This window comes from Pseudomonas sp. fls2-241-R2A-110, assembly GCF_030209165.1.
Lineage (GTDB): Bacteria > Pseudomonadota > Gammaproteobacteria > Pseudomonadales > Pseudomonadaceae > Aquipseudomonas.
Map to the genome: position 1 here is coordinate 168,804 of NZ_JARVSN010000005.1, position 57,671 is coordinate 226,474.

Consider the following 57,671-nt stretch of genomic DNA (forward strand, 5'->3'; position numbering starts at 1 on the left):
TCGGTAAAGACATCAATGCTGCGATGCAACTGGATGGCCGCCTCGATTTCCGGATCGAACTGCCCTTGCAGCCGTCCTTTGACGAAGTCGCCATACAGGCTGCCAAGCAGTTGACCGGGGCGCTGGCCACCGAGGTGCAGATGAGCGAGATAGTTCATGGGCGCAGCTTAGCATTGCCTCCTTGTACTTTTACACGCAGCGTATCGATATAACCCGATATACCGAATTACGATCAGGTCAGAGCTAAATCGTATTTGTATATCGCGAAATACCGATTTAAAGTTCGCCCCATCGCGATATAGCGTTTTACTCATCACGAGCCCACACCATGACTATCAATCTCGACGAAATAATAAAAGCCCTGGCACACCCGGTACGGCGAGAAATCCTGCACTGGCTAAAAGACCCGGACGTCGAATTTCCCGACCAGACCCACAGCAACGAGCACGGCGTCTGTGCCGGGCAGATCGATCAACGTTGCGGTTTGTCGCAGTCCACGGTGTCTGCCCACCTGGCGACCCTGCAACGCGCCGGCCTGATCAGCAGCCGCAAAGTCGGCCAATGGCACTTTTTCAAACGCAATGAGGAAACCATCCAGGAATTCCTCCGCACTTTCAGCAAAGAGCTCTGACCCTGTGGGGGCGTTCTCAATTGGTTTTCACGCAGCACTGGAAAAACCAATCGAGAACGCCCCCCGACGTCAGTCAGCCGACAAGGAATCGACAATGCCCCTCTCGCTACTCATCCTGGCCTTGAGTGCCTTCGCCATCGGCACCACCGAGTTCGTCATCATGGGCCTGTTGCCCGACGTGGCGGCCGACCTCGGTGTGTCGATCCCCGGCGCCGGCTGGCTGGTGACCGGTTACGCCCTGGGCGTGGCCATCGGTGCGCCGTTCATGGCACTGGCTACCTCCAGACTGCCGCGCAAGGCCGCACTGGTCGCGTTGATGGGCATCTTCATCATTGGCAACTTGCTCTGTGCCTTGGCCACTGACTACAACGTGCTGATGTTTGCCCGTGTGGTCACTGCCCTTTGCCACGGTGCGTTCTTCGGCATCGGTTCGGTGGTGGCGGCAGGCCTGGTGCCCGCCAACAAACGTGCTTCGGCCGTGGCGTTGATGTTCACCGGCCTGACCCTGGCCAACGTCCTCGGCGTGCCGCTGGGCACCGCGCTCGGTCAGCAAGCCGGCTGGCGCTCGACCTTCTGGGCAGTGACCGTGATTGGCGTGATCGCGTTGATCGGCCTGATCCGCTTCCTGCCGGCCAAGCGCGATGAAGAGAAACTCGACATGCGCGCCGAATTGCGCGCCCTCAAAGGCGCCGGCATCTGGTTGTCGTTGAGCATGACCGCGTTGTTTGCAGCATCGGTGTTCACGCTGTTCACCTACGTTGCGCCGCTGCTGGGCGAAGTCACCGGTGTCTCGCCACGCGGCGTGACCTGGACCCTGATGCTCATCGGCCTGGGCCTGACGGTTGGCAACATCATCGGCGGCAAACTGGCCGATAAAGGCATGGCCGCGACGCTGATCGGCGTCTTCATCTCGATGGCCGTGATCTCCACCGTACTGACCTGGACCAGCATCGCGCTGATCCCGACCGAAATCACCCTGTTCCTCTGGGCTACCGCCTGCTTCGCCGCCGTCCCCGCCCTGCAAGTGAACGTGGTGACCTATGGCAAGGCCGCGCCGAACCTGGTGTCGACCCTGAACATCGGCGCTTTCAACATCGGCAACGCACTCGGAGCCTGGGTCGGCGGCAGCGTCATCGCCCACGGCTATGGCTTGACCAGCGTGCCACTCGCGGCCGCCGCACTGGCGGTGCTTGCCCTGCTGGTGACCCTGATTACTTTCCGCCAGAACGGCGATCCCGAACTGGCCCCTGCTACCCACTAAATAACCATTACCTCACGAGGGTTGTACTTCATGACGACTATTTTCGATCCAATCAAACTCGGTGATATCGAGTTGGCCAACCGCATCATCATGGCGCCGCTGACCCGCTGCCGCGCCGACGAAGGCCGTGTGCCTAACGCGCTGATGGCCGAGTACTACGTACAACGTGCCTCGGCTGGCCTGATCCTCAGCGAAGCTACATCGGTCACGCCAATGGGCGTCGGCTACCCGGACACCCCGGGCATCTGGTCCAACGACCAGGTGCGTGGCTGGTCCAACGTGACCAAGGCGATCCACGGCGCGGGCGGCAAGATTTTCCTGCAACTGTGGCACGTTGGCCGGGTGTCCCACGAGTCGTACCTGAACGGTGAAGCCCCTGTCGCACCGAGCGCCATCCAGCCCAAAGGCCATGTCAGCCTGGTGCGCCCATTGGCCGACTACCCAACGCCGCGGGCTCTGGAAACCGCTGAAATCGCCGACATCGTCGACGCGTATCGCACCGGTGCCGAGAACGCCAAGGCCGCCGGCTTCGACGGCGTGGAAATCCACGGCGCCAACGGTTACCTGCTCGACCAGTTCCTGCAGAGCAGCACCAACAAGCGCACCGACCACTACGGCGGCTCCCTGGAAAACCGCGCTCGCCTGTTGCTGGAAGTGACCGACGCCGCCATCGAAGTCTGGGGCGCCGGCCGCGTCGGTGTGCACCTGGCTCCCCGCGCCGACTCCCACGACATGGGCGACGACAACCTGGCTGAGACGTTCACCTACGTCGCTCGCGAACTGGGTAAGCGCGGCATCGCGTTCATTTGTTCACGCGAGAAAGAAGGCGCCGACAGCCTGGGTCCACAACTCAAAGAAGCCTTTGGTGGCCCTTACATCGCCAACGAACGCTTCACCAAGGACAGCGCCAACGCCTGGCTGGCGAGCGGCAAGGCCGATGCGGTCGCCTTCGGTGTGCCATTCATTGCCAACCCGGACTTGCCGGCGCGCTTGAAGGCCGATGCACCGCTGAATGAAGCGCGTCCTGAGTTGTTCTATGCCAAGGGGCCGGTCGGTTATATCGACTACCCAACGTTGTAAGTTCCGCCCTCTGAAATACAAAAGCCCCGACTCTCGCGAGCCGGGGCTTTTTAGTTCATTGAGCTACAGCAACTTACTGATCAACTCACCTATCAAACTACCATTCAATAAAACACATTAAGACACCATCCATCTCTTTCGATATTCAGCACTAACCCAGATACTTACCCCTCAACAAGCAACAACAACCTGCTGTTCTACAACACTTCTATCGAAAGGAATCGACATGACCAACATTGAAAACATCAACAACGAAACCCCCGACGCTTACAGCGATATATTCTCGTTCTTCAGCGCTACCTCGATCGGCATTCTTTATCAGCTTTCACCGTTCCTGCTCAGCAAGGAAAACCAGGCGTTGCTGGATGAGCTGGTGGGTAAGGCCAAGGTCGAACTGATTGGCTTTCTGGACCGGACGGAGTCGAGGCTCGCTCTGGAACAACAGATCGAGCACTGGCGAAATCAGAAGGCAGATCCGAAACAAACCCGGGTCATTATCAAAATCATCAACAACACTCCCCACACATTCAAGATGGCGCAAACCAGTTTGCCATTGCGCCAATCAGAGCGTGAGTCGTTCCAACTTATGCCGCAAGAAGAAACGGCGTTCAAATCGGAGTTCGCCTACACTTACGCGTACCCTTGGCCGAAAAACAAAATCATGTTCAATCAATTTATCGACTTCGGCGACAAGACTATCGGGGTGCGTTTTGATCTGGGCATGATTATGAACACTTCCTTCGGTGTGATAACGCCAACTCATAAACCGAGCGTAAAAAACACCGTCACTTCGATTGGTACATCCCGGGTCAACTGCTCGACCAAAATCACCCACATGAGTGATGAGGAGCCCTTCAACTTCGAGGTGGAAATCACCTTGGGCTGATGGTTGCGAACAACCCGTCCGGTTAACACTGACTCAGCCAGGAGGTGCAGCGAGCGCTGACCTCCTGCGACTGAGTCGGTGACACGGTTCAGCCGATTCAAACCCACGTCACAAAATCACTACAAATTACGTAGCTCGCTACCTTTCAACCTGGCGAGTGTGCGTATATAAAAGCACCCCATTGCAATGACGCTGGCGCTGACGGGGGTCAGGCCTGCCTTATTGGTTGACAGGACCGGATCCAATTACGCACTTTGTTTCATTTGCGCAGGCTGCTGCTCAAGCGCAGCATGTCCAACCCTGCATCGACCCAACGTTCGGCGTCGGTGTGCAATAGAAAACTGTCCGGCGCCAACAGCCACTGATACAGCATGCCATCGATGTAGGCGTGCAGGCTGACCGCCGCGCGGGCCGTGTCGAGGTCCTCGGGCATTTGCCCGCGATTCACCGCATTACTCAAGGCCAGGGCGATTCGCACGTTGCAATCGAGGCTGACCGTTCGGCGCTGCTGACGCAGGTCGCACATTTCATCGGTGAATTCGCACTTATGATACAAAATCTCATTAATGCGTCGGGTTTTCGGGTCCAGTGCAACTTGATGAAACAAATGAATCAGCAGCTTGCGCATGCAGCCAAGAGGATCGAGCTCATCTTGGCTTTCGCTGGCCCGCGCCATCTCATCCAGCGGCTCTTGCAAGGTGTCCAGCATCGCTTGCACCAGATCGGCCTTGTTACTGAAATGCCAGTAGATGGCGCCGCGGGTCACGCCGGCCAGGGTCGCGATGTCCGCCAGCGTCGTGCGCGCCACGCCCCTTTCAAAAAAGGCTTTTTCTGCCGCTTCGAGTATCTGGCTGCGGGTTTCTTGAGCTTCCTCTTTGGTACGACGGACCATGGCAGTAAAACCTCAATCAGGATGCTTCGGCGATGACCGGATATCCGCTGAATAAAAGTGGGGCGAGCGCTCTTGGGCATCGTCCCCTACATACAATTCCAACCTTTGAACGGCTTTTGTAACGGAGTGGGTACGCAGCCAAGGTATTTACAAACAACCATGAACGTAAGTATATTCCTTAGCAAGCTACTTATCCACCCGGTACCGATTTTTTACCCTTTCACATTTCTAGTGCGTTTCTAGCGCGCCTGACCCGAGGATCTTCATGCAATTCAAGCCAGCTGTTACCGCTCTGGTCACTGCCCTCGCCCTGGCATCGCTGCTTAGCGGCTGCAAAAAGGAAGAGACAGCACAAGCCGCCCCACCCCCTCAGGTCGGCGTTGTCACCCTGCAACCTCAAGCGTTCACCCTGACGTCCGAGCTTCCAGGGCGTACCAGCGCGTTCCGCATTGCCGAAGTCCGCCCTCAGGTCAACGGCATCATTCTCAAGCGTCTGTTCAAGGAAGGCGGCGACGTCAAGGCCGGCCAGCAGCTGTATCAGATCGATCCGGCCGTTTATGAAGCCACCCTGAAAAGCGCCGAAGCCAACCTGCAACAGACCAAGTCGATCTCCGATCGCTACAAGCAGTTGGTCAACGAGCAAGCCGTCAGCCGTCAGGAATACGACACGGCCGTCGCCAACCGCTTGCAGTCGGAAGCCGCATTGCAAAACGCGCAGATCAATGTGCGCTACACCAAGGTCTACGCACCGATCTCCGGCCGCATCGGCCGCTCGAATGTGACCGAAGGCGCGCTGGTCACCAGCGGCCAGGCCGATCCGATGGCCGTGATCCAGCAACTGGACCCGATCTACGTCGACGTCACCCAGTCGTCCGTCGAGCTGCTTGAGCTGCGCCGTGAGCTGGAAAGCGGTCGTCTGCAAAAGGCCGGCGACACCGCTGCCGCCGTCAAGCTGACCCTCGAAGATGGCAGCCTGTACAAGCTGGAAGGCAAGCTCGAGTTCTCCGAAGTCTCGGTTGACCAGACCACGGGTTCGGTCACGCTGCGTGCCGTGTTCCCCAACCCTGACCACACCTTGCTGCCGGGTATGTTTGTTCACGCCCAGTTGCAATCCGGTGTGAACAGCGCCGCAATCCTGGCCCCGCAACAAGGCGTAACGCGTGACCTCAAAGGCATGCCGACGGCGCTGGTCGTCGGTGCGGACAACAAGGTCGAATTGCGTCAGCTCAAGGCCAGCCGTACCGTCGGCAACCAATGGCTGATCGAGGATGGCCTGAAAGCCGGCGATCGCCTGATCACCGAAGGATTGCAATACGTCAAACCTGGCGTCGAAGTCAAAGCCAGTGAGGCGACTAACGTTGGCGCAAAGAACCCGGCCCCCGCACAGGCAGCTGATAAGGCTTCCAGCGGCAAAGGGGAGTAAACCATGTCCAAATTTTTTATCGACCGTCCGATTTTCGCCTGGGTAATCGCCCTGGTGATCATGCTGGTCGGGGCACTATCGATCCTCAAACTGCCGATCAACCAATACCCGAGCATTGCGCCTCCGGCGATTGCCATCTCCGTGGCCTACCCGGGCGCTTCCGCACAAACCGTGCAGGACACCGTGGTTCAGGTCATCGAACAGCAGCTCAACGGTATCGACAACCTGCGTTATGTCTCTTCGGAAAGTAACTCCGACGGCACCATGACGATCACCGCGACCTTCGAGCAAGGCACCAACTCCGACACCGCGCAGGTTCAGGTCCAGAACAAACTGAACCTGGCCACCCCGCTGCTGCCGCAAGAAGTGCAGCAGCAAGGTATCCGCGTCACCAAGGCAGTGAAGAACTTCCTGCTGGTGATCGGCGTGGTTTCGCGTGACGGCAGCATGACCAAGGACGACCTGTCCAACTACATCGTGTCCAACATGCAGGACCCGATTTCGCGGACAGCCGGCGTGGGCGACTTCCAGGTGTTTGGCTCGCAATACGCCATGCGTATCTGGCTCGACCCGGCCAAGCTGAACAACTTCAGCCTGACCCCGATAGACGTCAAGACTGCCATTGCCGCACAAAACGTGCAGATCTCGTCCGGCCAACTCGGCGGCCTGCCGGCCATGCCCGACACACAACTGAACGCGACGATCATCGGCAAGACCCGTCTGCAGACCGCTGAGCAATTCAACAAAATCCTGCTCAAGGTCAACAAGGACGGCTCCCAGGTTCGTTTGAAAGATGTCGCCGACGTCGGCCTGGGTGGCGAGAACTACAGCATCAACGCCCAGTTCAACGGCGCGCCGGCTTCCGGTCTCGCAGTGAAACTGGCCAACGGTGCCAACGCCCTCGATACCGCAAAAGCGCTGCGCAAGACCATCGACAGCCTCAAGCCGTTCTTCCCGCAAGGGATGGAAGTGGTGTTCCCGTACGACACCACGCCCGTGGTGACCGAGTCGATCAAGGGTGTGGTTGAAACCCTGGTCGAAGCGATCGTGCTGGTGTTCCTGGTGATGTTCCTGTTCCTGCAAAACTTCCGCGCCACGGTCATCACCACGATGACAGTGCCGGTGGTATTGCTTGGTACGTTCGGGATCCTCGCGGCGTTCGGTTTCAGCATCAACACCCTGACCATGTTCGGCATGGTGTTGGCCATCGGCTTGCTGGTGGACGATGCCATCGTCGTGGTGGAAAACGTCGAGCGGGTCATGAGCGAAGAAGGCCTGTCACCCAAGGAGGCCACCAAGAAATCCATGGGGCAGATCCAGGGTGCACTGGTCGGTATCGCCCTGGTGCTGTCGGCGGTACTGCTGCCGATGGCGTTCTTCAGCGGTTCCACTGGCGTGATCTACAAGCAGTTCTCGATCACCATCGTTTCGGCCATGGCGCTGTCTGTGATGGTCGCGTTGATCTTCACCCCGGCACTTTGCGCCACCATGCTCAAGGCCATTCCGAAAGGTGAACACGGCGTACCGAAACGCGGCTTTTTCGGCTGGTTCAACCGCAACTTCGACCGAAGCGTACGCAGCTACGAACGCGGCGTGGGCAATATGCTTGCGAACAAGATTCCGTACCTGCTGGCGTACCTTCTGATCCTGGTCGGCATGATCTGGCTGTTCACCCGTATTCCAACGGCGTTCCTGCCGGAAGAAGACCAGGGCGTACTGTTCGCTCAAGTGCAGACCCCGGCCGGTTCGACTTCTCAGCGCACCCAGGTGGTCGTGGACCAGATGCGTGAATTCCTGCTGCGTCCAAGCAAGGATGGCGGTGAAGGCGATGCGGTGAACTCGGTGTTTACCGTGACCGGCTTCAACTTCGCCGGCCGTGGCCAGAGTTCGGGCATGGCGTTCATCATGATGCGGCCGTGGGACGAGCGTAACGCCGACAACAACGTGTTCAAGGTTGCGGCCCGCGCCCAGCAGCACTTCTTTACCTTCCGCGACGCCATGGTGTTCGCATTTGCGCCACCGGCGGTTCTGGAACTGGGTAACGCCACCGGTTTCGACGTGTTCCTGCAAGACCGTGCCGGTATCGGTCACGAAAAACTGATGGCGGCCCGCAACCAGTTCCTCGGCATGGCGGCACAGAGCAAAGTGCTGTCGCAAGTGCGCCCGAACGGTCTGAACGACGAGCCGCAATACCAGTTGGAAATCGACGACGAGAAGGCCAGTGCACTGGGCATTACCATCGCCGACATCAACAACACCCTGTCGATTGCCCTGGGCAGTAGCTATGTGAACGACTTCATCGACCGTGGTCGGGTGAAGAAGGTTTACGTGCAAGGCCAGCCCGGTGCGCGCATGAGCCCTGAAGACCTGAAAAAGTGGTACGTGCGCAATCGCGACGGCGCGATGGTGCCGTTCACCGCCTTCGCCAAGGGTGAATGGATCTACGGTTCGCCGAAACTGGCCCGTTACAACGGTGTAGAGGCGATGGAAATCCTCGGTGCCCCGGCGCCTGGCTACTCCACCGGTGAAGCGATGGCCGAAGTCGAAGCCATCGCCCAGAAACTGCCGGCCGGTGTCGGTATTTCCTGGACGGGTCTGTCGTACGAGGAACGCCTGTCTGGTTCGCAAGCGCCAGCGTTGTATGCGCTATCGCTGCTGATGGTGTTCCTGTGTCTGGCGGCGCTGTATGAAAGCTGGTCGATTCCGATCGCAGTAATGTTGGTCGTGCCGCTGGGGATCATCGGTGCGCTGATGGCCACCAGCCTGCGAGGTCTGTCCAACGACGTGTACTTCCAGGTGGGCCTGTTGACGACTATCGGTCTGGCGGCGAAAAACGCCATTCTGATTGTCGAATTTGCAAAGGAGTTGCATGAACAGGGGCGCAGCCTGCGCGATGCGGCGATCGAAGCCTGCCGCATGCGTTTGCGACCGATCGTCATGACCTCGCTCGCGTTCGTTCTTGGTGTGGTGCCCCTGGCAATTTCCACAGGTGCAGGTTCGGGTAGCCAACATGCGATCGGTACCGGGGTAATTGGCGGTATGCTCACCGCCACGATTCTGGCGATCTTCTGGGTCCCGTTGTTCTTCGTCACCGTGTCGTCCATGGGCCAGCGCAAAATCGCCGACCAGGATGACGCTATTGAACCTTCTAAAGAGGCTGGCCAATGAGCAAGTCGCTACTCTCCCTAGCCGTCGCGGCCTTCGTACTCGGTGGCTGCTCGCTGATTCCTGACTATCAGCAGCCCGCAGCACCGGTGGCAGCGCAATACCCGCAAGGTCCGGCGTATTCGCCGGCCCAGGCACCTGCCCAGGCTGCCGCCGAACAAGGCTGGAAGCAGTTTTTCCATGACCCGGCGCTGCAACAGCTGATCCAGGTTGCGCTGGAAAACAACCGTGACCTGCGCGTCGCGGCCCTGAACATCGATGCGTTCGCGGCCCAATACCGCATCCAGCGCGCCGACCTGTACCCGGCCGTGTCGGCCAATGGCACCGGCAGTCGTCAGCGCGTTCCGGCAAGGGCCTCGCAGACTGGCGAAGCGGGCATCAGCAGTTCCTACTCGGCCACCGTGGGTATCAGCGCGTATGAACTCGACATGTTCGGTCGGGTTCGCAGCCTCAGCGAAGAAGCGCTGCAGAAGTACTTCGCGACCGAAGAAGGTCGGCGCAGTACGCAGATCAGCCTGGTGGCCAGCGTGGCCAACGCTTACCTTGCCTGGCAAGCCGACAAGGAATTGCTGAAAGTGACCCAGGACACCCTCGCTGCGTTCGAGGAGAGCTACAAGCTCACCGCGCGCAGCAACGAGGTCGGCGTGGCTTCGGCGCTGGACCTGGCCCAGTCGCGCACCTCGGTGGAAACCGCCCGGGTTCAACTGGCGAAGTACACCCGCCAGGTTGCCCAGGATGAAAACAGCCTGGTGCTGCTGCTCGGCACCGGCCTCCCGGCCAACCTGCAAGCCGCCAAACCGCTGTCTGAAGATTTGCTGAGTGACGTGCCCGCCGGTCTGCCATCGGACTTGCTGCAACGTCGTCCGGACATCCTCCAGGCCGAATACAACCTGAAAGCTGCCAACGCCAACATCGGTGCGGCACGGGCTGCGTTCTTCCCGAGCATCAGCCTGACGGCCAACGCCGGCACCCTGAGCCCGGACTTGTCCGGTCTGTTCAAGGGTGGTTCGGGCACCTGGCTGTTTTCGCCGCAGATCAACCTGCCGATCTTCAACGCCGGCAGCCTGAGCGCCAGCCTGGATTACTCGAAAATCCAGAAAGACATCGGCGTGGCGAACTACGAGAAATCCATTCAAACGGCCTTCCAGGAAGTCGCCGATGGCCTGGCTGCCCGCCTGACCTACACCGACCAGTTGCAGGCGCAGCGTGACAACGTCACCGCCAACCAGGAGTACTACCGCCTGGCCGAGCGTCGTTACCGCATTGGTGTCGACAGCAACCTGACCTTCCTCGACGCCCAGCGTCAGCTGTTCAACGCGCAACAAGTGTTGATCACTGATCGCCTGGCGCAGTTGGTAAGTGCGGTCAATCTGTACAAGGCCTTGGGCGGTGGCTGGAATGAGCAGACGGCGAAAGTCGAACCGCTGAAAGAAGACGCGCCGAAGATGAAATTGTTCTGATCGCGCTGTAAACAAGAAGCCCACCTTTTGGTGGGCTTTTTGTTGTCTGCGGGAGATATTGTGTTGTCAGCGCTGGCCTCATCGCGAGCAGGCTCGCTCCCACAGTGTCCGTGTCGAACTCGAAACTTGTGACCCCCTCTGAACCTGTGGGAGCGAGCCTGCTCGCGATGGGGCCCGTGCATACATCACAAAAACCCACGCAAACATATGTTCGATAATCGCCCAAAACCCGCTTTTGCCAATTGAACCATTTGGTTCATTCCCGGCACCATCAGCCCCCACAAGACCAATAACATCAGGTTCGACACCATGCCTCCGCGCCCTGCCCTGTCCGGCTGATCCGTTCCGATTTTCACAACTTCGAACTCTTTGTCTGCAACACCGACGTTGCGGCAGCGCCCTGTTTCATCCCTAACAATTAGAGAGACCGCCCCATGACGCCTTCCACCACGCAGTATTATTTTCCCGGCCTGATCGCCATCGCCCTGGCCAGCGCAGCCCTGCCTGTGATGGCCGAGGAATCGGGGTTTGTCGACGGCGCCAAGGTCAACCTGAACCTGCGCAACTTCTACATCAACCGCAATTTCACCAACCCGACCAAGGCTCAAGGCAAGGCTGAAGAGTGGACACAAAGCTTCATTCTCGACGCCAAGTCCGGGTTCACCCAAGGCACCGTCGGGTTCGGCATGGATGTGCTGGGCTTGTACTCGGTGAAACTCGACGGCGGTAAAGGCACGGGGGGAACGCAGTTGCTGCCGCTGGACCACGATGGTCGCCCGGCCGACAACTTCGGCCGCACCAACGTGGCGTTCAAGGCCAAGCTGTCGCAGACCGAAGTGAAAGTCGGTGAATGGATGCCGGTACTACCGATCCTGCGCTCGGACGACGGCCGTTCGCTGCCACAAACTTTCCGTGGCGGCCAGATCACCTCGAAGGAAATCACCGGCCTGACGCTCTACGGCGGCCAATTCCGCGCCAACAGTCCGCGCGATGACAGCAGCATGAACGACATGTCGATGACCGGAAAACCCGCCTTCACCTCTGACCGCTTCAACTTCCAGGGCGGCGAATACGTGTTCAACGACAAGCGCACGCAGATCGGTCTGTGGAACGCCGAACTCAAGGACATCTACAGCCAGCAGTTCGTGAACCTGATTCACAGCCAGCCACTGGGCGACTGGACCCTGGGCGCCAACCTCGGTTTCTTCTATGGCAAGGACGACGGCAGCGCCCGGGCCGGCGACCTCGACAACAAAACCTTTTATGGCCTGTTCTCGGCCAAGTACGGCGGCAACACCTTTTACGTCGGCCTGCAAAAACTCACTGGCGACAGCGCCTGGATGCGCGTCAACGGCACCAGCGGCGGTACCCTGGCTAACGACAGCTACAACTCCAGTTATGACAACGCCCGGGAAAAATCCTGGCAGGTGCGGCATGACTACAACTTCGTCGCCCTCGGTGTTCCCGGCCTGACCCTGATGAACCGCTACATCAGCGGCGACAACGTGCACACCGGCAACATCACCGACGGCAAGGAATGGGGCCGCGAAAGTGAATTGGGCTACACCGTGCAGAGCGGCGCGCTCAAGGACCTCAACGTCAAATGGCGCAACTCGACCATGCGCCGCGACTACAGCAATAACGAGTTCGACGAGAACCGGCTGATCGTCAGCTATCCGATCAGCCTCTTGTAACGAGGCTCAGGCAGCGACCGCAGGCGATAAGCGGTCGCTTGCTTCTCACCACTTGTCGGTAGGCACTGGCGATTTGCACGCTGGCAGATACAGTCAACTTGCGTGTTTAATTCTCCAGCCCTGATGTAGGAGCCCCTGTTTCCTTCCGTTATCTCCGGATGCTGTACGCGAAGCTGCCATGACCTCGGAGGTCAGGTATGAGCAAGCGAATAGTTATCGTCGGTGGCGGCGTCGGTGGAACCCTGTTGGCCAATCAATTGGCCAGCAAGCTGTATCCAGAAATCCTGCGCGGCGAAGTCTCGATTGCACTGCTGTCCAATTCCCCCGATCACTTCTATAAACCTGCCTTCATGTATGTGGCGTTCAACCTGTTTTTTCAGGAAGAACTCAAGCGTCCGGAACGCTCACTGCTGCGTCCGGAAATCGAGTTTCACGTTGAGGAAGTCACTCGTTTCGATTTCAACCGCCAACATCTGTACACCCGCAGCGGCAAGCAATACGGCTATGATTTTTTAGTCATTGCCACCGGTTGCGTACCGGCGCCGGAACGCATCGAAGGTTTGAAGGAAGCGGGTGACCATTTCTATCAGTACAAGCCCGCCCGGCAACTGGCGCAACGCCTGAGCACGATCCAGAAAGGTCGTATCTTTATCACGGTGTCGTTCCCGCAAACGCCGAATGTCCCGCATCAATGCGGAATCGCCCCCGTTGAAACCACCTTGATGCTGGATGACTACTTGCGACGCAGGGGCGTGCGCAATCATGTAGAGATCGTCTACACCTACCCGACAACCGCGCAATTAATGCGCAACTGTCTGTTCCTGCAACGGCCGACCGGAGAAATTCTGTCAGGCATTTTTGAGCAGAAAAACATCCGTTTCAAACGCGGCTTCACCCTGAAGCGGGTCGATCCCGACAAGAAAATGGCCTACTCCGAAGAAGGTGAGGAACAACCGTTCGACATCCTCATGGCGACCCCACCGATCCGGGCCGTGGACGCCGTGCTGGAGTGTGGCGCATCACACGCTCCCAACAACGAAGGCTGGTTGCCGACCCACCATGAAACGTTGCAGGTCTATGGCCTGGAAAACGTCTATGTCATCGGTGACACCGTCGACCTGCCTGTGAGTAAAGCCGGCGGCGCCTGCCATAACCAGGCACCTGTGATTGCCAACAATATCGCCGGCGAAATTCGACTGGGCTCCCCCATTGCCGTGTACGACGGACGAGTTCAGGCCGTGGCACAAATGGGCCTGAATGCGGGAATGCCGCTTTGGTATGACTACTGCCACGATGTTCTGCCGACACCTCCCACCAAACTCGGCGGTTTACTCAGAAACGGATTCAATCGCGGTCTGTACTGGGCGGTCGCCCGTGGAATGCTTTGACCCTGCACAGGGAGGAGTGAATGTGATGGAAGTAGCCAATGAGTCCGCACTGATGGCGAAGCTCAAACCACTGATTGACAGTGGTCGGGTAGACAACCTGATAGACCTGCTGTCGCTGGTCAGCGACGTCGTCGATTTGCTGGACGCCCCGATGGTGGAAAAACTGGCTCAGCTTTTCGAGAACGCCACAGCGGCCACCTGGACTGTCAGCAACGCCGTGCGTGCGGCAAAAGCCGACAGTGCAGAAAACGAGCAGCCCCCCGGCTTTTATCAACTACTGAAACTGTTGCGCGAGCCCGATACGCGAAGAGGTGTGGGGTTTTTACTTAAAACCCTCAACGTCATTGGAAGACAACTTTGAATCGCCAGAGAGGACAACCTCATGAGCACCGACCTGCAGCCAACATGCAATGCCAAAACCGACTGGGACGCCAAGGCCTACCAGCAATTCTCAAGGCTTCGACAACGACCGGTGAACGAGCTGCTCGACCGTGTCGAACTCCAACACCCCACACGCATTTATGACCTGGGCTGTGGCACTGGCATTGCCACGCAAGTACTGGCCAAGCGTTGGCCCCGCGCGCACCTCATGGGTGTCGACTGTTCGGAGCAAATGCTTCAGGAAGCCAAGTGTTTACCGATCAAGGCGCACTGGAAGCAGTGCGATCTACAAACCTGGCAACCAGAGCAACCTGCCGATCTGCTCTTTGCCGCCGCTGTGCTGCATTTCATCGGCGATCACGAACACCTGCTGCCGCGCCTGCTGGGTTATCTCAATCCGGGCGGTTGTCTGGCGGCGCACATGCCCGACTGGCGGGACGCGGTGTGGTATCAGCTGATGCTGGACACCCTTGACGATGGCGGCCCCGACGGCAAACCGCTGGGCACGCCGCAGATGCGCGAAGCCCTCGCTGCGCGGCCGTTACTGTCGCTGGAAAGTTATCACCGGTTGCTCTCGCCCATCACCCGTACGCTGGATATCTGGGAGACCGAACAGTTGCAGGTCGTGGATGGCAAATCGCCGATTTATGACTGGATCAAGGTGTCGGCTTTGCGGTCGGTGATGCAAGCGTTGAGGGACAACGAGCAGGCGCGATTCATCTACCACTTCATGATGCGGGTACATGCGCATTACCCGCATGAGAGCGATGGGCGCACGCTGTTTCCGTTCAAGCGGATTTTCATTGTCGCTACGGTGTGACATTCAGCATTGATGCAAGCAGACCCACCGCCATCGTCGGAACGACGATGGCGGTGGGTCAAGCAACATAAATCCCAAGGATCACTCCCGAGACTCGACTCCCAGCTCATCCCACACCGACTCAGCCAAATGGAACGTCGCATTGGCCGCCGGAATCCCGCAGTAGATCGCGCTCTGCATGATCACTTCCTTGATCTCGCCTCGCGTCACGCCGTTGTTGGCGGCGGCGCGCAGGTGCAACTTGAGCTCTTCGTTGCGGTTCATGCCGATCAGCATGGCAATCGTGATGAGGCTGCGGGTGTGGCGCGGCAGGCCCGGACGGGTCCAGATGTCGCCCCACGCGTGGCGGGTGATCATCTCCTGGAACTCCGAGTTGAACTCGGTCAGGGCGTTCAGGCTGCGGTCGACGTGGGCATCGCCCAACACCGCGCGACGAACTTTCAGGCCTTCGTCGTAACGTTGTTTCTCGTCCAAAAGAATATCCTCAGTGGCCTGCCAGAAATGCCAACACCCGCACGCTGAAAGCGTCGCCGGCCTGGACGTTGGACAAGTGCGCAGCGTAGAACTCGGCGTACTCGGCGCCCTGCACGTGCTCCTGAATGAAGTGCCCGCCGGACGGCGGCGTGACCGCGTCTTCGGTGCCGGCGATGACCAGCATCGGCACCTTGATCGAGGACAACTGGTCACGGAAATCGGCGTCGCGCACTGCGGCGCAATTGGCCGCGTAACCTTCAGGCGAGGTGGCCGCGAGCATGTCGGTGATCTGCTTCGCCACCGCTGGATTGGCTTGGGCAAAATCCGCGGTGAACCAGCGCGCAATCGACGCATCACGCAACGCGACCATCGCGGCCGGACCGTCACGCAATACGGTTTCGATCCGTGGGTTCCACACCGACGGATCACCGATTTTCGCGGCCGTGTTACACACCACCAGTTTATGCAGGCGTTCGCCGGCGTTGATCCCCAGCCACTGGCCGATCAAACCGCCCATCGACAACCCACAGAAATGTGCACGCTCAATGTTCAGCGCATCCAGCAGCGCCAGCACGTCATGCCCCAGTTGCTCGATGCTGTACGGCCCCGGCGTCACCAGCGATTTGCCATGCCCGCGAGTGTCGAAACGCAGCACGCGAAAATGCTCGGCGAACGCCGCCATTTGCGCGTCCCACATGTGCAGGTCGGTGCCCAGAGAGTTGGACAACACCAGTACGGGCGCGTCGACCGGCCCTTGAATTTGGTAGTGCAGTTCGCCATCGGCGAGTTGTACGAAAGCCACAGCAGTCTCCTTCAGGCAGTCAATGCAGAATGTTCAGCCACCGCTCGCTCGACCCAGGTATGGGCCTGACCGAGGTAGTTGGCGGGGTCCATCAGACGATCCAGTTCAGCGGCAGAAAGCTGCGCGGTCACTTGCGGTTCCTCGCCCAGTACTGCGCGCAGATGACACTGTTGCGCCACGGCGCGTTTGCAGCACTGTTCCAGCAAATGGTGTGCAGTATCGCGGCCGACCCGCTGGGCCAGGACGATGCTCGCCGCTTCGGCGAGCACCAGGCCTTGGGTCAGGTCGAGATTGCGGGCCATGCGCTCGGCGTCCACTTCCAGAGCATCGGCCACCAGCAACGCCTGTTTCAGGCTGCCCGACACCAGGCAGCAAATCTCCGGCAGGGTTTCCCACTCGGCATGCCACAGGCCCAGGCTGCGCTCGTGTTCCTGAGGCATCGCGCTGAACAAGGTCGAGAGCAAACCGGGTACGCGAGTGGCCGCGCCGATCAGCACCGCCGCGCCCACGGGGTTGCGTTTGTGCGGCATGGTCGAGGAACCGCCCTTGCCCGGCGCCGCGGGTTCGAACACCTCCCCCGCTTCGGTCTGCATCAACAGGCTGATGTCACGGCCGAGCTTGCCGAGGCTGCCGGCGATCAAACCCAGCACCGCGCCGAACTCCACCAGCCGATCACGCTGGGTGTGCCAGGGTTGCTCCGGCAACGTCAGTTGCAGCTCACCGGCCAAGGCTTCGGCAATCGGCATCGCCTGGTCGCCGAGGGCCGCGAGGGTCCCGGAAGCGCCGCCGAATTGCAGCACCAACAGGCGCGGCTTGAGTTCTTGCAGTCGTTGTCGGCTGCGGCTGACAGCGCCCAGCCAGCCGGCGATTTTCATGCCCAGGGTGACGGGCGTCGCGTGTTGTAACCAGGTGCGGCCAGCCAGCGGTGTGGCGACGTAGCGCAACGCTTGGGTCGCCAACGTTTCGCCCAGCTGCGCCAGGTCTCGTTCGATCAACGCCAGTGCCTGGCGCAGTTGCAACACCAGACCGGTGTCCATGACGTCCTGACTGGTGGCGCCCAGATGCACGTAACGCTCGGCCTCGGCATCGCTGGCGGCAACTTGCTTGCCCAATGCCTTGACCAGCGGAATCGCCGAATTACCGGCCGTGGCAATCGCCTCGCCCAGTGCGGCAAAATCATAAAACCCGGCCTGACAGGCCGCTTCAATAGGCGCGACAGCGGTGTGCGGAATCAAGCCGACTTGTGCTTGCGCTCGCGCCAATGCCGCTTCGACATCGAGCATGGCCTGAACCCGGCCCTGATCGCAGAACACTTCACGCATGTCGCGGGCAGTGAAATAGGCATCGAACAATTGATTGCCCGGTCGCTGGTTCATAAACAATCCCTGAAGGCGTGGGCCGATGTGGCCCACGCTGATAAATCAAAGGTCGTGGTGCAGGTATTTCGCTTGTTTCGGCAAACGCAGGCTGAACAGGAACGCCACCGCCATCATCACCGTCACGTACCAGTAGAAGGAGTTCTCCATGCCGCCGGCCTTGAGGCTCAGGGCCACGTATTCCGCCGAACCGCCGAAGATCGCGTTGGCCACCGCGTACGCCAGGCCGACACCCAGCGCGCGCACTTCGGGCGGGAACATCTCGGCTTTTACCAGGCCACTGATGGAGGTGTAGAAACTGACGATCGCCAGCGCCACGGTAATCAGCACAAAGGCCAGGAACGGGCTGCTGACACTTTTCAGGCTGAGCAGGATCGGCACGGTGAACAGCGTCCCGAGGGCGCCGAACCAGAGCATGGAATTACGACGGCCGATCTTGTCAGCGAGCATGCCAAACAGCGGCTGCATGCACATATAAAGGAACAGCGCGCCGGTCATGATGTAGCTGGCGGTCTTGGCCTGCATCCCGGCGGTGTTCACCAGGTACTTCTGCATGTACGTCGTGAAGGTGTAGAAAATCAGCGAGCCGCCGGCGGTGTAACCAAGCACGGTGATAAAGGCTGCCTTGTGATCGCGGAACAACGCGGCGATGCTGCCGGCGTCCTTGTTTTCACGCATTTCCTTGCTGGTGGTTTCCTTCAGCGAACGACGCAGGAACAGCGAAATCAGCGCCGCCGCCGCACCGACCACAAACGGGATACGCCAGCCGTAGGCACGCAAGTCATCTTCGGTGAGGAACTGTTGCAGGATCACCACCAGCGACACCGCCAACAGTTGGCCGCCAATCAGCGTCACGTACTGGAACGAGGCGAAGAACCCGCGCTGGCCCTTGAGGGCCACTTCACTCATGTAAGTTGCGGTGGTGCCGTACTCGCCGCCCACCGACAGGCCCTGGAGCAAGCGCGCGAACAACAGCAGGATCGGTGCCCAGACGCCGATGTCCTTGTAGGTCGGCAGGCAAGCGACAAGCAACGAACCGAAGCACATCATCAGAATCGAGATCAGCATCGAATTCTTGCGCCCGTGCTTATCCGCCACCCGGCCGAAAATCCAGCCGCCGATGGGCCGCATCAGGAACCCGGCGGCGAACACGCCCGCCGTGTTGACCAGCTGCACCGTCGGGTTATCGGACGGGAAAAAGGCCGGGGCGAAATAGATCGCGCAAAAGGCATACACGTAGAAGTCGAACCATTCCACGAGGTTGCCGGACGAGGCACCGACAATGGCGAAGATCCGCTTGCTGCGCTCTTCGCCGGTGTAATGAACGGGGGTAGCCGTGGGTGTTGTCATTGTTTTTTTACTCAATGGGGACAGTGAGAGTCTAGACATACTTCGCAACAGTCCCGTTCCGCAGATAGATCAGCAACACATTTCCCCTGTGGGAGCGGGCTTGCTCGCGATGGCGTCATGTCAGTCAAGATCAATGTTGACTGATACTCCGCTATCGCGAGCAAGCTCGCTCCCACAGGAGTTGCGGTGATCAATCAATAATCGAAGAACACCGTCTCGGCCTCGGTGCCCTGCAAGATCACGTTCCACTGGTAAACACCGCTCGCATCTTGCTTCGCCAGCAACGTGCCGCGGCGGTCAGCCGGCACACATTCGAGCAGCGGATCAGCCACATTGGCCGGTTCGCCGTCAAAATAAATCCGCGTCAGCAGGTGCTTGACCAACCCGCGAGCAAACACCAGCACAACCAGATGCGGCGCCTGAGTCGAGCCCTTCAGCCCCTCCACGGTTCCAGGCTTGATCGTGGTGAAACGAAAGCGCCCTTCAGCATCCACCGGCACCCGGCCAAAGCCTTCAAAGTTGGGGTCCAGGGGTTTGTCCTGATCGTCTTCCGGGTGGTCATACTTGCCGGCAGCATTGGCCTGCCAGATTTCCAGCATCGCGTCGTTGACGATATCGCCATTGCCATCGATGACTTGCCCGGTGATCGCCACGCGCTCGCCCAGGGTCTGTTCGACGGTCAGGTTTTCGCGGTTCAGCCAAGTCAGGCCGATGTGGTAGTAAGGTCCGACGGTGTGGGACGTAGTCGCAGTCAGCGTCATCTTATTTCTCCATCGGCGTGGCATCGCGGCCGCGCAAGACGATGTCCCAGCGATAACCGAGGGCATAGGAAGGGATGGTTTTTTCCAGGTCGAAACTGGCGATCAAGCGCTCTTTGGCGCTGGTGTCGGGCACGCAGTTATAGATCGGGTCGTAAGCCAGCAGCGGGTCACCCGGAAAATACATTTGCGTGACCAGACGCGTCAGGATGCTCGGTCCGAACAGCGAGAAATGGATGTGCGCCGGGCGCCAGGCATTGTGGTGGTTGCCCCACGGGTAGGCACCGGGCTTGATGGTCTGGAATTGATACCAGCCATCGGCGTCGGTCACGGTGCGGCCAGTCCCGGTGAAGTTCGGGTCCAGCGGCGCATCGTGCAGGTCGCGGTCGTGGTTGTAGCGGCCGGCGGCATTGGCCTGCCAGATCTCCACCAGAATCCCCGGCACGGGAAGACCGTTTTCATCCAGCACACGGCCATGAATGATGATGCGTTCACCCAAGGGCTCGCCCTTGTGTTGGGACGTCAGGTCGTTGTCCTTCTCGTTGACGCGCTCTGCACCGACTGTCGGGCCGGTGATTTCCGACAGCGAATGGGGCAAGAACACCAACGGCTTGGACGGCGAGCGACGGTTGGTGGATTGATAGGCCGGGTGCAGGTAATCAGGCTGAGTGCCTTCCTGCGGACGGCGGTAACCAGGCTTGTCAGTCATTTCGCTTTCCTCTGTTCTTATTGTCACTGCTGCGCGTCAGACGCGTTCGATCGCCAAGGCCAGACCTTGGCCGACGCCGACGCACATGGTCGCCAGACCTTTCTTGCCACCGGTTTTTTCCAACTGATGCAACGCGGTCAGCACCAGGCGCGCACCGCTCATGCCCAGTGGATGGCCCAGAGCAATGGCGCCACCGTTCGGGTTGACCTGCGGCGCGTCATCCGCCAGCCCCAGTTCGCGCAGCACCGCCAGGCCCTGGCTGGCGAACGCTTCGTTGAGTTCGATCACGTCGAAATCGCTGACGGCCACACCGAGGCGTTCGGTCAGTTTGCGCACCGCCGGGACCGGGCCGATGCCCATGACCCGAGGCGCTACGCCGGCGCTCGCCATGCCCAGCACTTTGGCGCGAGCAGTCAGGCCGTGTTTTTTCACTGCTTCCGCCGACGCCAGGATCAGCGCTGCGGCACCATCGTTCACACCCGATGCGTTACCGGCAGTGACCGTTTTATCGGGACCATTGACCGGTTTCAGTTTGGCCAGGGTTTCCAGGGTGGTGTCGGCGCGCGGATGCTCATCCTGACTGACGATGGTTTCCCCTTTCTTGTGGGCAATTCGCACTTCAACGATTTCTTCAGCGAAAAATCCTGCAGCTTGCGCGGCGGCTGTCCGTTGCTGGCTGCGCAACGCGAAAGCGTCCTGATCTTCACGGGACACTTGGTAATCGTCAGCCACGTTGTCGGCGGTCTGCGGCATCGCATCGACACCGTATTGGGCTTTCATCAACGGATTGATGAAACGCCAGCCGATGGTGGTGTCTTCCAGCTTCATGTTGCGCGAGAACGCCGCATCAGCCTTGCCCATCACGAACGGCGCGCGGGACATCGATTCGACGCCACCGGCAATCGCCAACTCCATTTCACCGCTGGCGATGGCGCGGAACGCGGTGCCGATGGCATCCATCCCGGAAGCGCAGAGACGGTTGAGGGTCACGCCCGGAATGGTTTCCGGCAGCCCCGCCAACAGCAGCGCCATACGCGCCACGTTGCGATTGTCTTCGCCGGCCTGGTTAGCGCAGCCGAGGAACACTTCGTCGACCGCGTTCCAGTCCACCGACGGATTGCGCTCCATCAGCGCCTTGATCGGCACAGCGGCGAGGTCGTCGGCGCGCACCGCCGCGAGGCCACCGCCGAAACGGCCGATGGGGGTGCGAATCGCGTCGCAGATATAAACGTCACGCATCACGCTTCTCCGGGTGCTTGGCCGTGGGCGGCGGCTGTGCGGGCTTCCAGATCCCTGAGCGCCTTCAATTCGACCTCGGTCGGCTCGGCGGTGTTTTCCAACGTCTCGGCGAAGCGAATCGCCCAGCCCGTGGCGGCGGTCACTTGCTCGCGGGTCACGCCCGGGTGCAGTGCGGTGACCACGAATTCATGGGTGCCGGCTTCCGGTTCCATGATGCACAGGTCGGTAATGATGCCGACAGGGCCAGCGCCCGGCAGGCCGAGACGCTTGCGTGAATCACCGCCCTCGCCGTGGCCGACCGACGTAATGAAGTCGAGTTTGTCGACGAAGGAACGCGCCGACTGCTTGAGAATGATCAGCACGCTTTTGGCCGAACCGGCGATCTCCGGCGCACCGCCAGCACCCGGCAGGCGGACTTTCGGTGCGTGGTAATCGCCAACCACAGTGGTGTTGATGTTGCCGAAGCGGTCGACTTGCGCGGCGCCGAGGAAACCGACGTCAATGCGCCCGCCCTGCAACCAATAGCGAAAAATCTCACCGGTCGGAACGACCGTGTCGGCGGTTTCCGCCAATTCGCCGTCGCCGATCGACAGCGGCAGTACGCTTGGCTTGGCACCAATCGGACCCGATTCGTAGATCAGGACGACATCCGGCGAAGAGGTCAGGCGCGCCAGGTTGGCCGCTTTCGATGGCAAGCCGATGCCGACGAAGCACACTGAACCGTTTTTCAGGCGGCGGGCGGCGGCGACGGTCATCATTTCATTGGTGGTGTAAGTCATTACTTGGCCTCCGAAGCAGCGGCCAGCTTGGCCTGGAACTCGCTGAAGTCAGCGCAGCCGTGGATGTATTCGTTGATCCACGCGGTGAAGGTTTCACGGTCGCGGGCAATCGGGTCCCAAGCCTGGTAGAAACGGTTGTCGCGCTCGTTGTACCCATGGGCGTAGGACGGATGCGCACCGCCAGGGACGTGGCAGACCGCGCTCAAGGCCCAGGTCGGCAGCACACAGGAGTTCATCGGTGCGTTGAGGTCGTCAACGATTTCTTCAACGGTCACGATGCAACGCTTGGCGGCCAGCGCAGCTTCTTTCTGCACACCGAGAATGCCCCACAACAGCACGTTGCCTTTGCGGTCGGCTTTCTGTGCGTGGATCACGGTGATGTCCGGGCGCACCGAAGGTACGGCGGCCAACACTTCACCGGTGAATGGGCAGGTCACGGTTTTGATCAGCGGGTTGACCTTCGGCAGGTCGGAGCCGGCGTAGGCCCGCAGCACCGCGAATGGCAGGCCGGAGGCACCCGCGACGTAGGCATTGGCCAGGTCGGCGTGGCTGTGCTCTTCGATTTCCAGCGCATGCGGCCACTGCTTCTCGACCGCATCACGCAGACGGTGCAGCGAGCCGACGCCCGGGTTGCCGCCCCAGGAGAAAATCAGCTTGCGAGCACAACCGGCGCCGATCAACTGGTCGTAGATCAGGTCAGGCGTCATTCGTACCAGCGTCAGATCTTTCTTGCCCTGACGAATGATTTCATGACCCGCCGCCGTAGGGATCAGGTGAGTGAAGCCTTCGAGCGCGACAGTATCGCCGTCGTTAACGAATTGCTTCACCGCGTCGTGCAGCGAAAGGATTTCAGCCATGGGGCAGGCTCCCGTTTTTTATTAACCGACAGTGGAAGAAAAAGGCGCGATGCGCTGCGCCGGAATGACTGAAGATTAAGCCTGCGCAAAACGCCAAACAATCCGATAATCGACTGAGTGTTCGTTTATCGAACAGATTGTTGTTTGGCTACCGATCGTCGACTTGAGCGTTCCCACTCTGCGTGGGAATGCAGCCCGGGACGCTCCGCGTCCCAAAAGCGGACGCAGAGCGCCCATTTGAGGCATTCCCACGCGGACGGTTCGACGCCTCGACGTGGGAACGATCAGGTAACGCTCATATACCGTCAGGTCGCATCCGCATGACTGACCATGCCCTTGATCACCACGGCGGTTGTCGCCACGGCTGCGGGAATCACCAGCGCCGTCAGCACTTGCTCGAAATTCCAGCCCAGGCCCAGCAACGTCGCGCCCATCCAGGCCCCGAGGATCGCGCCGAAACGACCAATCCCCAGCATCCACGACACACCGGTCGCCCGCCCTTGCGTCGGGTAAAAACGCGCCGCCAGCGAAGGCATCGCCGACTGCGCGCCGTTGACGCACATCCCGGCCACCAGGACCAAGGTCGCCAGGAGCGTAATGTTGCCCAGGCTCTGCCCTACCGCGTAGGCAAACACCCCGGCCAGCAGGTAGAAAATGCCGATGACCTTGTGCGGATTGAACCGGTCCATCGCCCATCCCACACCCACGGCGCTCAACACGCCGCCAAACTGGAACAACGCACCAATGAACGCCGCTTGCTCCATGCTCGCGCCGCTGTCACGCATCAGCGTCGGCAGCCAGCTGGTCAACAGGTAAACGATCACCAGACCCATGAAGTAGGTCAGCCACAGCAACAAGGTGCCGGTGCTGTAGGTGCCGGAGAAGATCACCGCGAACACGTTGCGCGCCTTCACGGTTTTTTGTTCCGGCACGCTGAAACTCGAGGCCTGAGCGACGACGGTCGGATCAATGGGAGCCAGGGTCTTGCGCACTTTGTCGGTGCCGCGATTGCGCACGACCAGGTAACGCGCCGATTCCGGCAACCAGAACAGCAATACGACGGCGAGGATCAGCGGCAGAACCCCGCCGATCAACAGCAGGCTGTGCCAGCCGAATGCAGGAATCAGTTTGGCCGAGATAAACCCGCCGCCGGCCATGCCGAGGTTGAAGCCACAGAACATGCTGGTCACCAGCAGGGATTTTTTGCGCTCCGGGGTGTATTCCGACAGCAACGTCGTGGCGTTTGGCATGCCGGCGCCCAGACCCAGGCCCGTCAGGAATCGCAGCACCAGCAATTGATCAACGTTAGTGCTGTAGGCCGACGCCAGGCTGAAGATGCCGAACAGCAATACCGCACCGACCAGTACGACTTTTCGCCCGAAGCGGTCAGCCAACGGGCCGGAGCCCAGTGCGCCAAAGACCATGCCGATCAACGCGGCACTCATCACCGGGCCGAGACTCGCGCGGTCGATCCCCCAATCCTGGGAAAGGGCCGGCGCGATAAAGCCCATCGCCGCCGTGTCGAGGCCATCGAGAAAGACAATCAGAAAACACAGGATCACCACTCGCCACTGGTAGCGCGAAATGGGTTGAGCATTGATGAAGGACTGCACGTCGAGGCAGTTTCCTACAGCAGACTGAGGCTGGTTCATTATTTTTATTCCACGCAAGAACGCAGTCGGACAGGTGCCAGCCAAGGCTGGCGCTGCCGCGACAGTAATGATCCGGGGGAAAGAGCGTCAATTCGATAAACGCGACTCTGTGCGTTTATCGAACAGCTTAGAAGGTTCAGGCAAACAGTTGCGCGCTGAGGTCGCGACTGGCGCTCAGCAAACCAGGCAGGAAACGTTGCTCCAGTTCATTGCGGCTGACCCGTCCGGCGTGGGTGCTGACGTTCAGCGCGGCCACGACCTGACCAGATGCGTCGTACACCGGAACCGCAATGGAACGCAGGCCTTGCTCCAGTTCCTGATCGACAATGCACCAGCCTTGCTGCCGCACTTCTTGCAGGCATTCGAGCAACGCCTCAGGGGTGTGCAAGGTTCGGCTGGTCTTGGCCTGGAATTCGGCATGGTCGAGGTATTCGCGCAGCGAAGTGTCGTCCAGCGCAGCGAGAAGAATCCTGCCCATGGACGTGCAATAGGCCGGCAATCTCCCCCCCACCGACAGGTCCACGGAAATCAGGCGCTGGGTAGTGGCCGAGCGCGCGATGTACAAAATGTCGTCGCCCTCCAGCGTCGCCATGTTGCAAGCCTCGTGAAGCTGTTCACTCATGCGGTCCAGATATGGCTGGGCGGACACCGCCAGTGGCGTGGAGGATAAATAGGCATGACCCAGCGTCAGCACCTTGGGCAGCAGCGAATAGGTGCGACCGTCAGTAGTGGCATAGCCGAGTTTGATCAGGGTATGCAGGCAACGTCGCACAGCAGCGCGGGGAATTTCCGTGCGGTGACTGATCTGGGCAATCGTCAGGTGTCGCTTGCGCTCCTGGAACGCTTGCACCACTGCGAGTCCCCGGGCCAGGGACGTCATGAAATCCGGGTCGCCGGTCAGGGCCTGGATGCGCTTGGCGGGCGAGGCCACGATTGGCGGTGCCACTGAAGCGAAGGAGTTGCGCATTTGATCGTTCATATCGGGTCCTTTCCTACATCAGCGGCTATTACAAGCGGCTACCGGTTCTGCACACAAGCCATCGGCCGCCAAGATTGGGCGATTATCGAACCATCGACCGATAATCGCAATCGACCACAAGCAATGCCTGCCCGGCGTGCGCCCTGATGTTAACGTCGACACTAGATGTTTTTATTCTTGTTGGATCGCGGACTTTAAGGTGCGATGTAATTGGCGTAACTTGCTCGACTTTATGGCGCCAGAAAGACATCGGTGCCAAGTGACTTCAACGACGGGTAGTTGCCGCAAAAGTTGCCAGTAACAAAACAATCACACACGGTGAACTACTTTTAACTCCGAGGAGATAGTGTTCTTCGGTTCGACCGCTATAATGGATCTCAGTGGTGACCGGTTTTTACGTGCCGACTCCGCCACTCGACAGCCCGGTACTCTACCGTCGCTGCCCGCAGCAAACGCTTGACGCTCATTTCATATGCTCGACCAACGCGCGCGCTGAAACAGGTAACTGATGCTACGTCAGCTGTTTTTCTCTGGTGCCGTGGCCGCCTGCAACATGGAAGTATTGTTCACCTGCCGTAAAACGATGCCTTGTCCGGCATGGCCTTTCGGCAAGTGTGGTCAATAGATCCACGCAGCGCGTTTCACCAGAATTTATCTCAACTCATACAGGTAGCACTGTGACGAAAGACGAACTGCGCGCGGAACTTGAGCGCCAGGAACAACGTTACAAGGAAGTTTACGGCGGGGAAGTCACCACCTACGCCGCTCAGCCCGAACCCGAGCGCAAGCCTTGGCGTAAACGCGCCACCGTTCAGGATCAGGCGTTCACCCAGGAATTGCAAAAGATGGAAAAGGAACTCAAAGCCGAAGAGCCATGATTGCCTCGGCCTGAATACTTCCAAGGGGTCTGCATCTGCACCTGTTAAAAGCAGGTTGTACGGATGGTGCCTTTCGCGCCCGCTACAAGCGGGCAGCGGCCACCTCACCCATCGGTTGAGGCAAATGGCGCATGCCTGACCCTCTTTTCAGCTATTTCACACAAGCGTTCAAGCCTCTCGACTTTCCGAGCGAAACCCTTGTGGCTGTGGCCTTTCCTCAATAATTCAACGACTTGCAAAACCCCGAAAAAAGCTGGGTCATAAGCTATCAGCGCAAACTAATTCATTGAAGAATGTTACCGATGAGCAGCAAGTGCATCGATTAGCAGTCTTTTCTGGCATAATCGCGCCCCCTTATGACCGGGTCAGAAAACCTTCATGATCGATTTATTCAGCGGACTAGATGCTTGGGTGCTTGTGAGCCTCTTGCTCGCCCTGGCCTTTGTCCTCGCCTTCGAGTTCATCAACGGCTTTCATGACACCGCTAACGCGGTGGCCACTGTTATCTACACCAAAGCCATGCCGCCTCATCTGGCGGTGTTCTTTTCCGGTGTGTTCAACTTCCTCGGCGTGCTGCTGGGCGGCGTTGGCGTGGCGTATGCCATCGTCCACCTGCTGCCGGTAGAACTGCTGATCAATGTGAACACCGGTCACGGACTGGCCATGGTGTTCTCGTTGCTCGCCGCCGCCATCACCTGGAACCTGGGCACTTGGTACTTCGGTATCCCCGCCTCCAGCTCCCACACCCTGATCGGTTCGATCCTCGGTGTCGGCCTGGCGAACGCCTTGATCAACGATATTCCGTTGGCCGATGGCGTGAACTGGCAGAAGGCGATCGATATCGGTGCTTCCCTGGTGTTCTCGCCGTTGGCAGGTTTCATCGTCGCCGCGCTGGTGCTGATCGCCCTTAAATGGTGGCGTCCCCTGTCCAAGATGCACAAGACACCGGACCAGCGCCGCAAGCTCGACGACAAGAAGCACCCACCGTTCTGGAACCGCCTGGTACTGGTGATCTCGGCCATGGCCGTGAGCTTCGTGCACGGCTCCAACGACGGTCAGAAAGGTATCGGCCTGATCATGCTGGTACTGATCGGTATCGTGCCGGCGCAGTTTGTACTCGACCTGAGCAGCACGACTTACCAGATCGAGCGCACCCGCGATGCGACCTTGCACCTGAGCCAGTTCTACAAACGCAACTCTGACACCTTGGGCGAGTTCCTGGCGCTGGGCAAAAGCGTGGAAGGCGATCTGCCGGAGAAATTCCGTTGCAACCCGCAACAGACCGAACCGACCATCACTGCCCTGCTCGGCACCCTTAAAGGTGTAGCGGACTACCATTCGCTGCCATCGGAAAGCCGCATCGAAGTGCGTCGCTACCTGCTCTGCCTGGACGACACCGCGAAGAAAGTCAGCAAATTGCCTACCCTGGCAGCCCGTGAAAAAGCTGACCTGGACAAACTGCGCAAAGACCTGACCACCACCACCGAATACGCCCCGTTCTGGGTGATTCTGGCCGTCGCCCTGGCCCTCGGCCTCGGGACCATGGTGGGCTGGAAACGCGTGGTACTGACCATCGGCGAAAAGATCGGCAAGCAAGGCATGACATATGCCCAAGGCATGTCGGCACAAATCACCACCGCGTGCATGATCGGCCTGGCGAACATCTTCAGCCTGCCGGTCTCCACCACCCACGTCCTGTCCTCCGGCGTCGCCGGCACCATGGTCGCCAACAAAAGCGGCCTGCAAGGCGGCACCGTCAAAACCATCCTGCTGGCCTGGGTCCTGACCCTGCCAGCAACAGTGGCCCTGTCGGCCGGCCTGTTCTGGCTGGCCTCGAAGGCACTAGGCAGCTGATATATAGCTGCAACGAAAAGGCGCGCACCGTGAGGTTCGCGCCTTTTTAATGCCTGCAATTCGGCCTCAGTGATCTACTGAAAGCGACGGGCTAGACGCGAGGCCCCATCGTCGGAACACCGCCCAGAGCAAGCCCGCTCCCACAGGGTTCGATGTACATCTGCAGGAGATTAGTCGGTTGGCGGGACGTCATCGCTGGCAGGCCAGCTCCCACAGTGGAACGGGCACACCTGAAAGAGACTGGTCGGCTGTCAGGCCGCCATCGCGGGCAAGCCCGCTCCCACAGGGTTCGATGCACGCTGCAAGAATCTGGTCGGCTGTCAGGCCGCCATCGCCAGCAGGCTAGCTCCCACAATAAAAACCGAGGTACACCGCCCGCCCCTCACCACTCAACAGGCCGAGCGGTAGCTCGCCTGCAGCTCTTGATCTTGATCCGCCCGTCCCTTTGGAACGCGGAGCGTCCCTGGCTGCATTCCCACGCGGAGCGTAGGGAACGATCAGTGAGGTATCAGGAAGAGACTGGTCGGCTGGCAAGCCAGCTCCCACAATAAATCGAGGTACACCGCCCGCCCCTCACCACTCAACAGGCCGAGCGGTAGCTCGCCTGCAGCTCTTGATCTTGATCTACCCGCCCCTTCGGCAGGCTGAGTGGAGGCGTTCATCTGGGGGTGGGCGCGTAGCGCCGTGCGGCGAAGCCGCACACATCGAGAGGAGGTCGTCGCGAAGCAGACCGGAGGCGATGCCCCCAGATGAATGCCGGAACGAAGGAACACCGAGCCTAAGCGAGGGGCCGGACGTCGGGGCGAGCCTTTTTTTTGCTTACTTTTTTTGAGGCGTTTGTCAAAAAAAGTGAGTCGCCGTCAGGGCGAAACCCTAAGTGGCCGTTACCGCAGCAACGGATATACACCCGGTCAACCCAAAACATGGTCGGCCCAAAGGCCGCCACTACAAACAAAAAAAAAGGGCAACCGAAGTCGCCCAAAATGCCTTGCGTGCTCATTACACCCAGAAAGACCTACGGCTTACGCTTATGCGAATCCTTCCAGATAAAAAATCCAAACCCTGCAAAAAACAGAACCATGAGGCCAACTGTCAGCACTCCGGCGATCACCACGTTATCGAAAAACATGACGTCCCTCCTGCACCTGCCCTGTTGCGATAGGGCTAAGTTAACCAATCAGACAGAAGAGAAAATTGACCGGGATCAATGTCGCCCAAGACAGGGCGTAAAGAAGGGAAAATAACTGACCTGCATCAACCAATGCAGGGTACTTCAACGCTTTTTCGGTTTGTTCTTCGGCTTTTTCTTGGCTTTGCCCAACGGCATCGCCTGCTCAAACGCCTGACGCACTTCATTCAGACGCTTTTCATTAAGGTCATGAACCCGCTTCGCGCGTTCAGAATTAAGATCAATCAACTTGTCATCTTGGCTCATGGTGCTCAATACATCATTCGGCAGGTTTGTCGCAATAATGCCGCCTGGCGCCAGCGCTGACCAGCCGCAACCTCAAATCTGAATATCGACCCACAACCCCTGACGCGGCTGATCTTCCATCAACGGCGCCACCGGCACAGTATTGTCGGCATTGAGCTCATCACCGGGAACTGCCAGATGCTCCTGCGGATCCTCGTCAGCCTCACGACGTCGCCGGTCGCGCTCAAGTTTGCGGCGCTGCTCCTCGCGCAGCTGAAAAGCCGCCTCTTCGGGATCGCGCTGTTGCAGGTCGATCGTGCTTTCGTTGGAGCTTTCCTGCACCGGCACGACAGGCGGAATATCCGGGCGCTGACGGATAGGGTCGTGCTGTGAGGTGATCGGCACGGCACTCAAGGGGAGCATCGGTGGCAGCATAATTAGTAGTCTCCTGTCAGCAGGCTGTCGGCTGAGGGGATGGCGACTTGAGCCATCGGTCGCAAAGTGTGACCGGTTTGGCACGGATTGGTGCCCGAACCGGCACACGCTGCATCATTGGACTAACGTAAGTCTGCGAGTATTTATGAGAGTCCTTTGGCCCTGAAGCCCTCATTCCGTTAAGATAGCCCGCTTTTTCAAGGTGGGAGTCAGGCAGCATGGCGCAGCAGTATCAACCGGGGCAACGCTGGATCAGTGACAGCGAAGCCGAGCTGGGTTTAGGCACCGTTCTGGCACAGGACGGCCGCTTGTTGACCGTGCTCTATCCGGCCACTGGCGACACTCGCCAGTACGCGCTACGGAATGCGCCCCTCACCCGCGTGCGATTTTCGCCGGGCGATTCGATCACTCACTTCGAAGGCTGGAAACTGACGGTCCAGGAAGTCGACGACGTCGACGGCCTGCTGGTCTACCACGGCCTCAACGCGCAAAACGAAGTGGTTACCCTGCCGGAAACCCAACTGTCGAACTTCATTCAGTTCCGTCTGGCCAGCGACCGCCTGTTCGCCGGGCAGATCGACCCGCTGGCCTGGTTCTCCCTGCGTTATCACACCCTGGAACACACCAGCCGCCAATTGCAGTCCTCGCTGTGGGGACTGGGTGGCGTGCGTGCGCAACCGATCGCGCACCAGCTGCACATCGCCCGTGAAGTCGCCGACCGCATTGCCCCACGGGTATTGCTGGCCGACGAAGTGGGCTTGGGTAAAACCATCGAAGCCGGTCTGGTGATCCATCGCCAACTGCTCTCGGGCCGCGCCAACCGCGTGCTGATCCTGGTTCCTGAGAACCTGCAGCACCAGTGGCTGGTCGAGATGCGCCGCCGTTTCAACCTGCAAGTCGCGCTGTTCGACGAAGAACGCTTCATCGAAAGCGATGCCGCCAACCCGTTCGAAGACACGCAGCTCGCGCTGGTGGCTCTTGAGTGGCTGGTAGAAGACGAGAAAGCCCAGGACGCACTGTTTGCCGCCGGTTGGGACCTGATGGTCGTCGACGAAGCGCACCACCTGGTGTGGCACGAAGACAAGGCCAGCCCTGAATATTCGTTGGTCGAGCAACTGGCCGAAGTCATTCCCGGCGTGCTGCTGCTGACCGCGACCCCGGAACAACTGGGCCAGGACAGCCACTTCGCCCGTTTGCGCCTGCTTGACCCGAACCGTTTCCATGACCTGCACGCCTTCCGCGCCGAGAGCGAAAACTATCGCCCGGTGGCCGAGGCCGTTCAGGAGCTGCTGGACAAGGGGCGCCTGTCGCCTGAAGCGCACAAGACCATTCACGGTTTCCTCGGCAACGAAGGCGAAGCCTTGCTGACCGCGGTGAACGATGGCGACACCGAAGCCAGCGCCCGCCTGGTCCGCGAATTGCTGGACCGCCACGGCACCGGACGTGTGCTGTTTCGCAACACTCGCGCCGCCGTGCAGGGTTTCCCGGAGCGCAAGCTGCACCCGTACCCGCTGCCGTGCCCGGACGAATACCTCGAACTGCCGTTGGGCGATCACGCCGAGTTGTACCCGGAAGTCAGCTTCCAGGCCCAGCCGGACGCCAACGAAGAAGAACGCTGGTGGAAATTCGACCCGCGTGTCGAGTGGCTGATCGATACGCTGAAAATGCTCAAACGCACCAAAGTGCTGGTGATCTGCGCCCACGCCGAAACCGCCATGGACCTGGAAGACGCCCTGCGCGTGCGTTCCGGTATTCCGGCGACAGTGTTCCACGAAGGCATGAACATCCTCGAGCGTGACCGCGCCGCCGCCTACTTCGCCGATGAAGAATTTGGCGCGCAAGTACTGATCTGCTCGGAAATTGGCAGTGAAGGTCGCAACTTCCAGTTCTCGCACCACCTGGTGCTGTTTGATCTGCCGTCCCACCCGGATCTGCTGGAGCAGCGTATCGGGCGTCTGGACCGGATCGGCCAGAAGCACATCATCGAACTGCACGTGCCGTACCTGGAAACCAGCCCGCAAGAGCGTCTGTTCCAGTGGTATCACGAAGCGCTGAACGCTTTCCTCAACACCTGCCCGACCGGCAACGCCTTGCAGCATCAGTTCGGCCCGCGCCTGCTGCCGCTGCTGGAAAACGCCGACGACGGCGAGTGGCAAGCGCTGATCGACGAAGCCCGCGGCGAGCGTGAGCGTCTGGAAGCCGAACTGCACACCGGCCGTGACCGCCTGCTGGAACTCAACTCCGGCGGTGCGGGCGAAGGTGACGCGCTGGTCGAGGACATCCTCGAGCAAGACGACCAGTTCACCCTGCCGATCTACATGGAAACCCTGTTCGATGCCTTCGGTATCGACAGCGAAGACCATTCGGAAAACGCGCTGATCCTCAAGCCGAGCGAAAAAATGCTCGACGCCAGCTTCCCGCTGGGCGACGACGAAGGCGTGACCATCACCTACGACCGCAACCAGGCGCTGTCTCGCGAAGACATGCAGTTCATCACCTGGGAACACCCGATGGTGCAGGGCGGCATGGACCTGGTGTTGTCCGGTTCCATGGGCAACACCGCCGTGGCGCTGATCAAAAACAAGGCGCTGAAACCCGGCACCGTGTTGCTGGAACTGCTCTACGTCAGCGAAGTGGTTGCGCCGCGCTCGCTGCAACTGGGCCGTTACCTGCCGCCGGCGGCCCTGCGCTGCCTGCTGGATGCCAATGGCAACGACCTGTCGGCCCGGGTGTCGTTCGAGACCTTGAACGATCAACTGGAAAGCGTGCCGCGTGCCAGCGCCAACAAGTTCATTCAGGCCCAGCGCGATCAGCTGACGCCGCGGATCAACGCTGGCGAAGAGAAAATCTTCCCGCGTCACGCCGAGCGGGTTGCCGAAGCGCAACGTCGCCTGGCAGCCGATACCGACGAAGAACTGGCGCGCCTGACCGCGTTGCAAGCGGTCAACCCGACTGTGCGCGACAGTGAACTGGTCGCCCTGCGCAAACAGCGCGAGCAAGGGCTGGCCATGCTCGACAAGGCGGCGCTGCGACTGGAAGCGATTCGAGTGTTGGTGGCGGGTTAAGCCCCCTGCTCCACCGTTAAAAAGAAGGCCCGCAGCGATGCGGGCCTTTTTTTTGTCTGCTTGATGATCGTTCCCACGCTCTGCGTGGGAATGCCTCAAGGGACGCTCCGCGTTCCAGCTCTCGAAAGGGACGCAGAGCGTCCCGGGCTGCATTCCCACGCAGAGCGTGGGAACGATCAATTCCTGTGATGGCGATTAAGCAGTCACCGCAGAACCCACAGGCTCAACCACCGCCACCAACCCTTCTTTCATCCGCTTGGCATCCCTGACAAAACACCGCGACGCCAAGAACAGAAACACCATGGTGAAAAACAGCGCCACCGGGATCAAGTACATCGCGTCATGCAAGCCCACGGCCTTGAACGCCTCGGTCATCTGTTCTGCACCGGCCGCAAACATCGCGGTATGCGCAAAGTGGTCGGACAGGCCACCCACCACCACCGGCCCCAAGCCACCGCCCAGCAAGTACAAGCCAGCGAAGAACAACGCCATCGCCGTGGCCCGCAAGCGTGGTTCGACCACGTCCTGAATCGCCGTGTAGACGCAGGTGTAGAAGTTATAGGCAAACAGCCAACCCAGACTGAACACCGCCACAAACGCCCCGATCTCGATCCGCCCGGCATGCAGCGCCCAAGCGGTGCACACGGTCGAAACGATCAGGCTGAATGCCGCAAACAGCAGTCGCCCATTGGCCACCCGCTGGTGAATCTTGTCCGCAACCCAGCCACCGAGCGTGAGGCCGAACAACCCGGTCACGCCGACAATTACGCCGGTCGCCACCGCTGCTTCCTGTAACGGCATCAGGAAATAGCGCTGCAACATCGGCACCAGGAACGAGTTACAGGCATAGGTCGCAAAGTTGAAGCACAGCCCGGCCAACACCAGCCACAGGAAAGTCGGGACCGCCAGCACTCGACGAATCGGCCGGTCGACACGTTCCTGGGACACCTGCACGCTTTCCGCGGCACCGCGTTTAGGCTCTTTAATGAAGAACATGAAGATCGCCAGGATCAGCCCCGGCACTGCGGCGATGAAGAACGGCGCACGCCAGCTGTCGAATGCCTTGACCATCGCGCCAATGGTAAAAAACGCCAGCAGCAGGCCCAATGGCAGGCCGAGCATGAAAATGCCCATCGCCCGTGCCCGGCGGTGCGCCGGAAACAGGTCGCCGATCAGCGAATTGGCCGCCGGTGCGTAACTGGCTTCGCCGATCCCGATGCCCATGCGCACGATCAGGAAGGCCCAGAAATTGCCCACCAGCCCGTTGACCGCCGTCAGGCCGCTCCAGACCGCCAGCCCCCAACCCATCAATTTGCTGCGCGAACCGGTATCGGCCATCCGCCCCAGCGGCAGGCCGGCAATGGCATAAACGAGGGTGAATGCCGTTCCGATGATCCCCAACTGAAAGTCGCTGAGGTGCCACTCCATGCGGATCGGTTCGATGATGATGGCGGGAATGGTGCGATCGAAGAAGTTGAACAGGTTCGCGAGGAACAGCAGGAACAGAATGCGCCAGGCATTCGCCGCTTGGGTCGAGTTCTGCATGGGTCCGTCTCTTTTTATTGTTGTTGGGGCTTTCACTGTCCCCGGAGCCCTCAATCTAGTCAGGCCCGCCTGAGCTGTCTGTCATTATTCGCAAGGCTGATATCAGCCCATGGCAACCGAACCCGTCCAACCACCACAAGCCGCTGTGGGAGCGGTGTTTTTTCTTACCCGACCGGCTGCTGCAAAATACCTCTGCGCCCCCCTTCACAAGCTCAAGGCGAAGCCTAGAATAGCGACCTTGCTGCCCCACCGTTCCCCCTATCCCTCTTTGACTATCGCCCATGTCCGAAGCCAGTCCGTGTCTGAATTGTGGTGCCTGTTGTTCCCATTTTCGCGTGTCCTTTTTCTGGGGTGAATGCGCCTCGTCCGGAGGAACGGTGCCTGACGACCTTGTCGCGCCGATCAGTCCCAGCCGTGTGGCGATGCTCGGCACGGACTGCAAACCCACGCGCTGCGTCGCCCTGGCAGGGGAAGTCGGCAGCACCGTGAAATGCTCGATTTACGATCAGCGTTCCAGCACCTGCCGCGAGTTCGATGCCTCCTGGGCCAATGGCGAAGCGAACGTAGACTGTGACGCGGCGCGGGCTGCGTTCGGGTTGCCCGCCCTGCAGCCTGAATTTCCGGAGCCTTACGAGCAGATCGCCTGAGGCTTAGTACTGACAGCAATAAAGCTCATTCCAAAATCATCGGCATCAATGTGCCACTACCGCTTGCACTCCTTGTATGGCCTCTATACTCCAACGAACCAACCAACGTTCATGGTGTCGGCAGGCTGATCAATACGGGGCGAACGGATGCAGTGGCCTGATGTGTATTTCACTACCCAGCTGCCAGAAAGCGGTCAGGTCATTCTCAATTGCACACATAACCCACTCCTGGTGTTGCTGGCCTACGTGGTTGCGTGCGCGGCCGGATTTGCCACCCTGGGCATCACCGAACGGATCGGTCATACCGAAAAGTCCACCTCCCAACGCATCTGGCGCTGGGTCGGTGCCGGGTGCCTGGCGGGCGGCATCTGGGCCATGCATTTCATAAGCATGCTGGCGTTCCAGGCGCCGATCGAAATCCACTACCAGCTCCCCGTCACCCTGATTTCGTTGCTGTTTGCACTGAGCGCCTCGTGGCTGGCGATGCAAACCCTCAGCCATGCTCATCTGAGTGTCTGGCAACACGTGCGGGCGGCGGTGTGGATCGGCCTTGGCATCGCAACCATGCAATACGTGGGCATGGCCGCGATGCGCTCGGCGGCGACGGCCTATTACGACCCGACGTTATTCGCCCTCTCCATCGTGATCGCCATCGGCGCCAGCCTGGCCGCACTGTTGATTTCCAGGCACCTGCGCGAGGGCAGCGGCGTGGTTCATCAACTGCTCAAATACACCGCCAGCCTGGTGCTCGGCGCCGGCATCGTCAGCATGCATTTCACCAGCATGGCGGCGCTCAAACTGGTGCTTCCCGAAGGCAGCCTCCAGCCGCAGCCCAACGAAAACAATCATCTGCAATTGGGCGTGACGGTGGCGGTCATGATGTTGCTGATCATCGGCAGCAGCATCAGCGCCGCAATGGCCGACAAGAAACTTCAACACAAGGAAGGCGACCTGCAACGGGTCAATGCCCTGCTCAGTCAGCTCGATCAGGCGCGCCTGTCGCTGCAACAGGTGGCGCACTACGACGCACTGACCAACCTGATCAATCGCCGTGGTTTCAACCAGCTCTTCGCCGAAAAGCTGAGCGAAAAAACCAACGAAGGCGGGATGCTGGCGGTGATGTTTCTCGACATCGATCACTTCAAGCGGATCAACGACAGCCTTGGCCATGACGCCGGCGACCTGATGCTCAAGGTCCTGGCCAGCCACATCAAGAGCTCGGTACGCAGCCACGAAGATGTGGTCGCGCGTTTCGGCGGTGACGAATTTTGCATCCTCATCGGCCTGCATGACCCCGAAGAAGCGCGGCACATGGCCCAGCGCATCATGTTGAAGATGAAAGAGCCTATCGAGCTGGCCGGTCGCAACATGGTCATGACCACCAGCATCGGCATCAGCCTGTTCCCGCAAGACGGCAAGACGTGCGAAGAACTGCTGAAAAACGCCGATCTGGCGCTGTACCAATCCAAGGGCAACGGGCGCAACGGGCTGCATTTTTTCAGCCCGCACATGAAGGCTCGAGCCACGCTGGAACTGCAAGTCGAAGAAGAACTGCGGCACGCCCTGCGCAACGACGACGGATTACTGCTGTTTTACCAACCCATCTATGACCTGAAAACCGGCCAGGTGACCAAGCTCGAGGCGCTGATTCGCTGGCAACACCCGGTTCACGGGCTGCTGGCGCCGGATCGATTTATTGCCATTGCCGAGGCCAACGGCCTGATCGCCGAACTGGACAACTGGGTACTGCGCCAGGCTTGCGAGGACCTTGGCGAACTGTCGCGTCAGGGCTGTGAAGAACTGAAGATTGCCGTGAACTGCTCACCGCTGAACCTTGCGCGCGAAGACCTGGCCAATGAAATCGAACAGGCGCTGCGCATCTGCGGGGTCGCGCCGCAACGGCTGGAACTGGAGGTCACCGAGAACGCATTGATGGGCAATCTCACCGACACCCTGGCGCTGCTGCGCCAGATCCGTGCTCTGGGGGTCTCCCTGTCGATCGACGATTTCGGCACCGGCTATTCATCACTGGCCTACCTCAAGCGCCTGCCGCTGAACACGCTCAAGATCGACCGCTCGTTCATCCAGGACATTCCCAGGGCGACCCAGGACATGGAAATCGTCCAGGCCATTATCGCCATGGCCCATACCCTGCATTTACAGGTGGTCACCGAGGGCGTCGAAACGTTCGAGCAATATGACTTTCTCGAACGCCAGGGCTGCGACTTCGTTCAGGGCTACCTGCTCAGCCGCCCGGTGCCGCTGGCTGAACTGCGTCCGGTGCTGAACGAAATCAATCAGCGCAAACACGCCTGTCCCGTCAGTCCTCTGACCCTGGCGCGCGGTACATTTGCACTAGCGTCGATGGATCTTTTTCCAAAAACCCCTGCCCCCCATGCAGTCGCATCAGTTGCGCGGCCAATCCGCTGATCGGCGTGGATGAGCCCTGTTCGCGGGAAAACTTCACAGCGGTGTCGAGGTCTTTGAGCAGCGTGCGGACATGCCACTTCACGGGTTCAAAACGGCTCTCGGCCATTTGCGGAGCCAGGATCTGCAAGGGTCTTGAATCGGCGAAACCACCGGCCAGCGCTTCGGCGATCAGACCTGCGTCGACCCCGGAACGCTCGGCCAACGCCACCACTTCGGCGATCACCAGCGCGTTGCAGGCAACGATCATCTGATTGCAGGCCTTGGTCACCTGCCCGGCACCGACGCCGCCCATGTGCGTCACCCGTTGACCGAGCTTCAACAGGATCGGCTTGACCCGTTCAAGGTCCGCTGCAGCAGCGCCGACCATAATCGCCAGGCTGCCCGCCTCGGCACCGACCACGCCGCCAGACACCGGTGCGTCCAGCCAATTCATGCCGCACTGATCGGCAAGCGCCGAGGCCATTTCCCGCGTCGCGGTGGGCTCCAGACTGGAAAAATCAACCAGCAACTGACCGCTTTTCGCCCCGCTGGCAATGCCGGCGGGGCCAAAGACCACTTCGCGCACCACCGACGTGTCGGCCAGGCACAGCATCACCACATCGGCGTGTTGGCACAGCTCGGCCGCTGTCGCCACTTGCCGGGCGCCGGCCTCGACCAAGGGCGTGCACTTGCCCGGATTGCGATTCCACACCGTCAGCGGATACCCCGCAGCCAACAGACGCCGGCACATGGGCAATCCCATCAGGCCGATTCCGGCGAACCCCAACGAAGGTAGCGTTGACATCATTTAGCCTCCTTTTGATTAAAGATCGTTGAATACTGGCCGATTCATCATGACTAAGGAAAGGATTCCCCCCGAGCGATGCTCAGGCTTCGGCCATGACGCTTGGGCGAAATACGCGCTAAAAAAGTCGCGAGTAACTATTCCGTGAAGGTTCGGCGACAGCGTGTCGCCGAGCCCATCAGCCCAGGTACATGGCGCCCAATGACTTCTAAAAATAATCCGGCCACTGCGGTTTCCGATCTGACACTGAGCCCCGCGGCAAACAGCCCCTCATCGTCGAAGCCATTGGTTGCATCACGCCCGCTGGCCAGTCAGCAATACCTGTATTTCACCGAAACCAACACCGACCGCATCCTCGACAACCTCGACGGGCTGCGCGATATGGTGTTCCCGCGTCCTCCCCATCAGGATGGCGACAGCGAACAGCATAGTGATCAGGAATTCCCTTCGGTGTGCCTGATCGGTCTGGGGCGCTGCGGTTCCAATATTGCGCTGGACGTCGCGGAGCTGGTGTACAACGCCCGCAAGTTCTACCTCAACGAATTCAACAACGAAGACCGTCCTTCGGCGGACAAACGCTACGCGGAAAAGGGTTACAGCCCGGCGCAGTGGATCCGCAACAACCTGCGCCTGGGGCCGAACAAGGCCACCAAGCCGGTGTTCCTGGTCGAGCCACTGGTGATGCTCGGCGACCTGGACAAAGACATCGCCGGTCGCATCCGCTTCTCGCGCAAGGGCGAAAAAAGCGGCTTTCTGCGCGACTACAGCAAAATGAAAATCATGGACTTGTCGGAAGTCCACGCCGGTGGCGCCGGTAACGCGCCGATCCTCGGTCAGTACCTGGCCAAGATTATCCTGAACAAGGACACCCAGCGTTTCTCCAGCCCCGACTGGAAAATGATTCACTCGTACCTGATCGACAGCTGCGGCATCAAGGCCAACCAGTCGCGCCTGTATTTCTCGATTTTCAGTGCCGGCGGCGGTACCGGTTCGGGCATGGCCTCGGAGTTCGGCCTGGCCCAGCAGCACTCGTACATGAACAAGACGTTCGACACCAAGCCGATGGACGAGCATGACGGCAAGAGCGGTCATTCGTTCGTCTTCGAGCCGATCTTCACCAGCGGCATCTGCGTGCTGCCGAACATTTCCGATCACCGCAGCGAAATGTCCGAGGCGCTGCACATCAACGCCGGTCGCCTGCTGTGTAAATACCTGTCGGAAGAGTGGGATTTCTCCTACAACTTCGCCAATGAAGACAGCAGCGAAGCCAGCGTCATGGGCCGTATCCGCCCATGGAACGCGATGATGCTGATCTCCAACGACATCATGCGCTACGCCGAAGAAAGCGATGACGGCAACATTCAGAACATCGACGTCAACGCGATGGAAAAGCACGCCAACCAGTACATCTCGCAGCAGATCTTCAACATTCTGACGGCGCAGGCAGTCACGACTGACTACGACCAGAACTACTTCCGTCGTGCAGGCATCGACATCGGCGAAACCATTCGCCTCGACGCCAACGACCTGTTCATGAGCCTGGCCGGCCCGGTGGCGATTGCCTATGCCGAATCCGTGGTACCGGAAAGCCCGCCGCCGAGCAGCGACAAATTCAAGGTATTCGAGAAAGAGCCGCAGCGCCTGAACATCGATGATCTGTTCTTCCGCTCCATCGACCTGCCGCACTTCAACAAAGTGACGCAAGCAATCGAAGGCATCAGCCTGCTGCCGATCGAGTCCAAGCGTTATCGTGCGTCCCTGGAGCAGTACAAGAATTCCGGTTACGACGCGGCCGCGTTGCACGACCTGCACTTCTTCAAGAACTGCTCGTCGGTGGTTTCGATCGTTTCGCTACCGAAAGACTACAAGCTGTCCTACATGGACCTGAACCGGTTGAAGACCCACCTCAACAGCCTGTTCCCGAACACTACGCTCAAGCGCTACGCGCTGGTGATCGGCGCCTCGGCCAACCTGTCGCTGACCACGTTGATCGCCAAGAGCCCATGCCTGTCGGATGACTTCCTGACCCTGATCGTGGCGTTCATCAAGCGTTGCTTCGCGAAAACCCCGTACCGCTTTGATGAAACGCTGGATAACTCGATCCTGGACTTCATCATCAATGAAGAATTCGATGAGGACCGGATCGACGAGTTGCTCAATGAATTCGAAAACCCGGCGAAGATCCTCGACACCAACTGGTACGCGATCAAACCGATGTACGAGAAGAAGTACCGCGAGCTGATCAATGACAAGGACAAGTTTGTCTCGATCAACGACATCCGCCTGTCGCGCGATTGCGTGAAGAAGGCGATCAAGTACCTGCGTGAGATCTACCGTCACCGGATTGGCAAGACCAAGGTTATTTCGCTGAACAACCATACTGGCAAGACGTTTTCGGTCTGATTCGATCGTTCCCACGCAGAGCGTGGGAACGATCACATCCAGAAACAATTAAGCAGCCCAACGGCTGCTCAATAAACTGTTCCCGTTACGTTTACGTCACCCTCGCCAAGACCCTTCTGTGGCCTTTCTCTACGGCAACATGCCATCACGCTACTCGCCTACACACTTTTGCGCGATCAAGCATCGCACCAATAAAGTGCACACCTTCAGTTCGTCGCCCTTTCCTGGATCAAAATCCACGGCGAGACGACCACGGCCCACAGCTCGGGGTCACGTTCAAAAAGATCCAGCGCCCGCGTTTCAGACAGCTTGGCGACTTTGTCGGCGGCCAGCCAGGCAGCCACTTTCTCGCCTTCATCCGTCGCCACCGCCTCAGCTGCGGCGATCAAATCCAGACCTGGGTCGACCCACAATAGGGCACCCTTGGCAAAGAACGGCTCCAACTCTTTCCAGGTAATAGATGCGGTTTCACCAAGCAGCTTGGCATAGAGGGTGCTAGGTTCTTGAGTCATGGGTCCTGTCCGGAAAAGAAATCGACGCGAATGATAACGTCGGTGGTCCGCCAGAAAAACCCGGATGCAATTGAGTCACCGATTGAAAAGACCAGGAGTGCCAGGGAATGCCGCTGAATCAAGCAATTAGCCAGCTAACATCCCGCCGCAATTCTGTCTTTTTCTTTCAATAAAGCGACACCCTCAGGTTTTGCCCCCTGGCGCCAGCTTCCCAGGCTAACAATTGGCGCTCTACACTGTACCGGTACAGTTGCCGGGGGCATTTTCCGGAGGATATCGAAGATATCTGACCCGGTTCTGCTGCTACGGCGCCAGGACTATAAAAACTACAACAGTAAGAGTGGAGCACTATGACTAAGGCTACTAAGCAGATTTCCAAACTGTTTGCCGCTATGGTTCTGGCCGGGGTTGCCAGCCATTCGTTCGCAGCTGACACCATCAAGATCGGCATCGCCGGCCCTAAAACCGGTCCTGTAGCCCAATACGGCGACATGCAGTTCAGTGGCGCCAAAATGGCCATCGAACAGATCAACGCCAAAGGCGGCGTAGACGGCAAGAAACTCGAAGCCGTTGAATACGATGACGCCTGTGATCCGAAACAAGCGGTAGCGGTCGCGAACAAAGTCGTCAACGACGGCGTCAAGTTCGTGGTCGGTCACCTGTGCTCCAGCTCCACCCAACCGGCTTCGGACATCTACGAAGACGAAGGCGTGATCATGATCACTCCGGCTGCCACCAGCCCGGACATCACCAACCGTGGTTACAAAATGGTGTTCCGCACCATCGGTCTGGACAGCGCCCAAGGCCCTGCCGCCGGTAACTACATTGCCGATCACGTAAAACCGAAAATCGTTGCTGTACTGCACGACAAACAGCAATACGGTGAAGGCATCGCCACCGCCGTGAAGAAGACCCTGGAAGGCAAAGGCGTCAAGGTTGCCGTGTTCGAAGGCATCAACGCCGGCGACAAAGACTTCTCCTCGATGATCTCCAAGCTCAAGCAAGCCAACGTTGACTTCGTCTACTACGGCGGCTACCACCCAGAGCTGGGTCTGATCCTGCGTCAAGCACAGGAAAAAGGCCTAAAAGCCAAGTTCATGGGTCCGGAAGGCGTGGGTAACGACTCCATTTCGCAGATCGCCAAAGACGCTTCCGAAGGCCTGCTGGTAACCCTGCCGAAATCTTTCGACCAGGATCCGGCCAACGTTGCACTGGCTGACGCGTTCAAAGCGAAGAAAGAAGACCCAAGCGGTCCGTTCGTGTTCCCGGCCTACTCGGCTGTTGAAGTCATCGCCGGTGGTATCACTGCCGCCAAGAGCGAAGACCCTGCGAAAGTGGCTGCTGCCATCCACGCAGGCACCTTCAAGACCCCGACTGGCGACCTGAGCTTCGACGCCAAGGGCGACCTGAAAGACTTCAAATTTGTGGTTTACGAGTGGCACTTCGGCAAACCAAAAACTGAAGCTTCGCCTCAGTAAGGCCTTGCCTAACTGACTGCCAACAAAGCCCACGGCGTGCCGTGGGCTTTGTTTTACGAACGTATTGGGCCGCGCTGGCGTGATCCGCCAGTCTCCCCACCTGAAAATCTCAAAACCGTCATCAGCGGTTCGCTGGCAAACCTCGCGTTCGAAGTGGATGCAGATCCACGGGGCTCGAGCGGGAAAATGACTCCACCAGTGAAATGCGTATCAGGTTTTTAGGAGCGCTGTAATGCCTGACATCTATCACTTCTTCCAACAGCTGGTTAATGGCCTGACCATTGGCAGCACGTATGCCCTGATCGCCATCGGCTATACGATGGTTTACGGCATCATTGGAATGATCAACTTCGCCCACGGCGAGGTGTACATGATCGGTTCCTACGTGGCGTTCATCGCCATCGCGGGCCTGTCCATGATGGGACTCGACAGTGTTCCGCTGTTGATGACCGCCGCTTTCCTCGCGACTATCGTCGTGACCAGTGCCTACGGCTACAGCATCGAGCGAATTGCCTACCGCCCTCTGCGCGGCAGCAACCGTCTGATCCCGCTGATTTCCGCCATCGGTATGTCGATCTTCCTGCAGAACACGGTTCTGCTGGCGCAAGACTCCAAGGACAAATCCATCCCCAACCTGATCCCCGGCAACTTCGCCATCGGGCCAGGTGGCGCACATGAAGTGCTGATTTCCTACATGCAAATCGTGGTGTTCGTGGTGACCCTGGTCGCCATGCTCGGCCTCACGCTGTTCATCTCCCGCTCTCGCCTGGGTCGCGCCTGCCGTGCCTGCGCCGAAGACATCAAGATGGCCAACCTGCTGGGTATCAACACCAACAACATCATCGCCCTGACCTTCGTCATTGGTGCCGCCCTGGCGGCCATCGCGGCTGTGCTGCTGAGCATGCAATACGGCGTGATCAACCCGAACGCCGGTTTCCTCGTCGGCCTCAAGGCCTTCACCGCCGCGGTATTGGGCGGCATCGGCAGCATTCCCGGCGCCATGCTCGGCGGGATCGTGCTCGGGGTGGCGGAAGCCTTTGGTGCCGATATCTTCGGCGACCAATACAAGGACGTCGTGGCGTTCGGCCTATTGGTTCTGGTGTTGTTGTTCCGGCCAACCGGCCTGCTGGGCCGTCCGGAGGTTGAGAAAGTATGACTAGGAATCTTAAACAGGCGTTGTTCAGCGCCTTGCTGGTGTGGGCCGTGGCCTACCCGGTACTCGGTCTGAAACTGACCATTGTCGGTATCAACCTCGAAGTCCATGGCACCAGTACGGGAACGTTGATCACCATCGCCGTGTGCTCGGTGCTGATGTTCCTGCGGGTGCTGTTCGACCAGCAGATCAGCTCGGCCTGGAAGTCCTCGCCCAACATGCCGGTGATGCCGGCCAAGGCCAGTAACTTCCTGACCCTGCCGACCACCCAACGCTGGATCATCATTGCGTTGATCATCGGTGCACTGGTCTGGCCGTTCTTCGGCTCGCGCGGCGCGGTGGACATCGCAACGCTGGTGCTGATCTATGTGATGCTCGGCCTGGGCCTGAACATCGTGGTCGGCTTGGCCGGCCTGCTCGACCTCGGTTATGTCGGCTTCTACGCCGTCGGCGCCTACAGCTACGCGCTGCTGTCGCACTACTACGGTCTGAGCTTCTGGATCTGCTTGCCGGTTGCCGGTCTGATGGCGGCCACCTTCGGCTTCCTGCTCGGTTTCCCGGTACTGCGTCTACGCGGTGACTATCTGGCGATCGTGACGTTGGGCTTCGGTGAAATCATCCGCCTGTTCCTGCGTAACCTGACCGACCTCACGGGCGGCCCGAACGGCATCAGCAACATTCCCAAGCCAACACTCTTCGGACTGACCTTCGATAAAACCGCCGCGGAAGGTATGCAGACTTTCCACGAGTACTTCGGCCTGACCTACAACCCGGTGAACAAGGTGATTTTCCTTTACCTGATCGCTGTGCTGTTGTCGCTGTTCGCCCTGTTCGTCATCAACCGCTTGCTGCGCATGCCGTTGGGCCGTGCCTGGGAAGCGCTGCGTGAAGACGAGATCGCCTGCCGTGCACTGGGTCTCAACCCAACGGTGATCAAGCTGTCGGCCTTTACCCTCGGTGCGTGCTTCGCCGGTTTCGCCGGCAGCTTCTTCGCCGCGCGTCAGGGCCTGGTGACACCGGAGTCCTTCACCTTCATCGAATCGGCGACCATCCTCGCCATCGTGGTACTCGGTGGCATGGGCTCGCAACTGGGCGTCGTGCTCGCCGCCACGGTGATGATCCTGTTGCCGGAAATGATGCGTGAGTTCAGTGAATACCGCATGTTGATGTTCGGCGCCTTAATGGTGCTGATGATGATCTGGCGTCCTCAAGGTCTGCTGCCCATGCAACGTCCTCACATGGAGCTGCGCAAATGAGCCGCGAGATCCTGAAAGTAGAGAATCTGAGCATGCGCTTCGGCGGCTTGCTCGCGGTCAACGGCGTAGCCCTGAGCGTGAAGGAAAAACAGGTCGTTGCATTGATCGGCCCCAACGGCGCCGGCAAGACCACCGTGTTCAACTGCCTGACCGGTTTCTACAAACCGAGCGGCGGCAGCATCTTGCTGGACGGTGAGCCGATCGAAGGCCTGCCCGGCCACAAGATCGCCCTCAAAGGCGTGGTGCGCACCTTCCAGAACGTGCGGTTGTTCAAGGACATGACGGCGGTCGAGAACCTCTTGATCGCCCAGCACCGTCACCTGAACACCAACTTCCTGGCAGGCCTGTTCAAGACCCCGGGCTTTCGCAAGAGTGAACGCGAAGCCATGGAGTTTGCCGAGTACTGGCTGGAAAAGGTCAACCTCAAGGGGTTCGCCAACCGTCCGGCCGGCACCCTGGCCTACGGTCAGCAGCGCCGCCTGGAAATCGCTCGCTGCATGATGACGCGCCCGCGCATCCTCATGCTCGACGAACCGGCTGCCGGCCTGAACCCGAAGGAAACCGAAGACCTCAAGGCGCTGATCAGCGTGCTGCGTGAAGAGCACAACGTCACCGTGCTGTTGATCGAACACGACATGAAACTGGTCATGAGCATTTCCGACCACATCGTCGTGATCAACCAGGGCACGCCTCTGGCCGACGGCACGCCGGAACAGATCCGCGACAATCCTGAAGTGATCAAAGCCTACCTGGGGGAAGCGTAAATGCTGCAATTCGAAAACGTTTCCACCTTCTACGGCAAGATCCAGGCGCTGCACAGCGTCAACGTCGAAGTCCGCCAGGGCGAGATCGTGACGCTGATCGGCGCCAACGGTGCCGGCAAATCGACCCTGCTGATGACGCTCTGCGGTTCGCCGCAAGCCCACAGCGGCAGCATCCGCTACATGGGTGAGGAACTCGTTGGCCAGGACTCGTCGCAGATCATGCGTAAGAGCATCGCGGTCGTGCCGGAAGGTCGTCGGGTATTTGCCCGCCTGACCGTGGAAGAGAACCTCGCCATGGGCGGATTCTTCACCGACAAGGGCGATTATCAGGAACAGATGGACAAGGTTCTCGGACTTTTCCCACGCCTGAAAGAGCGCTTCGCCCAACGCGGCGGCACCATGTCCGGCGGCGAACAGCAAATGCTCGCCATCGGCCGTGCGCTGATGAGCAAACCCAAACTGCTGCTGCTCGACGAGCCATCGTTGGGCCTGGCACCGATCATCATCCAGCAGATCTTCGACATCATCGAACAGCTGCGCAAGGATGGCGTGACCGTGTTCCTGGTGGAGCAGAACGCCAACCAGGCACTGAAAATCGCTGACCGCGCCTACGTTCTGGAGAACGGCCGGGTAGTGATGACCGGCACCGGGGAAGCGCTGCTGACGGATCCGAAAGTGCGTGAAGCGTACTTGGGTGGTTGAGTCTTTGCGGTAAACAGAAAACGGCCTTCGGGCCGTTTTTTTGTGCCTGATACAAACCCTCTAACGATGAAGTCCTGTGGGAGCGAGCTTGCTCGCGATGCTTATCACATTCACCAGAAATGTTGGATGACCCACCGCTATCGCGAGCAAGCTCGCTCCCACAGGGACATGGGTGCTTTGAGTTTTTTTTAAAAAGTTTGCATTGGGCTGTAACGCATCGCGATGACCTTCCTCTAGTGAGACAAGCAAGCACAAACGCTTGCCAACCCAAACTCACTATCGGAGAAACATCGTGACTACTACCACCCGCACCCTGTCCGCTACCGCCCTCGTTCTGGCCCTCGGTTCCGCGCTGAGCATGGCCGCCGTTTCCACCGTCCAGGCTGCCGACAGCAACATGGAAAAGTGCTTCGGCGTGGCCATGAAAGGTCATAACGATTGCGCCGCCGGTGCCGGCACCACGTGCGCCGGTACGTCGAAAACCGACTTCCAGAGCAACGCCTGGAAACTGGTCCCTAAAGGCACCTGCACCACCACCGAAAGCAAGACTTCGTCCACCGGTTTCGGTCAGATCGAAGCCTTCAAAGCCAAAGCCTGATCCGTTCCCAGCCTGAGTGTCGACCATGAACAATTCACCGTTCGGGCTCCCGCCTCGCGCCGGGCTGGGGCTCAAGACCGAGCACTTTCGTGAAGTGCTCGGCTCACAACCGGACATCGGCTTCTTCGAGGTACACGCCGAAAACTACATGGTGGCCGGCGGTCCTTTTCATCATTACCTGGGATTGATCCGCGAGCAGTATCCGCTGTCGTTGCATGGCGTTGGCTTGTCCATCGGTGCCGAAGGTCCGCTGGACACCCAGCACCTGCAACGCCTGGCCAGTCTGATCGAGCGTTATCAACCCCACGCCTTTTCCGAACACCTGGCCTGGTCCAGCCACGGCCCGGTGTTTCTCAATGACCTGTTGCCATTGGCTTATGACACGCCGACACTGAACCGCGTCTGCGAGCACATCGATCAGGTGCAGACCACGCTCAAACGCCCAATGTTGCTGGAGAATCCTTCGACATATCTGGCGTTCGAACGCTCGACGATCGATGAAGCCGACTTCATCCGCGAAGTCATAAACCGCACGGGCTGCGGGTTGCTGCTGGACGTAAACAACGTCTACGTCTCGAGCATCAATCATCAACGCGATCCGTTGGCCTATATCGACGCCCTGCCCCTTCACGCCGTGGGCGAGCTTCATCTGGCCGGTTTTGCCGAAGACACCGACAGCCTCGGCGACCGCCTGTTGATCGATGATCACGGTGCGCCCATCGACAACGCCGTGTGGGCGTTACATCGGCAGGTACTGGAGCGAGTGGGCCCGGTGGCTACGCTGATCGAGCGTGACAATCAACTGCCCGCCTTCAACGTGCTGCACGCCGAAGCGCGTCAGGCCGACAGGCTGTTGCAATGTGCGGAGGTCCGGTCATGAGCAACCATGCCGATTTCGCCGCCGCCCTGCTCGATCCGAAACGACCCTGCCCTGATGGATTGATCAGCGCCAATGGCGCCGATCCGGCCAGCCGTTTCTCGGTGTATCGCAACAATGTGCAGAGCTCGTTGATCAACGCGCTGGCCGACAGTTACCCCGTGGTCCAGCAGTTGGTGGGCGACGAGTTCTTCAGGGCGATGGCCGGAATTCATGTGCAAAACAGCCCGCCCACGAGCCCGCTGATGAACAGCTATGGCCACGATCTGGCGACGTTCATCGAAGGCTTTGCGCCAGCCGCCAGCGTGCCGTATCTGGCCGACGTGGCCCGATTGGAGCGCCTGCGCGTCATGGCTTATCACGCCGCCGATGCGCAACCCCTGGGCCCTGAACGGATCGCCGCCGCACTCGCCGACCCGCAAAGTCTGAGTGAACTCACCGTCACACTTCATCCCTCGCTGCACCTGTTGAATTCAGCCTTCGCCGTGGTCGCGATCTGGGCTGCGCATCAACAGCAGGCAACGCTGGCAGGGATTGATCTGAACCTCGGACAACACGCCTTGGTGTTGCGCAACGGCCTGGATGTCGAAGTCTTCGCCTTCGACCACGGTGCGAGCGTGTTCATACAGCATCTGCAAAACGGCCAGTCACTGATGCAGGCTCTGGAAGCCGCCCCGGCCTTCGACCTTGGCCAGACCCTGGCGCTGCTGATCAGCCGCAACGCCATCACCCACTTACACAAAAACAAGGTATCGCCATGAACATTCGGACTGAATCACTGAACCCCATCGACCGCGCCATCGTATGGCTGGAGAAGATCCCTCGCAGCCTGATCGCCTTTATCGCGCGTTTCTCTATCGCCGCGGTGTTCTGGAAATCCGGGCAAACCAAGGTCGAAGGCTTGGCCATCGACCTGTTCGACGGCTCCTTTCAACTGGGTGTCCCCCATCTGGCGGACTCGACCATCCCGCTATTCCAGAGCGAATACCACGTGCCGTTGCTGTCCCCGGAACTGGCGGCGCACCTGGCAGCCTTTGCCGAGCATTTCTTCCCGATCCTGATTCTGATCGGCTTCGCCACCCGGTTTTCGGCCCTGGCGTTGCTGGGCATGACCCTGACCATTCAACTGTTCGTGTACCCCGATGCTTACCCGACTCATGGCACTTGGGCAGCAGTGTTGCTGTATCTGATGGCGACCGGGCCGGGCAAACTGTCGATCGATCACCTGATCGCCAGGCGTTATCGCTGAAGCCGATCCAGTGCCTCGCCGCTGCGCTTGAACCAGACGATCAAGTAATCCGCCAACACTTGCGTACGTTTCGGCAGACCGCCCTGATAGGCGTGCACCAGGTACATCGGCATGCTTCGAGTCTGGTAATCGCGCAAGAGCCAGCGCAATCGACCGTCCGCCAGTTCCGCTTGCAACAGGTAAGACGGCAACCGTGCAATGCCGGCGCCCGCCAGCGCGGCTTTTTTCAACAGGCTGTAATGATTGCTGGCGAACGGGCCCGAGACCCGCACTCGCATCAACTCGTGCTGCTGGTGGTACAGCCATTCTTCGCGACCGCTGTAATGGCTGTTGAGCAGGCAGCGATGATCGGCCAACGCCTGAGGCGTCAGCGGTTCGCCAAATTGTTCGAGGTAGGCCGGGCTGGCACAGGTCATCTCGTGCCAGGCCAATAACGGACGCGCCACCAGCCGGTCGTCATTGTTCGCATCGGAGCGAATCGCCAGGTCAAAACCGTCGCGGGACAAATCACGGTAGCTGTTGCTCAGATCCAGTTCGATCTGCACCTCGGGGTATTGGCTGGAAAACTCCAGCAGCAGCCCATCGAAGAAGGTTTCTCCCAGTGAAACCGGAACCGTCATGCGCACCGGCCCTGCCATGTCGTCCTTCAACCGCGCCAATGCCTGACGTGCCTTTTCGACCTGAACCACCAACGCCTGAGCCTGCGGCAACAGCGCCGCACCCGCCGCGGTCAGGCTCAAGCGCCGCGTGGTGCGTTGCAACAGGACCACGGAAAAGCGCGTTTCCAGCAAGCTGATGCGCTTGGATAGCTGCCCTTTGCTGCAACCCAATTGTTGCGCCGCCAGGGTAAAACTCCCCGCTTCAATCAACACCGCAAACGCCGCCAGATCATCCATCTCGCTCATGGATTGTTTCCATTTGAAAACCAAAGGTTGCCTATTAGTGCGCTTATCAATGGAAAAAACCAATCTAGACTTCAACCTCGTTCAAACACTTCGAGGAACAGCACAATGAAAATTCTTTTGATAGGCGCAGGCGGCACCATCGGTTCGGCCGTCGACAAAGAGTTGTCCCAGCGTCACGAAGTCATCCGCATCGGCCGTAAAAGCGGCGACTTGCAGGTTGATATCAGCGACAGCACATCGATCCGCAAGCTGTTCGAAAAGACCGGAAAGTTCGATGCTCTGGTCTGCGCCGCCGGCAATGTCACCTTCGCGCCACTGGATGAAATGACCGAAGAAAGCTTCGCGCTGGGCCTCAAAGACAAGCTGATGGGCCAGGTCAATTTGCTGCTGATCGGCCGCGAATTCGCCAACGACGGCGCCTCGTTCACGCTCACCACCGGCGTGCTAAGCCATGACCCGATTCGCAGCGGCGCCTCGGCCGCACTGGTCAATGGTGCGCTGGACAGCTTCGTGCGAGCAGCTGCCATTGAGCTGCCTCGGGGCCTGCGGGTGAACTCGATCAGCCCGACCGTGCTGGTCGAAGCGATGGGCAGTTATGCACCGTACTTCCGGGGCTACAAGCCGGTTCCGGCGGTGGATGTGGCATTGGCCTACGCTAAAAGTGTGGAAGGCTTGCAGACAGGTCAGACTTTTCACGTCGGCTGACCGCCCCTTCTGACAGGCGTTACTGGCGAGCGCTTACACCGCTCGCCAGGCGCTCGCGCCCGAATTGCCGTAGCCACTGCTGCATTGGCCTTTCGAACCAGCGATGGCAGATCAGACTGGCACCGATCAGTACCGCAAAGAACAGCAACAACGTCCACTGTTGATAAAAGACGATTCGCCCGGGAACAAATTTGTCCGCCAGCAGTGCGGCGAAGATTTGCAGCGGGAAATGCAACAAATAGGAGGCGTAGCTGATATCGCCCAGCCACGCCATGCGCCGGGCGACTGGTTCGAGTAGCTGGTGATTGGCGGCAATGGCCATGATCGTCAGCGGGAACAACAGCGCAAACTTGATCAACGGCTGATTCGCGCCAAACAACCACCACCCCCCCACACACCCGATCGTCAACCCCATTCCCACCCAGCGCGAAGGCATCCGTTGCAGCAGCCACGCCACAACCACATGGCCAATGCCACCGCAGAAAAAACTGAACACGCCCAGAGTGACTTTGTACTGCGCAGGAAAGACGTAAGCGGCCACAGCGATCATGAAAATGCTGATTGGGATTGGCAGGGGCGAATAGCGCCACAGCAGGAAAAACACCGCGTAGAGCAGCACTTCAACCGAAATTGACCAGGCCGGCGCGTTGAAAGACCAGCCTTGCTCCAATCCCCACGCGGGGGCGAGAAAAACATTCAACACGCCGTGATAGAGATCGTTGAACGGATAAACAAAAGCGTTCCCCGTATACCGTGTGTACATCGTCTGTAATAGCGCAACAGCGGCAAAGGTCGCCAGATGCAGCGGATAGATGCGGCTGAAGCGCTCGGCAAAGAATTGTTTTCCGGTCAGATCCCCGCGCGCCAGGGCATGACCGAACAACCAGAAAAAGATGAATCCGGACAAGCTGAAAAACAACGCGACCGCATCGCCACCGTGTCGATAAAACAAGCCAAACACGCTGTAGAAAGGCTGCTGCTCCGTTTGCAACTGCCCCGGTAACGCCCCTTGAAAAAAGAAGTGCTGCCAATGCCAGAACACCACCGCCAACGCCGAGATACCGCGCAGTGCATCCAGTGCGTACAGCCTTTTGGGGAAAACAGACAGGTGTTCGTTCATGCCGAAATGGGGCCGTTCCTGGACAAGTGCGCCACTATGCTGGGACGCACTCGGCAACTCAATCCCTGGCACACAAGCCTTGTGGTCACCGGCGCCCCTGCGTAACGTGGCGGCACTTGCCTGGAGAACCGAAGATGCGTGTTGCCCGTTCCTTAGTCCTTGTCGCCCTGCTGCCGTTGTTTGCCGCCTGCCAATTGTTTGATGGCTCGCGTGAAAGTGCCTCCCACGTGGGCCAGACCCGCCTGCAGGGGCAGTTGACGGCGGCGGATGGCAAGCTGCTGTTCCAGCCGTGCAATGAACAACGCAGTCTGGTGGTCAACGACACTGGAGGCACCAGCATCCTGCAAGAGGCCGCAAGCCTGGCCGATGATCAGGGCAAGCTGTTTGCCGACGTGCGTGGCCGGATTGACGGCAGTCGCCTCGATCTCGAACAGCTGTACCGCGTCGAGCGCTCGGGCACCGCGTGCGACGACCCCAATTTCAAACTGCTGATCCTGCGCGCCGCCGGCCACACGCCTGAGTGGAACGTCAAGGTCAGCGGCAAGGGCATGGTCATCGACCGTGCAGGGCAACCGCCCTTGGCAGTGCCTTATGTTGAAGAACAACTGGGCGATGGCCGTTTCAACCTCAGCACCGAAGCCAATAACCAGCACATCGAACTGTGGGTCGCGCCACAACGTTGCGTCGACAGCACGACCGGCGCCGTCAACCACATGAGCGCCGAACTGCGCATCAATGGCCAGGTGCAGCGCGGCTGCGGGTATTTCGGCGGATCGCGTAACGACTGATCGTTTTAGCCTCACTGGAATCATCCTTTGAGGCTTATAATCGCGGGCTTCAAACGCCTTGGCGCAGTTGTGCGCCCCGCGAACCGGATCCTGTCATGTTACGAATCACCGAACTCAAGCTGCCAATCGACCATCCCGATGAAGACCTGCGCCCTGCCATCGTGCAGCGCCTGGGCATCGCCAATGATGACCTGCTCGATTTCACCTTGTTCAAGCGCAGCTACGATGCGCGCAAAAAGTCCTCCGAACTGTGCTTCATCTACACCATCGACCTCACCGCCAAGGATGAGGCCGCGCTGCTGCACACGTTCGCCGATGACCGTAACGTCAACGTAGCGCCGGATGTCAGCTACAAAGTCGTCGGCCAGGCACCAGCCGATCTGCAACAGCGCCCGATCGTCGTCGGCTTCGGGCCCTGCGGGATTTTCGCCGGCCTGATACTGGCGCAAATGGGCTTCAAGCCGATCATCCTCGAGCGCGGCACCGAAGTGCGCCAGCGCACCAAGGACACCTGGGGCCTGTGGCGCAAAAGCGTGCTCAACCCGGAATCCAACGTGCAATTTGGTGAGGGCGGCGCGGGGACGTTCTCCGACGGCAAGCTCTACAGCCAGATCAAGGACCCGAAATTCATCGGTCGCAAGGTCCTGCACGAGTTCGTCAAGGCCGGTGCGCCGGAAGAAATCCTTTACGTCAGCAAGCCGCACATCGGTACATTCCGCCTGACCGGCGTTGTGGAAAACATGCGTGAGCAGATTCGCGCCCTGGGTGGCGAAGTGCGCTTCCAGCAACGCGTCACCGACGTGTTGATCGAGGACGGTCAACTGGTCGGCGTCGAGCTGGATGGCGGCGAGCAGATTCACTCCAAGCACGTGATTCTGGCCCTCGGCCACAGCGCCCGGGACACTTTCCGCATGCTGCATGGCCGTGGCGTGTACATGGAAGCCAAGCCGTTCTCGGTGGGTTTCCGCATCGAACACCCGCAGTCGCTGATCGACCGCGCGCGTCTGGGCAAGTACGCCGGTCACCCGAAACTCGGCGCCGCCGACTACAAACTGGTGCACCACGCCAAAAATGGTCGTTCGGTCTACAGCTTCTGCATGTGCCCGGGCGGCACCGTGGTCGCGGCGACCTCGGAGCCGGGCCGCGTGGTCACCAACGGCATGAGCCAGTACTCGCGCAACGAGCGCAACGCCAACTCCGGGATCGTCGTCGGGATCACCCCGGAAGTCGATTACCCGGGCGGCCCATTGGCCGGTATCGAGTTGCAGGAACGCCTGGAATCCCACGCCTATGTGCTGGGCGGCAGCAATTACCAAGCACCGGCGCAACTTGTCGGCGACTTTATTGCGGGCAAGCCTTCCACCGAGTTGGGCAGTGTCGAACCTTCCTACAAACCCGGCGTTGCCCTGGGTGATCTGGCGCTGGCCTTGCCGGCGTTCGCCATCGAAGCCATTCGAGAAGCGTTGCCGGCCTTCGAAAAGCAGATTCGCGGTTATTCGCTGCATGACGCAGTGTTGACCGGGATCGAGACGCGTACCTCATCTCCGCTGCGTATCACTCGCAATGAATCGATGCAGAGCCTGAACGTGAAGGGCTTGTTCCCGGCGGGTGAAGGTGCGGGTTATGCAGGCGGGATTCTGTCGGCGGGTGTCGACGGGATTCGGATTGCTGAAGCGGTGGCCCGGGATATCCTCGGCCTCGAGGCCTGATCCCGAGATGATCGTTCCCACGCTCCGCGTGGGAACGCAGCCAGGGACGCTCCGCGTCCCAAAAGAGGACGCAGAGCGTCCGGTGAGGCATTCCCACGCAGAGCGTGGGAACGATCATCGTGTCAGATATTGGCGCGCAGCACGGTGTCCGGCAGCGGCTCGCCGCGCTCGACCGTTGCTGCCACCGCAGCCATCAACCCACTCAACTCATACCCCTGAGCCTTGAGCCAGTCCTGGTCGTAATAACTGGTCTCATAACGCTCGCCGCCGTCACACAGAATCGCCACGATCGAGCCCGACTCCCCCGCCGCCACCATCTGCTGCGCCGCCATCAAGGCGCCGATCAGGTTGGTGCCGCTCGACCCGCCGACCCGACGACCCAAGCGCTGCGCCAGGTAATGCATGGCCGCCAGTGACAACGCGTCCGGCACCTTGACCATCGCATCGATCACTTTGGGCAGGAACGACGCTTCGACCCGGGGCCGGCCAATGCCTTCGATCCGCGAACCGTGATCCAGCCGCAGCGTGGCATCGCCGCTCTGGTAGTAATCGAAGAACACCGAACGCTCGGCATCGGCGCACAACACGCGGGTGCAATGCTGGCGATAACGCACGTAGCGCCCCAGCGTGGCGGTGGTACCGCCAGTGCCGGGGCTGGAAATCAACCAGCTCGGCTCGGGGTGCTGCTCGAAGCGCATTTGCTGGAAGATCGACTCGGCGATGTTGTTGTTCGCGCGCCAGTCTGTGGCGCGTTCGGCGTAGGTGAACTGATCGACGAAATGCCCGTCATGCTCACGCGCCAGGCGCTCGGACTCGGCATAGATCTGCGTCGGATCATCAACCAGGTGACTCTTGCCGCCATAGAAAGCGATCTGCGCGATTTTCTCCCTGGAGGTAGTCGCCGGCATCACGGCAATGAACGGCAAGCCCAGCAATCGGGCGAAGTACGCCTCGGAAATCGCCGTCGAACCACTGGACGCTTCGATCACCGGGGCACCAGGTTTTAGCCAGCCGTTACACAACGCATAAAGAAACAGCGAGCGGGCCAGGCGGTGTTTGAGGCTGCCGGTGGGATGGCTCGACTCATCCTTGAAATACAACTCGATGCCCGGCAAACCCGGCAGCGGCAGAGGGATCAGGTGCGTGTCGGCGCTGCGCTGGAAATCGGCTTCAATGATCCGGATGGCTTCGCGGGCCCACTGGCGGTTGTCGTTCATGATGGTTTTTCTCGTCAGGTCGGCCTTGTTGCAAGGCTCAGCTCACAAGCTTAGGAAAAATCCCACAGCACGCACAGATACAGCTGAGACCCAATACGTCCGGCAACTGCTAGGCTCTGGTCCGTGCCGCCTCTCGCGTTGTAACGGCATATAACAAAAAAGAATATAACTTTTGTTTTAACAACTAACGGTACGGGTTAGGGTGTGCCACCTTTTGAATTCATCGATGGAGAGCGACCTTGCCTCTGCGTAGCACTTTCACGCGTTTCTTTCAGTTGGAAGCTGCCAGCGGTCTGTTACTGATCGCCGCCGCAGCTCTGGCTTTGATCATCAACAATTCCCCGCTGTCGTGGCTTTACAGCAGTTTTCTGGACACGCCGGTCGTGGCTCAGATCGGCGCGCTGCAAATCGCCAAACCGGCGCTGCTGTGGATCAACGACGGCCTGATGGCCTTGTTCTTCCTGCTGATCGGCCTAGAAGTGAAGCGCGAAGTTCTCGACGGTCAGCTGTCGAAACCTTCGCAAATCGTCCTGCCCGGCGCGGCGGCGATTGGCGGCATGGTGGTGCCGGCATTGCTCTACTGGTTTTTGAACCGTGACAACCCTGCCGCCCTGAGCGGCTGGGCCATTCCGATGGCCACCGACATCGCCTTCGCCCTCGGCGTCCTTGCCCTGTTGGGCAAGCGCGTGCCGGTATCGCTGAAACTGTTCCTGATGACTCTGGCGATCATCGACGACCTGGGCGCGATCATTGTCATTGCGATCTTCTATTCCGGCGCGCTTTCAACCCTTTCACTGACATTGGCCGCCGCGTGCATCGTGGCGTTGATCGCGATGAACCGACTTGGCGTGGTGAAGCTCGGGCCGTACATGATCATCGGTTTGATCCTCTGGGTTTGCGTACTCAAGAGCGGTGTCCACGCGACGCTGGCCGGCGTGACCCTGGCGTTCTGCATTCCATTGCGCACGAAAAACGCCGAGCCGTCGCCGCTGCTGACCCTCGAGCACGCCCTGCATCCGTGGGTGGCCTACGGCATCCTGCCGCTGTTCGCCTTCGCCAACGCCGGGCTGTCCCTGAGCGGCGTGACCGCAGAGAGCTTCACCCACCATGTGCCGATGGGCATCGCG

The 57,671-nt window shown here is 59.5% G+C and carries 52 protein-coding genes (2 of these 52 cut by a window edge); 30 read left to right on the forward strand and 22 right to left on the reverse strand.

The window, feature by feature from the left end:
- Nucleotides 1-158 carry the start of an acyl carrier protein phosphodiesterase gene (locus QRN31_RS03255; RefSeq protein ID WP_285430165.1) on the reverse strand. 421 nt of this gene lie to the left of the window's left edge, so 158 of the gene's 579 nt are visible here — the first part of the coding sequence; the start codon lies at nt 156-158; its stop codon lies beyond the left edge, outside the window.
- Nucleotides 159-328: 170 nt separating this feature from the next.
- Here QRN31_RS03255 and QRN31_RS03260 point away from each other — a divergent pair, with 170 nt between their 5' ends.
- The 4 genes from QRN31_RS03260 (at nt 329) to QRN31_RS03275 (ending at nt 3,858) form a co-directional block, all read left to right on the forward strand.
- Entirely contained in the window at nt 329-631 is a 303-nt protein-coding gene (locus tag QRN31_RS03260) for an ArsR/SmtB family transcription factor (protein WP_285430166.1), read from the forward strand.
- Nucleotides 632-725: 94 nt separating this feature from the next.
- Nucleotides 726-1,892 carry an MFS transporter gene (locus tag QRN31_RS03265; protein ID WP_285430167.1) on the forward strand — a complete coding sequence of 389 codons (1,167 nt, stop codon included), beginning with the start codon at nt 726-728 and terminating at the stop codon, nt 1,890-1,892.
- Nucleotides 1,893-1,922: 30 nt separating this feature from the next.
- Nucleotides 1,923-2,972 (forward strand): alkene reductase, encoded by a 1,050-nt coding sequence (locus tag QRN31_RS03270; protein WP_285430168.1) that lies wholly within the window; start codon nt 1,923-1,925, stop codon nt 2,970-2,972.
- 226 nt (nt 2,973-3,198) lie between these two features.
- On the forward strand, nt 3,199-3,858 hold the full coding sequence (locus QRN31_RS03275) for a hypothetical protein (protein WP_285430169.1): 660 nt from the start codon (nt 3,199-3,201) through the stop codon (nt 3,856-3,858).
- A gap of 259 nt (nt 3,859-4,117) precedes the next feature.
- On the opposite strand, the gene emhR is transcribed toward QRN31_RS03275, so the two are convergent.
- On the reverse strand, nt 4,118-4,750 hold the full coding sequence (gene emhR / locus QRN31_RS03280; RefSeq protein WP_285430170.1) for an efflux system transcriptional repressor EmhR: 633 nt from the start codon (nt 4,748-4,750) through the stop codon (nt 4,118-4,120).
- A 265-nt stretch (nt 4,751-5,015) separates the two neighbouring features.
- Here emhR and QRN31_RS03285 point away from each other — a divergent pair, with 265 nt between their 5' ends.
- The 7 genes from QRN31_RS03285 (at nt 5,016) to QRN31_RS03315 (ending at nt 15,081) form a co-directional block, all read left to right on the forward strand.
- On the forward strand, nt 5,016-6,173 hold the full coding sequence (locus QRN31_RS03285) for an efflux RND transporter periplasmic adaptor subunit (protein WP_222590088.1): 1,158 nt from the start codon (nt 5,016-5,018) through the stop codon (nt 6,171-6,173).
- A 3-nt stretch (nt 6,174-6,176) separates the two neighbouring features.
- Nucleotides 6,177-9,341: an efflux RND transporter permease subunit EmhB gene (gene emhB, locus QRN31_RS03290; protein WP_285430171.1), complete on the forward strand. Its 3,165-nt coding sequence runs from the start codon at nt 6,177-6,179 to the stop codon at nt 9,339-9,341.
- Complete coding sequence (gene emhC / locus QRN31_RS03295; protein WP_222590086.1) at nt 9,338-10,798, forward strand: efflux RND transporter outer membrane subunit EmhC; 1,461 nt, start codon at nt 9,338-9,340, stop codon at nt 10,796-10,798. The genes emhB and emhC overlap by 4 nt, the downstream gene beginning before the upstream one ends.
- Before the next feature lie 434 nt (nt 10,799-11,232).
- Complete coding sequence (locus QRN31_RS03300; RefSeq protein ID WP_285430172.1) at nt 11,233-12,492, forward strand: OprD family porin; 1,260 nt, start codon at nt 11,233-11,235, stop codon at nt 12,490-12,492.
- A 197-nt stretch (nt 12,493-12,689) separates the two neighbouring features.
- Entirely contained in the window at nt 12,690-13,880 is a 1,191-nt protein-coding gene (locus tag QRN31_RS03305; RefSeq protein ID WP_285430173.1) for an NAD(P)/FAD-dependent oxidoreductase, read from the forward strand.
- 25 nt (nt 13,881-13,905) lie between these two features.
- Entirely contained in the window at nt 13,906-14,241 is a 336-nt protein-coding gene (locus QRN31_RS03310; protein ID WP_285430388.1) for a DUF1641 domain-containing protein, read from the forward strand.
- A gap of 21 nt (nt 14,242-14,262) precedes the next feature.
- Nucleotides 14,263-15,081, forward strand: coding sequence for a methyltransferase domain-containing protein (locus QRN31_RS03315; protein ID WP_285430174.1), 819 nt, complete (start codon nt 14,263-14,265; stop codon nt 15,079-15,081).
- Between the two features lie 81 nt (nt 15,082-15,162).
- Here the strand turns inward: QRN31_RS03315 and pcaC are convergent, their stop codons facing one another.
- The 11 genes from pcaC to pcaR form a co-directional block, all read right to left on the reverse strand.
- Entirely contained in the window at nt 15,163-15,555 is a 393-nt protein-coding gene (pcaC, locus tag QRN31_RS03320; RefSeq protein WP_008147336.1) for a 4-carboxymuconolactone decarboxylase, read from the reverse strand.
- Between the two features lie 10 nt (nt 15,556-15,565).
- Complete coding sequence (gene pcaD, locus QRN31_RS03325; protein WP_285430175.1) at nt 15,566-16,357, reverse strand: 3-oxoadipate enol-lactonase; 792 nt, start codon at nt 16,355-16,357, stop codon at nt 15,566-15,568.
- Between the two features lie 11 nt (nt 16,358-16,368).
- A complete protein-coding gene (locus tag QRN31_RS03330; protein ID WP_285430176.1) occupies nt 16,369-17,733 on the reverse strand; it encodes a 3-carboxy-cis,cis-muconate cycloisomerase in 1,365 nt (454 codons plus the stop codon).
- A gap of 45 nt (nt 17,734-17,778) precedes the next feature.
- Nucleotides 17,779-19,083, reverse strand: coding sequence for an MFS family transporter (locus tag QRN31_RS03335; RefSeq protein ID WP_285430177.1), 1,305 nt, complete (start codon nt 19,081-19,083; stop codon nt 17,779-17,781).
- A 194-nt stretch (nt 19,084-19,277) separates the two neighbouring features.
- On the reverse strand, nt 19,278-19,844 hold the full coding sequence (gene pcaG / locus QRN31_RS03340) for a protocatechuate 3,4-dioxygenase subunit alpha (protein ID WP_285430178.1): 567 nt from the start codon (nt 19,842-19,844) through the stop codon (nt 19,278-19,280).
- A 1-nt stretch (nt 19,845) separates the two neighbouring features.
- The gene (gene pcaH, locus QRN31_RS03345) at nt 19,846-20,550 is read right to left on the reverse strand and encodes a protocatechuate 3,4-dioxygenase subunit beta (protein WP_285430179.1); all 705 of its coding nucleotides are present in this window, start codon (nt 20,548-20,550) and stop codon (nt 19,846-19,848) included.
- A gap of 36 nt (nt 20,551-20,586) precedes the next feature.
- On the reverse strand, nt 20,587-21,792 hold the full coding sequence (gene pcaF / locus QRN31_RS03350) for a 3-oxoadipyl-CoA thiolase (RefSeq protein WP_285430180.1): 1,206 nt from the start codon (nt 21,790-21,792) through the stop codon (nt 20,587-20,589).
- Nucleotides 21,789-22,568, reverse strand: a complete 780-nt coding sequence (locus QRN31_RS03355; RefSeq protein WP_285430181.1) for a CoA-transferase subunit beta — start codon at nt 22,566-22,568, stop codon at nt 21,789-21,791. Before QRN31_RS03355 ends, pcaF begins: the two co-directional genes overlap by 4 nt.
- Complete coding sequence (locus tag QRN31_RS03360; protein ID WP_007947285.1) at nt 22,568-23,425, reverse strand: CoA transferase subunit A; 858 nt, start codon at nt 23,423-23,425, stop codon at nt 22,568-22,570. Before QRN31_RS03360 ends, QRN31_RS03355 begins: the two co-directional genes overlap by 1 nt.
- Nucleotides 23,426-23,730: 305 nt before the next feature.
- Entirely contained in the window at nt 23,731-25,077 is a 1,347-nt protein-coding gene (gene pcaK / locus QRN31_RS03365; RefSeq protein ID WP_285430182.1) for a 4-hydroxybenzoate transporter PcaK, read from the reverse strand.
- 136 nt (nt 25,078-25,213) lie between these two features.
- Nucleotides 25,214-26,056: a pca regulon transcriptional regulator PcaR gene (gene pcaR / locus QRN31_RS03370; RefSeq protein ID WP_010462552.1), complete on the reverse strand. Its 843-nt coding sequence runs from the start codon at nt 26,054-26,056 to the stop codon at nt 25,214-25,216.
- 677 nt (nt 26,057-26,733) lie between these two features.
- Between pcaR and QRN31_RS03375 the strand changes: the two genes are divergently transcribed.
- Together QRN31_RS03375 and QRN31_RS03380 are read left to right on the forward strand one after the other, a co-directional pair.
- Entirely contained in the window at nt 26,734-26,934 is a 201-nt protein-coding gene (locus QRN31_RS03375) for a hypothetical protein (protein WP_007935837.1), read from the forward strand.
- A 378-nt stretch (nt 26,935-27,312) separates the two neighbouring features.
- Nucleotides 27,313-28,788: an inorganic phosphate transporter gene (locus QRN31_RS03380; RefSeq protein WP_285430184.1), complete on the forward strand. Its 1,476-nt coding sequence runs from the start codon at nt 27,313-27,315 to the stop codon at nt 28,786-28,788.
- A gap of 1,015 nt (nt 28,789-29,803) precedes the next feature.
- On the opposite strand, the gene ccoM is transcribed toward QRN31_RS03380, so the two are convergent.
- The 3 genes from ccoM to QRN31_RS03395 form a co-directional block, all read right to left on the reverse strand.
- Nucleotides 29,804-29,917, reverse strand: coding sequence for a cytochrome c oxidase subunit CcoM (ccoM, locus tag QRN31_RS03385; protein WP_010462558.1), 114 nt, complete (start codon nt 29,915-29,917; stop codon nt 29,804-29,806).
- Nucleotides 29,918-30,061: 144 nt separating this feature from the next.
- Nucleotides 30,062-30,223 (reverse strand): hypothetical protein, encoded by a 162-nt coding sequence (locus tag QRN31_RS03390; RefSeq protein WP_007935839.1) that lies wholly within the window; start codon nt 30,221-30,223, stop codon nt 30,062-30,064.
- Nucleotides 30,224-30,295: 72 nt separating this feature from the next.
- Nucleotides 30,296-30,637, reverse strand: a complete 342-nt coding sequence (locus QRN31_RS03395; protein ID WP_090180963.1) for an aspartate-semialdehyde dehydrogenase — start codon at nt 30,635-30,637, stop codon at nt 30,296-30,298.
- A gap of 218 nt (nt 30,638-30,855) precedes the next feature.
- Here QRN31_RS03395 and rapA point away from each other — a divergent pair, with 218 nt between their 5' ends.
- Nucleotides 30,856-33,702 (forward strand): RNA polymerase-associated protein RapA, encoded by a 2,847-nt coding sequence (gene rapA, locus QRN31_RS03400; RefSeq protein ID WP_285430188.1) that lies wholly within the window; start codon nt 30,856-30,858, stop codon nt 33,700-33,702.
- 195 nt (nt 33,703-33,897) lie between these two features.
- Here rapA and QRN31_RS03405 read toward each other — a convergent pair whose 3' ends face one another.
- The gene (locus QRN31_RS03405; RefSeq protein ID WP_285430190.1) at nt 33,898-35,247 is read right to left on the reverse strand and encodes a spinster family MFS transporter; all 1,350 of its coding nucleotides are present in this window, start codon (nt 35,245-35,247) and stop codon (nt 33,898-33,900) included.
- Nucleotides 35,248-35,528: 281 nt separating this feature from the next.
- On the opposite strand from QRN31_RS03405, the gene QRN31_RS03410 reads away from it, so the two are divergent.
- Both QRN31_RS03410 and QRN31_RS03415 read left to right on the forward strand, forming a co-directional pair.
- A complete protein-coding gene (locus QRN31_RS03410) occupies nt 35,529-35,894 on the forward strand; it encodes a YkgJ family cysteine cluster protein (RefSeq protein ID WP_285430192.1) in 366 nt (121 codons plus the stop codon).
- 147 nt (nt 35,895-36,041) lie between these two features.
- Nucleotides 36,042-38,324: a putative bifunctional diguanylate cyclase/phosphodiesterase gene (locus tag QRN31_RS03415; protein WP_285430194.1), complete on the forward strand. Its 2,283-nt coding sequence runs from the start codon at nt 36,042-36,044 to the stop codon at nt 38,322-38,324.
- Here QRN31_RS03415 and QRN31_RS03420 read toward each other — a convergent pair.
- Entirely contained in the window at nt 38,215-39,111 is an 897-nt protein-coding gene (locus tag QRN31_RS03420; protein WP_285430196.1) for an NAD(P)-dependent oxidoreductase, read from the reverse strand. The genes QRN31_RS03415 and QRN31_RS03420 overlap by 110 nt on opposite strands.
- 198 nt (nt 39,112-39,309) lie before the next feature.
- On the opposite strand from QRN31_RS03420, the gene QRN31_RS03425 reads away from it, so the two are divergent.
- The gene (locus QRN31_RS03425; protein ID WP_285430198.1) at nt 39,310-41,511 is read left to right on the forward strand and encodes a hypothetical protein; all 2,202 of its coding nucleotides are present in this window, start codon (nt 39,310-39,312) and stop codon (nt 41,509-41,511) included.
- Nucleotides 41,512-41,717: 206 nt separating this feature from the next.
- On the opposite strand, the gene QRN31_RS03430 is transcribed toward QRN31_RS03425, so the two are convergent.
- Nucleotides 41,718-42,023, reverse strand: a complete 306-nt coding sequence (locus tag QRN31_RS03430; RefSeq protein ID WP_285430200.1) for a DUF2288 domain-containing protein — start codon at nt 42,021-42,023, stop codon at nt 41,718-41,720.
- 350 nt (nt 42,024-42,373) lie between these two features.
- Between QRN31_RS03430 and QRN31_RS03435 the strand changes: the two genes are divergently transcribed.
- The 9 genes from QRN31_RS03435 to QRN31_RS03475 all read left to right on the forward strand — a co-directional run bounded on the left by QRN31_RS03435 (nt 42,374) and on the right by QRN31_RS03475 (nt 50,100).
- Nucleotides 42,374-43,501, forward strand: coding sequence for a branched-chain amino acid ABC transporter substrate-binding protein (locus tag QRN31_RS03435; RefSeq protein ID WP_090180945.1), 1,128 nt, complete (start codon nt 42,374-42,376; stop codon nt 43,499-43,501).
- Nucleotides 43,502-43,733: 232 nt separating this feature from the next.
- Nucleotides 43,734-44,657, forward strand: coding sequence for a high-affinity branched-chain amino acid ABC transporter permease LivH (gene livH / locus QRN31_RS03440; protein WP_090180942.1), 924 nt, complete (start codon nt 43,734-43,736; stop codon nt 44,655-44,657).
- Entirely contained in the window at nt 44,654-45,910 is a 1,257-nt protein-coding gene (locus QRN31_RS03445; RefSeq protein WP_285430204.1) for a high-affinity branched-chain amino acid ABC transporter permease LivM, read from the forward strand. The genes livH and QRN31_RS03445 overlap by 4 nt, the downstream gene beginning before the upstream one ends.
- Entirely contained in the window at nt 45,907-46,674 is a 768-nt protein-coding gene (livG, locus tag QRN31_RS03450) for a high-affinity branched-chain amino acid ABC transporter ATP-binding protein LivG (protein WP_090180937.1), read from the forward strand. The genes QRN31_RS03445 and livG overlap by 4 nt, the downstream gene beginning before the upstream one ends.
- Entirely contained in the window at nt 46,675-47,376 is a 702-nt protein-coding gene (locus tag QRN31_RS03455; protein WP_030128348.1) for an ABC transporter ATP-binding protein, read from the forward strand.
- Nucleotides 47,377-47,668: 292 nt separating this feature from the next.
- Nucleotides 47,669-47,974, forward strand: coding sequence for a BufA1 family periplasmic bufferin-type metallophore (locus QRN31_RS03460; RefSeq protein ID WP_285430207.1), 306 nt, complete (start codon nt 47,669-47,671; stop codon nt 47,972-47,974).
- A 25-nt stretch (nt 47,975-47,999) separates the two neighbouring features.
- Nucleotides 48,000-48,854 carry an MNIO family bufferin maturase gene (bufB, locus tag QRN31_RS03465; RefSeq protein WP_285430209.1) on the forward strand — a complete coding sequence of 285 codons (855 nt, stop codon included), beginning with the start codon at nt 48,000-48,002 and terminating at the stop codon, nt 48,852-48,854.
- Complete coding sequence (locus QRN31_RS03470) at nt 48,851-49,612, forward strand: HvfC/BufC N-terminal domain-containing protein (protein WP_285430210.1); 762 nt, start codon at nt 48,851-48,853, stop codon at nt 49,610-49,612. The genes bufB and QRN31_RS03470 overlap by 4 nt, the downstream gene beginning before the upstream one ends.
- Nucleotides 49,609-50,100 (forward strand): DoxX family protein, encoded by a 492-nt coding sequence (locus QRN31_RS03475; RefSeq protein ID WP_285430212.1) that lies wholly within the window; start codon nt 49,609-49,611, stop codon nt 50,098-50,100. The genes QRN31_RS03470 and QRN31_RS03475 overlap by 4 nt, the downstream gene beginning before the upstream one ends.
- On the opposite strand, the gene QRN31_RS03480 is transcribed toward QRN31_RS03475, so the two are convergent.
- Entirely contained in the window at nt 50,091-51,005 is a 915-nt protein-coding gene (locus QRN31_RS03480) for a LysR family transcriptional regulator (protein ID WP_285430214.1), read from the reverse strand. The two genes, QRN31_RS03475 and QRN31_RS03480, sit on opposite strands and share 10 nt — an antisense overlap.
- 105 nt (nt 51,006-51,110) lie before the next feature.
- Between QRN31_RS03480 and QRN31_RS03485 the strand changes: the two genes are divergently transcribed.
- Complete coding sequence (locus QRN31_RS03485) at nt 51,111-51,710, forward strand: short chain dehydrogenase (RefSeq protein WP_285430215.1); 600 nt, start codon at nt 51,111-51,113, stop codon at nt 51,708-51,710.
- A 19-nt stretch (nt 51,711-51,729) separates the two neighbouring features.
- Here QRN31_RS03485 and QRN31_RS03490 read toward each other — a convergent pair whose 3' ends face one another.
- Nucleotides 51,730-52,830: an acyltransferase family protein gene (locus QRN31_RS03490; RefSeq protein WP_285430216.1), complete on the reverse strand. Its 1,101-nt coding sequence runs from the start codon at nt 52,828-52,830 to the stop codon at nt 51,730-51,732.
- A 134-nt stretch (nt 52,831-52,964) separates the two neighbouring features.
- Between QRN31_RS03490 and QRN31_RS03495 the strand changes: the two genes are divergently transcribed.
- Nucleotides 52,965-53,618, forward strand: a complete 654-nt coding sequence (locus QRN31_RS03495; protein ID WP_285430218.1) for a COG3650 family protein — start codon at nt 52,965-52,967, stop codon at nt 53,616-53,618.
- Nucleotides 53,619-53,713: 95 nt separating this feature from the next.
- Complete coding sequence (locus QRN31_RS03500; protein WP_285430220.1) at nt 53,714-55,327, forward strand: NAD(P)/FAD-dependent oxidoreductase; 1,614 nt, start codon at nt 53,714-53,716, stop codon at nt 55,325-55,327.
- A gap of 122 nt (nt 55,328-55,449) precedes the next feature.
- Here the strand turns inward: QRN31_RS03500 and QRN31_RS03505 are convergent, their stop codons facing one another.
- Nucleotides 55,450-56,547 carry a PLP-dependent cysteine synthase family protein gene (locus QRN31_RS03505; protein ID WP_285430389.1) on the reverse strand — a complete coding sequence of 366 codons (1,098 nt, stop codon included), beginning with the start codon at nt 56,545-56,547 and terminating at the stop codon, nt 55,450-55,452.
- A gap of 236 nt (nt 56,548-56,783) precedes the next feature.
- On the opposite strand from QRN31_RS03505, the gene nhaA reads away from it, so the two are divergent.
- Nucleotides 56,784-57,671 carry the 5' portion of a Na+/H+ antiporter NhaA gene (gene nhaA, locus QRN31_RS03510; protein ID WP_285430221.1) on the forward strand. 300 nt of this gene lie beyond the right edge of the window, so the window shows 888 of its 1,188 coding nt (coding positions 1-888); its start codon is at nt 56,784-56,786; its stop codon lies beyond the right edge, outside the window.

Coding starts and splice junctions, on each gene's coding strand:
- QRN31_RS03260 (WP_285430166.1), top strand. CDS start 329: ATGACTATCAATCTCGACGAAATAATAAAAGCCCTGGCACACCCGGTA.
- QRN31_RS03265 (WP_285430167.1), top strand. CDS start 726: ATGCCCCTCTCGCTACTCATCCTGGCCTTGAGTGCCTTCGCCATCGGC.
- QRN31_RS03270 (WP_285430168.1), top strand. CDS start 1,923: ATGACGACTATTTTCGATCCAATCAAACTCGGTGATATCGAGTTGGCC.
- QRN31_RS03275 (WP_285430169.1), top strand. CDS start 3,199: ATGACCAACATTGAAAACATCAACAACGAAACCCCCGACGCTTACAGC.
- emhR (WP_285430170.1), bottom strand. CDS start 4,750: ATGGTCCGTCGTACCAAAGAGGAAGCTCAAGAAACCCGCAGCCAGATA.
- QRN31_RS03285 (WP_222590088.1), top strand. CDS start 5,016: ATGCAATTCAAGCCAGCTGTTACCGCTCTGGTCACTGCCCTCGCCCTG.
- emhB (WP_285430171.1), top strand. CDS start 6,177: ATGTCCAAATTTTTTATCGACCGTCCGATTTTCGCCTGGGTAATCGCC.
- emhC (WP_222590086.1), top strand. CDS start 9,338: ATGAGCAAGTCGCTACTCTCCCTAGCCGTCGCGGCCTTCGTACTCGGT.
- QRN31_RS03300 (WP_285430172.1), top strand. CDS start 11,233: ATGACGCCTTCCACCACGCAGTATTATTTTCCCGGCCTGATCGCCATC.
- QRN31_RS03305 (WP_285430173.1), top strand. CDS start 12,690: ATGAGCAAGCGAATAGTTATCGTCGGTGGCGGCGTCGGTGGAACCCTG.
- QRN31_RS03310 (WP_285430388.1), top strand. CDS start 13,906: ATGGAAGTAGCCAATGAGTCCGCACTGATGGCGAAGCTCAAACCACTG.
- QRN31_RS03315 (WP_285430174.1), top strand. CDS start 14,263: ATGAGCACCGACCTGCAGCCAACATGCAATGCCAAAACCGACTGGGAC.
- QRN31_RS03330 (WP_285430176.1), bottom strand. CDS start 17,733: ATGAACCAGCGACCGGGCAATCAATTGTTCGATGCCTATTTCACTGCC.
- QRN31_RS03335 (WP_285430177.1), bottom strand. CDS start 19,083: ATGACAACACCCACGGCTACCCCCGTTCATTACACCGGCGAAGAGCGC.
- pcaG (WP_285430178.1), bottom strand. CDS start 19,844: ATGACGCTGACTGCGACTACGTCCCACACCGTCGGACCTTACTACCAC.
- pcaH (WP_285430179.1), bottom strand. CDS start 20,550: ATGACTGACAAGCCTGGTTACCGCCGTCCGCAGGAAGGCACTCAGCCT.
- QRN31_RS03355 (WP_285430181.1), bottom strand. CDS start 22,568: ATGACTTACACCACCAATGAAATGATGACCGTCGCCGCCGCCCGCCGC.
- QRN31_RS03360 (WP_007947285.1), bottom strand. CDS start 23,425: ATGGCTGAAATCCTTTCGCTGCACGACGCGGTGAAGCAATTCGTTAAC.
- pcaK (WP_285430182.1), bottom strand. CDS start 25,077: ATGAACCAGCCTCAGTCTGCTGTAGGAAACTGCCTCGACGTGCAGTCC.
- pcaR (WP_010462552.1), bottom strand. CDS start 26,056: ATGAACGATCAAATGCGCAACTCCTTCGCTTCAGTGGCACCGCCAATC.
- QRN31_RS03380 (WP_285430184.1), top strand. CDS start 27,313: ATGATCGATTTATTCAGCGGACTAGATGCTTGGGTGCTTGTGAGCCTC.
- ccoM (WP_010462558.1), bottom strand. CDS start 29,917: ATGTTTTTCGATAACGTGGTGATCGCCGGAGTGCTGACAGTTGGCCTC.
- QRN31_RS03390 (WP_007935839.1), bottom strand. CDS start 30,223: ATGAGCCAAGATGACAAGTTGATTGATCTTAATTCTGAACGCGCGAAG.
- QRN31_RS03395 (WP_090180963.1), bottom strand. CDS start 30,637: ATGCTGCCACCGATGCTCCCCTTGAGTGCCGTGCCGATCACCTCACAG.
- rapA (WP_285430188.1), top strand. CDS start 30,856: ATGGCGCAGCAGTATCAACCGGGGCAACGCTGGATCAGTGACAGCGAA.
- QRN31_RS03405 (WP_285430190.1), bottom strand. CDS start 35,247: ATGCAGAACTCGACCCAAGCGGCGAATGCCTGGCGCATTCTGTTCCTG.
- QRN31_RS03410 (WP_285430192.1), top strand. CDS start 35,529: ATGTCCGAAGCCAGTCCGTGTCTGAATTGTGGTGCCTGTTGTTCCCAT.
- QRN31_RS03415 (WP_285430194.1), top strand. CDS start 36,042: ATGCAGTGGCCTGATGTGTATTTCACTACCCAGCTGCCAGAAAGCGGT.
- QRN31_RS03420 (WP_285430196.1), bottom strand. CDS start 39,111: ATGATGTCAACGCTACCTTCGTTGGGGTTCGCCGGAATCGGCCTGATG.
- QRN31_RS03425 (WP_285430198.1), top strand. CDS start 39,310: ATGACTTCTAAAAATAATCCGGCCACTGCGGTTTCCGATCTGACACTG.
- QRN31_RS03430 (WP_285430200.1), bottom strand. CDS start 42,023: ATGACTCAAGAACCTAGCACCCTCTATGCCAAGCTGCTTGGTGAAACC.
- QRN31_RS03435 (WP_090180945.1), top strand. CDS start 42,374: ATGACTAAGGCTACTAAGCAGATTTCCAAACTGTTTGCCGCTATGGTT.
- livH (WP_090180942.1), top strand. CDS start 43,734: ATGCCTGACATCTATCACTTCTTCCAACAGCTGGTTAATGGCCTGACC.
- QRN31_RS03445 (WP_285430204.1), top strand. CDS start 44,654: ATGACTAGGAATCTTAAACAGGCGTTGTTCAGCGCCTTGCTGGTGTGG.
- livG (WP_090180937.1), top strand. CDS start 45,907: ATGAGCCGCGAGATCCTGAAAGTAGAGAATCTGAGCATGCGCTTCGGC.
- QRN31_RS03455 (WP_030128348.1), top strand. CDS start 46,675: ATGCTGCAATTCGAAAACGTTTCCACCTTCTACGGCAAGATCCAGGCG.
- bufB (WP_285430209.1), top strand. CDS start 48,000: ATGAACAATTCACCGTTCGGGCTCCCGCCTCGCGCCGGGCTGGGGCTC.
- QRN31_RS03470 (WP_285430210.1), top strand. CDS start 48,851: ATGAGCAACCATGCCGATTTCGCCGCCGCCCTGCTCGATCCGAAACGA.
- QRN31_RS03475 (WP_285430212.1), top strand. CDS start 49,609: ATGAACATTCGGACTGAATCACTGAACCCCATCGACCGCGCCATCGTA.
- QRN31_RS03480 (WP_285430214.1), bottom strand. CDS start 51,005: ATGAGCGAGATGGATGATCTGGCGGCGTTTGCGGTGTTGATTGAAGCG.
- QRN31_RS03485 (WP_285430215.1), top strand. CDS start 51,111: ATGAAAATTCTTTTGATAGGCGCAGGCGGCACCATCGGTTCGGCCGTC.
- QRN31_RS03490 (WP_285430216.1), bottom strand. CDS start 52,830: ATGAACGAACACCTGTCTGTTTTCCCCAAAAGGCTGTACGCACTGGAT.
- QRN31_RS03495 (WP_285430218.1), top strand. CDS start 52,965: ATGCGTGTTGCCCGTTCCTTAGTCCTTGTCGCCCTGCTGCCGTTGTTT.
- QRN31_RS03500 (WP_285430220.1), top strand. CDS start 53,714: ATGTTACGAATCACCGAACTCAAGCTGCCAATCGACCATCCCGATGAA.